Here is a 43,437-nt window from a genome sequence, read left to right on the forward strand (position 1 = left end):
CCGCTCCCGCACGCCAGCGCGCCGAAGGCGCCGTGCGTGGAGGTGTGGCTGTCACCGCAGACGACGGTGGTGCCGGGCTGACCCAGCCCGGCACCACCGTCGTCTGCGGTGACAGCCACACCTCCACGCACGGCGCCTTCGGCGCGCTGGCGTTCGGGATCGGCACCAGCCAGGTCGAGCATGTCCTCGCCACCCAGACGCTGCCGCTGGCCCGTCCCAGGACCATGGCGATCACGATCGAGGGCGAACTCCCCGACGGCGTCAGCGCCAAGGACCTGATCCTCGCCGTCATCGCCAGGATCGGCACCGGCGGCGGCCAGGGCTACATCCTCGAATACCGCGGCTCCGCCATCGAGAAGCTCTCGATGGAGGCCCGGATGACCATCTGCAACATGTCCATCGAGGCCGGCGCCAGGGCGGGCATGATCGCTCCCGACGAGACCACCTTCGCCTATCTCAAGGGCCGCGACCACGCGCCGGAGGGCGACGACTGGGACGCGGCGGTCGCGTACTGGAAGACGCTGCGCACCGACGACGACGCGGTCTTCGACGCCGAGGTGTTCATCGAGGCCGCGGAACTGGCGCCGTTCGTCACCTGGGGCACCAACCCCGGCCAGGGCGCGCCGCTCTCCTCGCGGGTCCCCGATCCGGCTTCGTACGAGGACGCCTCGGAACGCCACGCCGCCGAAAAGGCCCTGGAGTACATGGGGTTGACCGCGGGGCAGGCGCTGCGCGACATCAACGTCGACACCGTCTTCGTAGGTTCCTGCACCAACGGCCGCATCGAGGACCTGCGCTCGGCGGCCTCCGTCCTGGGCGGCCGCAAAGTCGCCGACGGCGTAAGGATGCTGGTCGTTCCCGGCTCGGTACGGGTCGCGCTCCAGGCCGTCGAGGAGGGCCTGGACAAGGTCTTCACCGCCGCGGGCGCCGAGTGGCGGCACGCGGGCTGCTCGATGTGTCTGGGCATGAACCCGGACCAGCTCGCTCCCGGCGAGCGTTCGGCGTCCACCTCCAACCGCAACTTCGAGGGCAGGCAGGGCAAGGGCGGGCGGACCCATCTCGTCTCGCCGCAGGTCGCCGCCGCCACCGCCGTGCTGGGCCATCTCGCCTCGCCCGCCGATCTGTCCGACGCCGACGCCGGCGCCCGTACGCCCGCTGGAGCGCGATAACCATGGAAGCCTTCACCACCCACACCGGCCGCGCGGTGCCGCTGCGCCGCAGCAATGTCGACACCGACCAGATCATCCCGGCGCACTGGCTCAAGAAGGTCACCCGCGACGGATTCGAGGACGGGCTGTTCGAGGCCTGGCGCAAGGATCCGGCGTTCGTCCTCAACCAGTCCGCGTACGCGGGGGCGACGGTGCTGGTCGCGGGACCCGACTTCGGTACCGGCTCCTCCCGCGAGCATGCCGTCTGGGCTCTCCAGAACTACGGTTTCAAGGCCGTCATCTCCTCCCGCTTCGCTGATATCTTCCGCGGCAACTCGCTCAAGAACGGCCTGCTGACCGTGGTTCTGGAGCAGTCCGTCGTCGACGCCCTCTGGGAGATCGCGGAGAGCGACCCCGAGGCCGAGGTCACCGTGGATCTCCAGGCGCGCCAGGTCAGGGCCGCCGGGCCCGGCGGAGCCGGACTGACGGCCGGTTTCGAGCTGGACGAGAACGCCCGCTGGCGGCTGCTGAACGGGCTCGACGACATCGGTCTCACCCTCCAGAACGAAGCGGACATCGCCGCCTACGAGGCCGCCAGGCCCTCCTTCAAACCGCGCACAATTACCGTCTGAGCAGCGCTTTTCCCCCACTGCACCCCCTGCCTCCGGGCAGGGGGTGCAGTTGCTTGTTGAGCCCCCCTCGGGCGACAACTCGCCCCAGATGGCACAATCGGTGCATGGAACGCGACAGCCAACTCAAGCTCTACGGGTTAGTCGCCGAACAACTGAAGGAAGCGCACGCGAGGGTGCGCGGACTGCAAGTCCCGGAGGGCGTACGGATGGCGCTCTCCCGGAAGCTGCTGGTCATCACGGCCGCGGCGAAACACGATCTCCCGGACGCGGCAAGGCGTCTGGACCGCTTGATGAAGGACCTCGACGAGGGTCGTTTCCCCGAAGGTGAGTGACCTCCGCGGATCTCCGCCAGGTCGACTTCGTTGCGGCACTAGGGTGATTAGCCCGTTTCGTGTTTGATTTGCGGTATATATCTGCCTAACGTGCGAAAAAGCTTGAACACTTTCGTTCTGGCAATGTCTCCGAAGGGGAAGACGTGAACAAGGCGCAGCTCGTAGAAGCGATTGCGGACAAGGTCGGCGGCCGTCAGCAGGCCGCGGACGCGGTCGACGCGGTACTGGACGCCATCGTCCGCGCGGTCGTGGCAGGCGACCGGGTCTCGGTCACCGGATTCGGCTCGTTCGAGAAGGTGGACCGTCCGGCGCGCTACGCCCGTAACCCGCAGACGGGTGAGCGCGTACGGGTCAAGAAGACCTCGGTGCCGCGCTTCCGCGCCGGCCAGGGCTTCAAGGACCTGGTCAGCGGCTCGAAGAAGCTCCCCAAGAACGACGTGGCCGTGAAGAAGGCCCCCAAGGGCAGCCTCTCGGGCGGCGTTTCCGCCCGTCCGACCGTGAAGGCCGCGGCCAAGAAGGCCGTCGCCAAGACCACCGCGGCGCGCAAGACCGCGGTCAAGAAGGCCACGGTCGCGAAGAAGACCGCCGCGAAGAAGACCACGGCCGCCAAGAAGACGGCCGCGAAGAAGACGACGGCGGCGAAGAAGACCGCCAAGAAGGCCACCGCCACGGCGAAGAAGGCCACCGCGAAGAAGACCGCGCCCGCCAAGAAGGCGACGGCCAAGAAGGCGCCCGCCAGGAAGGCCACCTCGCGGACCACCACCGTGAAGAAGACCGTCGCCAGGGGGCAGTGAGCGGTACAGGGCCACACGCGCCGGGCCGGGCTCCTTCCGGGGAGCCCGGCCCGCGGCGTTGTGCAAGATCATTGGGATGTACGGGCCGTTCAGGGCCCGGGGGACGGCGCCCGCGGTCCGGCGGGCCCGGCCGGAGCGTTCAGAACCTGTCCGGAGCGCTCAGAAGGTATACAGCGTCACCAGCGTGACACGGCGGTCGGCGCCCTCGCCCTCCGTCTCGATCCGTACGCGCTGACCGGCGCGCAGCATCCGCAGCCCGCCCGCGTCGAACGCCGCCGCGTCGAACTCCAGCGGGGTGCCGTCGTCCAGCAGCACGCTCCCGCCGCGGGTTTCGGAGTCGTAGGTGTACGAAGTGGCCTGCATGGCGGCAGCGTATCGGTCGCCGGCGCCGCTCAGGGCCCCGGCCGCCGCGCGGGAAGCGGTCCGTGCGCCGGGTACCGCAGGGCCGTGTACGGACCGAGACCCAGCTCCGCGGCCACCCGCAGATCGGCACCCGTATCGACATCCCGCCGTACGGAATCCACCCCGGCCAGGACAATTTCCACCGCGCCCGAGGACAAATGCCGAAGCCGCGACGGACCGCCGAAAGCCGGATTCAATTCCGTGCCCGGCGCCGCCGCCAGCAATGTCGTACCGATTTCGGCGGCATCCGCCAGAAAAGCACGCGGAAATGCTTCCGCCGCCGCCAGCACCAGGTCCAGCTCCGCCGGGCGCAGCGCCGGCAGATCCGCGTTGAGCGCGGCCACCGCGGCCCTCGGGCGGTGCGTTCTGACCGCACGCGCGCCATGCGCCAGCGCCGCGTTGAGACCGTCGCCCGGCGAATCCGGCACAATACGCGCGCCCAGCGCCGCCAGCTCGGCCGCCGCCGTCGGATCGTCCGTGACGACCGCCACATCCCGAACAGCCGGGCAGGCCAGCGCCGCGGCCACGGTGTCCTGCGCGAAGGCGAGGGCGAGCCGGGGCCGCAGTGTGTCGCCCGCGGTCCCGGCGAGCCTGCTCTTGGCCAGCCGCAGCGGTTTCAGCGGAACGACCAGGGACCAGTGCCCGGTCGGGTCGGTGTCCGTGGCGAACTCTCCGTCCATGTGTATCGGCCCTCTATTGTGGCCCGGCACCGTGACGGCCCACAGGGCCGCTCCAGGAACCGGGGCGTACGGTGTTCTCGACAGAGCAGGGGCCCGGGGCGACACTTGACCCCCGGCAGCCGGGCAAAGAGCCAGGCGTGAAAAGGAAGGTGTCCGAGTGTCCCGCCGCAGAATCGGCTTCTGGTACCGCCTGGCGGCCGTCATCGCAAAACCGCCGCTGATTGTTCTGTTCAAGCGGGACTGGCAGGGTCTGGAGCACATTCCGGCCGACGGCGGATTCATCACCGCGGTCAACCACAACTCCTATCTGGACCCCCTCTCCTACGCGCACTTCCAGTACAACACCGGACGCGTCCCACGATTCCTGGCGAAGGCGGGCCTCTTCCAGGGCTCCTTCGTCGGCATGATGCTCCGCGGCACCGGACAGATTCCCGTCTACCGCGAGACGACCGACGCGCTCGACGCGTTCCGGGCCGCCGTCGCCGCCATCGAGCGCGGTGAATGCGTCGCGTTCTACCCCGAGGGCACCCTGACCCGCGATCCCGACATGTGGCCGATGACCGGCAAGACCGGCGCCGCCCGCGTCGCGCTGCTCACCAAGGCGCCGGTCATCCCCGTCGCGCAGTGGGGCGCCAATCTGGCGATGCCGCCGTACGCGAAGGAGAACCGTCTGCGGCTCTTTCCGCGCAAGACGCTGAAGGTGCTGGCCGGGCCGCCGGTCGACCTCTCCCGGTTCGAAGGCCAGGAGCCCACCCCCGAACTGCTCCGTGAGGCGACCGAGGTCATCATGGCCGCCATCACGGAACTGCTCTCCGAGGTACGCGGAGAGCCGGTGCCCGCGGCCTTGTACGACCATCGCAAGGCCAGGGCGGAACAGCGGCGCAAGGCCGCGGAAGAGGGGTCCAAGTGACGCGGGTCGCGGTCTTCGCAGCGGGTTCGTGGGGCACGGCGTTCGCCATGATCCTCGCCGACGCGGGATGCGAGGTGACGGTCTGGGGCCGCCGCCAGGAGGTCGTGGACGCGATCAACACCACCAGGACCAACCCGGACTATCTGCCGGGCATCGAACTCCCGGCGGGAGTAAGGGCGACGACCGATCCCGCCGAGGCCGCCGACGGCGCCGAGTTCACCGTACTCACCGTGCCCTCGCAGACACTGCGCGGAAATCTCGCCGTGTGGGCGCCCGTCCTGCCCTCCGACACCGTGCTCGTCTCCCTGATGAAGGGCATCGAACTCGGCACGGCGAAGCGGATGAGCGAGGTGATCGAGGAGGTCGCCAAGGCACCGGCGGAGCGGGTCGCCGTGGTCACCGGCCCCAATCTCGCCAAGGAGATCGCCGGCCGGATGCCGGCCGCGGCCGTGGTCGCCTGCCAGGACGAGACCGTCGCCCAGCGGCTCCAGTCCGCCTGCCACACCCCGTACTTCCGCCCGTACACCAACACCGACGTCGTCGGCTGCGAACTCGGCGGCGCGGTCAAGAACGTGATCGGGCTCGCCGTCGGGATCGCCGACGGCATGGGCCTCGGCGACAACACCAAGGCCTCGCTGATGACCCGGGGGCTCGCCGAGACCACCCGGCTCGGCCTGGCCCTGGGCGCCGATCCGCACACCTTCTCCGGGCTCGCCGGCATGGGCGATCTGATCGCCACCTGCTCCTCGCCGCTCTCCCGCAACCACACCTTCGGCACCAACCTCGGCCGCGGGATGACCCTCCAGGAGACCATCGCGGTCACCCGGCAGACCGCGGAAGGCGTCAAGTCCTGCGAGTCCGTGCTCGATCTGGCCCGGCGCCACGCCGTCGACATGCCGCTCACCGAAACCGTCGTGGACATCGTCCACAACGGGAAACCGCCGCTCGTCGCGCTGAAGGAGCTGATGTCGCGCAGCGCCAAGCCCGAGCGCCGCTGACTCGGCCGCGACCAACGCTGACTCGGGCGCTACCAACAGGTACGCTCATCGCGATATGAGCAGCGAGAACTCCTCCCAGAGCCCTGAGCAGCAGCTCCGCAAGCCGCGCGTGGCCGTCGTCTTCGGCGGCCGTAGCTCCGAGCACGCCATTTCGGTGGTCACGGCCGGAGCCGTACTGCGGTCCATCGACCGTACGAAGTACGACGTCCTGCCGATCGGCATCACCACCGACGGCCGCTGGGCGCTGACCGCCGACGATCCCGAGCGGATGGCCATCGCCGACCGGACACTGCCGAGCGTCGAGGGAATCGCCGAGTCCACCGACGGCGGTGTCGTCCTGTCCGTCGACCCGGGCAACCGCGAGGTCCTCTACAGCGAGCCGGGCTCCGTGCCCAAGGCGCTGGGCGAGGTCGATGTCGTCTTCCCCGTACTGCACGGTCCCTACGGCGAGGACGGCACCCTCCAGGGCCTGCTGGAACTCTCCGGTGTGCCCTACGTCGGCGCGGGTGTCCTCGCCTCGGCCGTCGGGCAGGACAAGGAGTACATGAAGCGGGTGTTCACCTCCTTCGGGCTGCCCGTCGGCCCGTATCTGGTGATCAGGCCCCGCGAATGGGAGCGGGCCTCCGGCGAGGGCACCGCGGCCGAGGGCGCGCTCGCGCGGGGGAAGATCATGGACTTCGCCGCCGAGCACGGCTGGCCGCTCTTCGTGAAGCCCGCCCGCGCCGGCTCCTCCATGGGCATCACCAAGGTCGACGGACCCGAGGGTCTCGACGGGGCGATCGCCGAGGCGCGGCGCCACGACCCCAAGATCCTGATCGAGTCGCTGCTGCGCGGGCGCGAGATCGAGTGCGGGGTGCTGGAGTTCGAGGACGGGCCGCGGGCCAGCGTGCCCGCCGAGATCCCGCCGGTCACGGCGCACGACTTCTACGACTTCGAGGCCAAGTACATCGACTCGGCCACCGGTCTGGTGCCCGCCCCGCTCACCGAGGAGCAGACGGCCGAGGTGCGCCGGCTCGCGGTCGAGGCGTTCGAGGCCGTGTCCTGCGAGGGACTGGTCCGCGCGGACTTCTTCCTCACCGAGGACGGTGAGTTCGTGATCAACGAGATCAACACGATGCCCGGCTTCACCCCGATCTCCATGTATCCGCGGATGTGGCAGGAGAGCGGTGTGGGGTACCCGGAGCTGGTCGACCGGCTGATCCAGGCGGCGCTGCGCCGCCCGACCGGTCTGCGCTGAGCCGCCGGGTCCGGGACGGACACGTTCTCGTTCTCGTTCTAGAGGCTGGACGGAATCGTCTTCGCGACCGGCGCGGCGAGCCGCGCGAGCGGCGTGGAGTCATGCGCGAACCGCGTGTCCAGGGTGACCTCCACATAGGTCTCGCGGTACGTGGTGGTGAAACGCGGCCCCGAGTCGCGTTCCTCCAGCATCCAGTTGACGCCGTCCGCCTCCACGGCCTTCGCCTGCGGATCACTCATTCCGTCGGGCCGGGGGACGCCGCACCGCAGTACGATCGCGGCGTCCCCCCACCCGGCGGTCAGTTCGGAACGCGGCTCGGGATCGTTCCTGCCGAGGTCACCGATGCTTCCCGGCAGCTCCTTGTGCAGCGCACGGCACAGCACGGCCTCTCCCGGTGACGGGGTGGGAACCGCGACCGACACCGCCGCGTCCGTGGCGGAACAGCCCACCGCCGCCGACAACAGGACGACGGCGGAGGCGCGGGCGAACAGGCGGCCGGATAGCCTGCGGCGGGAACGTATCACCGGCCAAGGGTAAACGGGGGCCAGGGTCTTTCGTCTGGATCGTGCCGGATCCCGGATCGGTGAGCGCCCGCCGCGGCGGCTGACGCCGGTGTCGGTGCCGTGGATCGCGAGGCGGAGGAGGGAGCCCACGCGAAGAGGGCTCCTCCCACGCCCCCGAGGCTGTGGGGGAGTGGGCGACCGACGACAACGCGGCAAGGCGCGGTGCCGGGGCGCGCGGGCCCGGCAGGATCCAGACGAGAGGCCCTAGAGATGTACGACCGGGCAGGTCAGGGTGCGGGTGATGCCGTCCACTTGCTGGATCTTGGCCACGACCATGCGTCCCAGCTCATCGACGGTGTCCGCCTGAGCGCGCACGATCACATCGTAGGGACCGGTGACGTCCTCGGCCTGGGTCACTCCCGGAATCTTGGCGATGGTCTCGGCGACGGTCGTCGCCTTGCCCACCTCGGTCTGAATAAGGATGTACGCCTGTACCACGGAACCTCCAGGGCCGCCACGAGGATCATGTGGGGAGAAGAGACGCCACGGTATCGCGTCGTCGCGGGCCACGGGGAGACCCGGGTCTCCGGTGGCGCGCACGGGGTGGTGTACGGCAGACAGAAGTTGACGTATCTCATGACGCTACGGACAGCAGCGAGGGACCGCGACCGCAGACGCGGCCCGACGAGGAGAGGGGAGTCCCGGTGAAGGGAACCGTGGGCGAGTTGGGGGAGTTCGGACTCATCAGAGAGCTCACGTCCCGGCTCACCACCACCCCGGCGGTCCGGCTCGGGCCGGGCGACGACGCCGCGGTCGTGGCCGCGCCCGACCGCAGGGTCGTGGCGAGTACGGACCTGCTCCTGGAAGGGCGGCACTTCCGCCGTGACTGGTCGACGGCGTACGACGTGGGCCGCAAGGCCGCCGCGCAGAACCTCGCCGACATCGCGGCGATGGGCGCCGTCCCCACCGCGCTGCTGCTCGGTCTGGTCGTGCCGGCCGAACTCCCGGTCACCTGGCCCACCGAGCTGATGGACGGCATCCGTGACGAGTGCCAGGTCGCGGGCGCGGCCGTGGTGGGGGGCGATGTCGTACGCGGTGACACCATCACCATCGCCATCACCGCCCTCGGTGATCTGCGCAACCACGAGCCGGTGACCAGGTCCGGCGCCCGGCCCGGCGATGTCGTCGCCTACACCGGCTGGTTGGGCTGGTCGGCGGCCGGACACGCGGTGCTCTCCCGGGGCTTCCGCTCACCGCGCGCCTTTGTCGAGGCGCACCGCAGACCGGAACCGCCCTATCACGCGGGACCCGCGGCGGCCGGGCTCGGTGCCACCGCCATGACCGATGTCAGCGACGGACTCGTCGCCGACCTCGGGCACATCGCGGACGCCAGCAAGGTCCGTATCGATCTGCGCTCCGGACTGATCGACATCCCCTCGCAGATGCACGACATCGGCCAGGCGGTCGGTATCGATCCGCTCCAGTGGGTGCTGACCGGGGGCGAGGACCACGCGATCGTGGCCACCTTCCCGGCCGACACGAAGCTGCCCGCCCGCTGGAAGGTGATCGGCGAGGTCCTCGGTCTCTCGGCGCTGCCCCAGGTGACCGTCGACGGAGCGCCCTGGACCAGCAAGGGCGGCTGGGACCACTTCGGGGACATCGAGGACCACCAGTAGACCGGGGACCGCCCGCGGGGCGGCCGGCGGTAGATTCGGCGCCATGGCGAAACCCGTGTCCCTGCCCGTGGCCGCACCCGTGCCCCCTCGTGTGCTGACCGTCGCCGGATCCGACTCCGGCGGCGGCGCCGGTGTCCAGGCGGATCTGAAGACCATGCTGGCGTTCGGTGTCCATGGCATGAGCGTGCTCACCGCCGTCACCGCACAGAACTCGCTCGGTGTCCGGGGCGCCTGGGAACTGCCCGTCGAGGCGGTACGGGCCCAGTACCGCGCGGTGGTGGACGACATCGGTGTACAGGCCGTCAAGACCGGCATGCTCTCCTCCGCCGAACTGGTCGCGGCCGTCGCGGAACTGCTCATGGACACCGAGGCGCCCGTGGTGGTCGATCCGGTCGGCGTCTCCAAGCACGGCGATCCGCTGCTGGCCGCCTCCGCGCTGGAGGGCGTACGGAAGCGGCTGCTGCCGGCCGCGACCGTCGCCACGCCCAATCTGGACGAGGTGGCCCAGCTCACCGGCGTACGGGTGGAGGACGAGACCGGGCTGCGGCGAGCGGCCGACGCGGTTCTCGCGTTCGGGCCGCGCTGGGCGCTGATCAAGGGCGGCCATCTGGCGGGCGACGCGGTGGATCTGCTGACCGACGGGCACGAGGAGCACTGGCTGCGGGCGCCGCGCCACGACAACCGGCATACGCACGGGACGGGCTGCACTCTCGCCTCGGCGATCGCCGCGGGGCTCGCGGGCGGGCAGGGCGTGGTGGAGGCCGTCGTGGCGGCCAAGGAGTATGTGACGGGCGCGATCGAGCACGGCTTCCCGCTGGGCGCGGGCATCGGCCCGGTGGACCACGCCTGGCGCTTCCGCCGGCCGCGTACCGGGGGATGACGACGGGCCGCGGCAGCGGTCCCGGGCAGGGCGGGGACGGCAAAAAGCCGGCCCACCGAGATGGACCGGCTTTCAAGGCAACCGCAGGGGCTGCGCTACGACGCAGGCGTCAGCGCGAGACCTTGCCGGCCTTGATGCACGAGGTGCAGACGTTGAGCCGCTTCGGCGTCCGACCGACCACGGCACGCACGCGCTGGATGTTCGGGTTCCAGCGACGGGACGTACGGCGGTGCGAGTGCGAAATGTTGTTGCCGAAGCCCGGCCCCTTGCCGCAGACGTCGCAGTTGGCAGCCACGGGTCACTCCAAAGACTTCAGATGCACGTACAGAGATATCCGGCGTGCCGGAATCAGTGACTGATGTGGCGTTGCCGGGGGAATGGCCCGACTCTCATCGGGCAACCGCAGCAGCATACAACGCCTGCCTCGGTACAACGAAACTACCATGAGCGGGACCGGCCCCCGCCCGGCCCCGGCCCCATGGCCGCACCGCGGTCACCGCGCGGCCCGCCCGTGGCGCGCGGGCTACCCTGCGTGCAGCCCGCTTCCAGGCCGCTCAAGGAGGAGCATCAGGTGCCGCAGACCCTTGACGCCGCAGAGGTGCGGAACTGGTGCTCACTGGCGCTGGAGGCCCTCGGCCGGGAGCGCGAGGAGATCGACGCGATCAATGTCTATCCGGTCGCGGACGGTGACACCGGTACCAACCTCTATCTGACCGTGGAATCCGCGGCGCGGGCGGTCGAGGCGGTCTTCGCCGCGCACGAGACCGGTACGTCCGAGCCGGGCCCCGCCGATGCCGTACGGGCCATGGCGCATGGCGCGCTGCTCGGCGCCCGGGGGAATTCGGGCACGATCCTGGCGCAGTTGCTGCGCGGAATGGCCGAGGTGCTGGCCGCCCCGGCGCACGCCGGCGGGAGGGGCGGCGGCGAGGAGAGCGGGGATATGAGGGGCGGTGACGTGAAGGGTGGCGGCGGCGACGGCGGGTACCGGCTCGCGTCGGCGCTGCGGCGGGCCGCGGCACTGGCCCGGGAGGCCGTCGCCCATCCCGTCGAGGGCACCATCCTCAGCGTGGCCTCCGCCGCGGCGGACTCGGCGGAACGTGCCGCGCTCGACGGCGCGGCCGACGACGGCGCCGCCACCGTACGAGCCGCGTACGCCGGAGCGCGCGCCGCGCTCGACGCCACTCCCGGCCAGCTCGCCGTACTCCGGCGCGCGGGTGTCGTGGACGCCGGCGGGCGCGGGCTGCTCGCGGTTCTCGGCGCGCTGGTGCAGTCCCTCACGGGCGAGGGACCGGCCGCCCTCCCGGTGCGCCACCGCCGCCACGAGGAGTCCGCGGTGCCTGCCGCGGACGGGTCCTGCGCCGCCGAGGACGGGCCCGCCTTCGAGGTCATCTATCTGCTGGAGGCGGACGACACCGCCGTGGCACGGCTGCGGAAACGGCTCGACCGGCTCGGGGACTCACTGGTCGTCGTCGGCGGCGACGGACTGTGGAACGTCCATGTGCATGTCGACGACGCGGGCGCCGCCGTGGAGGCCGGCGTCGAGGCGGGACGCCCGTACCGCATCCGTATCAGCCACTTCGGCGCCGCCGAGGAGCCGCCCGAGCGGATCCAGCGGGCCGTCGTCGCGGTCGTCCCGGGCGAGGGGCTCGCCGGACTGTGCGCCGAGGCCGGCGCGACGACCGTGCTCGCGCGCCCCGGGGAGCCGCCCGCCAGCGGTGAACTGGTCGAGGCGATCCGCCGGGCGCACGCCCGCGAGGTGGTGCTGCTGCCCAACGACGCGGAGCTGCGCCACACCGCTGCCGCCGCCGCGGAACAGGCACGTACCGAAGGGGTACGCGTCGCCCTCATCCCGACCCGGGCCGCCGTCCAGGGCCTCGCCGCGCTCGCCGTCCACCAGCCCGACCGCCGGTTCGACGAGGACGTGGTCGCGATGACCGCGGCCGCCGGTGCCACCCGCTACGCCGAACTGGCCTTCGCCGAGCGGCAGTCCTGGACCATGGCCGGGATCTGCCAGGCCGGTGACGTCCTCGGGCTGATCGACGGCGATGTGGCGGTGATCGGCGCCGATCTCGCCGCCACGGCCGAGGCGGTGCTCTCGCGGATGCTGGCGGCCGGGGGCGAACTGGTGACGCTGGTGCTCGGCGAGGACGTGCCCGACGCCCTCGCCGACCGCCTGGAGCGCTACGTACGGGACGGGCACCTCGCCGTCGACACGGTGGTCTACCGGGGCGGCCGGCAGTCCGCGCCGCTGCTGGTGGGTGTGGAGTAGCGGTGCCCACGGCACGGCCACGACCCGCGCGAACGCCGGGGTGCGCGACGCGTGTCAGTGGAGTGGTGTGCAATGGATCGCGTGTCCGCGCTGGATGAACCCCTCAAGAAGACGCTCGGCCCCGCCACCGCGAAGGTGATGGCCGAACAGCTCGACCTGCACACGGTCGGTGATCTCCTGCACCACTATCCGCGGCGGTACGAGGAGCGCGGCCAGCTCACCACGCTCGCCGATCTGCCGCTGGACGAGGACGTCACCGTCGTCGCCCAGGTCGCCGAGTCCCGGATCCTGACGTTCAACCACGGCCGGGGCCAGCGGCTGGAGATCACGCTCACCGACGGCAGCGGCCGGCTCCAACTGGTCTTCTTCGGCAGGGGGATCCACAAGCCGCACAAGGAACTCCCGCCGGGCAGCCGCGGGATGTTCGCCGGCAAGGTGTCCGTCTTCAACCGCAAACTCCAGCTCGCCCACCCCACCTATGTGCCGCTGGGCAGGGACGGCGGCGAGTCGGTGGAGGACACGGCGAGCGCCGTGGACGACTTCGCGGGCAAGCTGATCCCGATCTATCCGGCCTGCAAGGGACTGGAGTCCTGGAAGATCACCAAAGCGGTCGACGCGGTGCTGCCGAGGGCCGTGGAGGCCGCCGATCCGCTGCCGCCCGCGCTGCGGGAGGGCCGCGGCTTCGTCCCGCTGCCCGAGGCGCTGTACAAGGTCCACCGGCCCGGGACCAAGGCGGACGTCGAGGACGCGCGGCAGCGGCTGAAGTGGGACGAGGCCTTCGTCCTCCAGGTCGCGCTCGCCCGGCGGCGGCACGCCGACGCGCAACTGCCCGCCGTGGCGCGCCGGCCCGTGGCGGACGGCGTGCTCGACGCCTTCGACGCCGGGCTGCCCTTCACTCTCACCGACGGCCAGCGCAAGGTCACCGCCGAGATCTTCGCGGACCTCGCCACCGAACACCCCATGCACCGGCTGCTCCAGGGAGAGGTCGGCTCGGGCAAGACACTGGTCGCGCTGCGGGCGATGCTCGCGGTCGTCGACGCGGGCGGCCAGGCGGCCATGCTGGCGCCCACCGAGGTGCTCGCCCAGCAGCACCACCGCTCGATCACGGAGATGATGGGCGAGCTGGCCCGGGGCGGGATGCTGGGCGGCGCCGAGCACGCCACCAAGGTCGTGCTGCTCACCGGCTCCATGGGCGCCGCCGCGCGCCGTCAGGCGCTGCTCGACCTGGTCACCGGCGAGGCGGGGATCGTGATCGGCACGCATGCCCTGATCGAGGACAAGGTGCGCTTCCACGATCTCGGTCTGGTCGTCGTGGACGAGCAGCACCGCTTCGGCGTGGAGCAGCGTGACGCGCTCCGCTCCAAGGGCAAGCAGCCGCCGCATCTGCTGGTCATGACCGCCACGCCCATTCCCCGTACGGTCGCGATGACCGTCTTCGGCGATCTGGAGACCTCCGTCCTGGACCAGCTCCCGGCCGGGCGCTCGCCGATCGCCAGCCATGTCGTACCGGCCCAGGACAAGCCGCACTTCCTCGCCCGTGCCTGGGAGCGGGTGCGCGAGGAGGTCGGCAAGGGCCATCAGGCGTATGTCGTCTGCCCGCGGATCGGCGACGCCGACGAGGACGCCGACGCCGGGAGCGGCGGGACCCGCAAGGCCGGGAAGACCGGGAAGGCGGGGAAGGCCGCCGACACCGACGACGCCGAGAAGCGGCCACCGCTGGCCGTGCTGGACATGGCGGGGCAGCTCGCCGAAGGAGCGCTGGCCGGGCTGCGTGTCGAGGTCCTGCACGGACGGATGCAGCCGGACGACAAGGACGCCGTGATGCGCCGTTTCGCCGCGGGGGAGGTGGACGTACTGGTCGCGACCACGGTCATCGAGGTCGGGGTGAACGTGCCCAACGCCACCGCGATGGTGATCATGGACGCGGACCGGTTCGGTGTCTCCCAGCTCCATCAGCTCCGCGGGCGCGTCGGCCGCGGCTCGGCGCCCGGCCTCTGTCTGCTGGTGACCGACATGCCGGAGGCGAGTCCGGCCAGGGCCAGGCTCGGCGCGGTGGCCGCCACTCTCGACGGCTTCGAACTGTCCCGTATCGACCTCGAACAGCGCCGTGAGGGCGATGTCCTCGGTCAGGCCCAGTCCGGTGCGCGCTCCTCGCTGCGGATGCTCGCGGTCATCGAGGACGAGGAGGTCATCGCGGCGGCACGCGAGGAGGCCGTCGCGGTGGTCGCCCGGGATCCGGAGCTGGCGGGTTCGCCCGAGCTGCGTACGGCGCTGGACGCGCTGCTGGACACGGAGCGGGAGCGCTACCTCGACAAGGGCTGACGAGGGCCGACAAACGGCCGACAAACGGCCGACAAGGGACGGCCCGGCCCGGTCGGCATGAGTACCGGCCGGGCCCGCCCGGTGCGTACGCCATATCGTGGGGAAAGAACCCCGAGACTTCCCGGACCTCCCGCCCACCACCCGAGGACCCGACACCCATGACCCGCGTGATCGCCGGTGCCGCCGGCGGACGCCGCCTCGCCGTGCCGCCCGGCCACGGCACCCGCCCCACCTCCGACCGTGCGCGCGAGGGCCTCTTCTCCAGCTGGCAGTCGCTCCTCGGGACGCTCGAAGGCATCCGGATCGCCGATCTGTACGCCGGCTCCGGCGCCGTGGGACTGGAGGCGCTCTCGCGCGGCGCGGCCCACGCCCTGCTGGTCGAGTCGGACAGCCGAGCCGTCCGTACCGTCCGCGAGAACGTCGCCGCGCTCGGCCTGCCCGGCGCGGAGGTCCGGCCGGGCAGGGCCGAGCAGATCGTTCTGGGCCCGGCCCCGGACACGCCGTACGACCTGGTGTTCCTCGATCCGCCCTACGCCGTCACGGATGACGATCTTCGGGAGATTCTGCTCACACTACGGACGAAGGGGTGGCTCAGCGGCGACGCCGTCGCCACCGTGGAACGCAGCACCCGGGGTGGGGAGTTCGGCTGGCCGGAGGGTTTCGCGCCACTGCGGTCCCGTCGCTACGGCGAGGGAACGCTTTGGTACGGTCGCGCCGCCGCTACGTGTGAAGACGCACCATGACCGGACCGCAGAGCGAGGGAGTTCAGTTGCGCCGCGCCGTCTGTCCGGGGTCCTTCGACCCCATCACCAATGGACATCTCGACATCATCGCCCGCGCCTCCAAGCTGTACGACGTCGTACATGTCGCGGTAATGATCAACCAGTCCAAGAAGGGACTGTTCGCCATCGAGGAGCGGATCGCCCTGATCCGCGAGGTCACCGCCGAGTTCGGCAATGTCGAGGTCGAGTCCTTCCACGGTCTGCTGGTCGACTTCTGCAAGCAGCGCGACATCCCCGCCATCGTGAAGGGCCTGCGGGCCGTCAGCGACTTCGACTACGAGCTGCAGATGGCCCAGATGAACAACGGCCTCTCCGGCGTCGAGACCCTGTTCGTCCCCACCAATCCCACCTACAGCTTTCTCTCGTCCTCCCTGGTCAAAGAGGTCGCGACCTGGGGCGGAGATGTCTCCCACCTGCTGCCCCCGGCCGTCCACACGGCCCTGATGGAACGCCTCGGCAAGCGCTGAAGGACCGACTGTCCGTCATCCGGTGTCGGACGGGCTCGCGGTGGCCTTACAGTCGTTGCGTCCGTCTTCCAACCAGTCTGAGAGAGTGGCGAGCACCGGTGGACGTGCAGAAGAAGCTCGACGAGATCGTCGACACGGTGGGCAGTGCCCGCTCCATGCCCATGTCGGCGTCCTGCGTGGTGAACCGCGCCGAGCTGCTCGCGATGCTCGAAGAGGTACGGGAGGCGCTGCCCGGTTCGCTGGCGCAGGCCCAGGAGCTGCTCGGCGGTCACGAACAGCTCGCCGAGCAGGCCCGGCAGGAGGCCGACCGCGTCATCGCGGCGGCCCACGCCCAGCGCACCGCACTGGTCTCCGACACCGCGGTCGCCCGCCAGTCCCAGGACGAGGCCGCCCGTATCCTCGACGAGGCCCGCAGGGAGGCCGAGGAGATCCGCGCCGAGGCGGACGACTACGTCGACTCCAAGCTCGCCAACTTCGAGGTCGTCCTCACCAAGACCATCGGCTCCGTCGACCGGGGCAGGGAGAAGCTGCTCGGCCGAGGGTCCGGCGCCGGTGAGCACGGATACGGCACCGGCGAGGCGGACGACGCCGACGACGCGCCCGAGTACAGCGCCGACCCGGACACCCTGATCCGCCGCGCCGACGACTATGTGGACGCCAAGCTCGGCGCCTTCGAGGCCGTGCTGTCCAAGACCCTCGAAGCCGTCGGGCGCGGCCGGCAGAAGCTCCACGGCCGTATCGCCTCGGACGACCTCGGCGCGCACATGGCGGCCCAGGACGCGGCCGGACCGCAGGGGCACACCAGCGACGCGGACTATCTGGCGGACCTCGCGGAGACGCCGAGGACGCCCGTGGAGCCGCCCGTACCGGCCCAGCGGCCGTACGCCGCGCCCGTGCCGCCCGCTCCGGTCTCCGCCCCCGAACCCGCCTACGCCCAGCCCGCCGACGTCTACACCGGGACCGGCTACCAGGAGCCCGTGTACGCCGCCGACGCCGGTTACGGCGGCTACCAGCAGCAGGACGCGTACGCCTATCAGCAGGACCCGTACGCCTACCAGCAGCAGGACTACGGTCAGGGACAGCACCAGGGATACGAGTCGAACTACGACTGGCAGCAGCCGTCCGCGCCTCAGGCCCAGCTTCCCGCGCTGCCGCCGGCTCCCGAGCAGCAGAGCGCTCTCGAAGAGACCAGTCTCTTCGACACCAGCATGATCGACATGAACCAGCTCCGCCGCTACGAACAGGGCCGCTGACCCCCGCGGCACGCACGGGCCGTGGGCCGGCGGGCCGGAACGCACCGGATTGGGCCTATGGCGGCCGGTCCAGTACCCTGGCTCTTCGGCCGCGTGTATGCGCGTATGTCCGCGGGCCCGGCTGCCCGGGCCGCTTCCGCGACGGTAGCGGCCCCCACACGATCCGAAAGCGGGAAAAGCCCTGAACGCGCGTCTCGACCACCGCAACCCCCTCGTGTTCGACACACACGAGCTGGGGCGGCGCCCTGGTGCGCTCCAGAGGCTGGCCCGCCCGGTGCCCGCCCCCAAGGACTTCGGTATCGCGGGGGTGATCGGGGCGCCCGAGGGCGCTCCGGTGGAGCTGGATCTCCGCCTCGAATCGGTGATGGAGGGAGTGCTCGTCACGGGCACCTCCCGTGCCATGGCCGAGGGGGAGTGCGTAAGGTGTCTGGAGCCGTTGCGCCAAGAGGTGACGGCGGACTTCCAGGAGCTGTTCTCGTACCACGACGCCGACGACCGGGGCCGCCTGCGCGCGGATCCGGACGTGGACGAGGACGACGAGGACAGGCTCTTCATCGAGGACGGACTGTTCGACCTCGAACCCGTGCTGCGTGACGCGGTGGTGCTCGCACTGCCGATGCAGCCGGTGTGCCGGGAGAACTGCGCCGGTCTGTGTGCCGAATGCGGCATCAGGCTGGACGGGGACCCGGGCCACCACCATGACGCCGTCGACATCCGTTGGGCGGCACTGCAGGGACTCGCCGAGACCGTCAAGGACGGCGAGAAGGACAACATGGGCGGCGCCGATGCGGGCGTCGACGAGAAGCAGGAGAAGTAGCCGTGGCTGTTCCGAAGCGGAAGATGTCGCGCAGCAACACGCGCCACCGCCGGTCGCAGTGGAAGGCTGCGGTCCCCACCCTGGTTGCGTGCGAGCGCTGCCAGGAGCCGAAGCTTCAGCACATCGCGTGCCCGAGCTGCGGCACCTATAACAAGCGCCAGGTCCTCGAGGTCTGAGCGGCTGGTGAGAGGCTCGATGTCTGAACTGTCCCCTGACAAGAAGCAGCCAGACAATGGCAGTTCGGCCTCGTCCCACACGCTTCTGGAAGGGCGGCTCGGGTATCAGCTCGAGACCGCCCTTCTGGTGCGTGCGCTGACCCACCGTTCGTACGCGTACGAGAACGGCGGTCTGCCCACCAACGAGCGGCTCGAATTCCTCGGGGATTCGGTGCTCGGACTGGTGGTCACGGACACGCTGTACCGCACCCACCCCGATCTGCCTGAAGGCCAGCTGGCCAAATTGCGGGCCGCGGTGGTCAACTCACGCGCACTGGCGGAAGTGGGCCGCGGCCTCGAACTCGGCTCCTTCATCCGGCTCGGCCGGGGCGAAGAGGGCACGGGCGGCCGGGACAAGGCGTCCATCCTCGCCGACACCCTTGAAGCGGTGATCGGCGCGGTCTATCTCGACCAGGGCCTCGACGCGGCGTCCGAGCTGGTGCACCGGCTCTTCGACCCGCTCATCGAGAAGTCCTCCAACCTCGGGGCCGGCCTGGACTGGAAGACCAGTCTCCAGGAGCTGACCGCGGCGGAGAGTCTCGGTGTTCCCGAGTATCTCGTCACGGAAACGGGTCCCGACCACGAGAAGACCTTCACTGCTGCCGCCCGCGTCGGTGGTGTCTCGTACGGCACCGGCACCGGCCGCAGCAAGAAGGAGGCGGAGCAGCAGGCGGCGGAGTCCGCGTGGCGGGCCATCAAGGCCGCGGCGGAGGAGCGGGCGACGGCGGAGCGTACGGCCGTGGACGTTCCGGACGTTCCGGACGAGACCGGTTCCGACGCGGAGGCCGTGGCCCAGGTCAGGGCCCGCGCCGACAGCGAGGCCGGGACGGCGGCCGGCACCGACGCCGAAGCGGGCGCCGGTGGGGAAGCCGGCCAGGGTGAAGGGGCCGCCGAGGCCCCGTCCACCGTGGAACCCGTACCCGACCCCGCACCCGCCCCTGCTCCGGCAGCGGAGGAGCGGCCACCCGCCGATCCGGCCGGTGCCTGACCGTTCCGCTCCCTTCCCGGTACGCCCCTCCCGCCTCCGTCGGTGTGAGGGGCGTCCACCGTTCCGGCGGTCCGTCGGCCGCCTGCCCGCCGTCCGTTCGTCCGCCTGTTCGTCTGTTCGTCTGTTCGCCCTGATCTTCCGCGGAGGAGAGTCCCGTGCCCGAGCTGCCCGAGGTCGAAGTCGTCAGGCGCGGACTCGAACGCTGGGTGAGTGGCAGGACGGTCGCCGAGACCGAGGTGCTGCACCCGCGCGCGGTACGGCGGCATCTCGCCGGCGCCCAGGACTTCGCGGCCCGTCTCAAGGGACACACCATCGGCACGGCCCGCCGCCGTGGCAAGTACCTCTGGCTGCCGCTCGCCGGCACCGACACCGCCGTCCTCGGCCATCTCGGGATGAGCGGCCAGCTTCTCGTCCGGCCCGAGGACGCGCCCGACGAGAAGCATCTGCGGATCCGTGTGCGCTTCGCCGACACGCAAGGCACCGAGCTGCGCTTCGTCGACCAGCGGACCTTCGGCGGTCTCTCGCTCCACGAGACCACTTCCGACGGACTGCCGGACGTCATCTCGCACATCGCCAGGGACCCGCTCGACCCGGCCTTCGTGGACGACGACTTCCACACCGCGCTGCGGCTGCGCCGTACCACGGTCAAGCGCGCGCTGCTCGACCAGTCACTGATCAGCGGCGTCGGCAACATCTACGCAGACGAGGCGCTCTGGCGCGCCAAGGTCCACTACGAACGGCCCACGGCCACCTTCACCCGGCCGCGCTCCGCCGAGCTGCTCGGTCATGTACGGGACGTGATGAGCGCGGCGCTCGCGGTCGGCGGCACCAGCTTCGACAGTCTGTACGTCAATGTGAACGGTGAATCGGGCTATTTCGACCGGTCGCTGGATGTGTACGGGCGGGAGGACGAGCCGTGCCGGCGCTGCGGGACACCGATCCGCCGCCGGCCGTGGATGAACCGCTCCAGCTACTTCTGCCCGCGCTGTCAGAGGCCGCCGCGCGCCGTTCCGTAGCGCTCGGGCGGTGTGTCGTCACGTTCGTGCGGTGTGTCGGGCCCCTCGCGCGGTGTGTCGTACCGCTCCCGGGCCGTGAGCACCTCGGGCATCCGCTCCTCGACCAGCCGGATGAGACCGAGCAGCCGCCCGGCGATCTCCCGTCCGAGCGGGGTCAGCGCGTAGTCCACCCGCGGCGGATTGACCTGCCGCGCGTCCCGGCGTACCAGGCCGTCCCGCTCCAGGGCGTGCAGGGTCTGCGACAGCATCTTCTCGCTCACGCCGTCGACGCGCCGCCGCAGTTCGTTGAAGCGGCAGCCGCTCTCGTACAGGGCGCCGAGCGTCAGTCCGCCCCAGCGGCCCGTCGCGTGCTCCAGCGTGGAGCGCGAAGGGCACTGCCGGGAGAACACGTCGAAGGCGGGACCGTCCATGACGGTCACCATACAGCCGAAAGCGCCACCCGACAGGTGGCGCTTTCCGATGGTTAGTGGCTGGGGCCACCGGCGGTCCAGGACCTCCGGAGGTGGTGGACCCGTTCTAGAAGCCGAAGTCCTGTGTCCACCAGGGGCCGCCCGAGCCGTTGTGGACACCGACACCGAGCCTGGTGTAGTCGCAGTTCAATATGTTCGCGCGATGGCCCTCGCTGTTCATCCAGGAGTCCATCACCGCCTGGGGCGTGGCCTGCCCCCGGGCTATGTTCTCGCCGCCCAGGCCCTTGACGCCCGCCGCGTCGGCGCGGTCCCAGGGCGTCCGGCCGTCGGGATCGGTGTGGTCGAAGAAGCCGCGCGCCGCCATGTCCTCGCTGAAGTCCTGTGCCAGCGCGCCCAGACTCGCGTCGGCCCGCACCGGCGCGCATCCGGCCTTCGCGCGCTCCTGGTTGACCAGGCCGAGCACGGCCACCGCGGCGGACGTGGGCGCCGCGGGTGTCTCGACGGCGCGCTCCGTGGTCTGCTCGGGCGCCGGAGTCAGGCTGACGAACGGGGAGGCGCTCTGCTCCTCGGGCTCGGCCTTGGGCTTCGGGGACGCGGGCGCGGTGGTCCTCGTACGCTGCTTCGGCACGGCGGACGTCTTCGCGGCGCCGGCGGGAGAGGCCTGCTTCGAGGCGGACCTCGGCTGTCCGGCCGACGCGGTCGGGGAGGCCGGGGCCTCGCGCGTCGGCTCGGCGGACGCGCCGCCCTGCTCCTCCAGCTCCGGAGCGCCCTCGGTGCGTATCTGCCCGTCGGGAGCGCTGCCGCCCACGGTGTACTCGCCACCGCCCGGCAGCAGACCGGAGGCCACGGCGACCGCGCCCACGGCCATCGCCGCGGAGGCGCCCAGCAGGCCCGTACGGATGGGAGCGACGACCCGTCCCTTCCTGCGCGGAGCGCCCCGGTGCCGGGCCGCCGTACCGTCGTACTCCTCGGCGGCGGGCCTGGCCGCCGGTACGGCGGCTGGTGCGGCGGAGCGTCGATGGCGTCCCATCTGCTGTGCCTTCCTCATGCTTCTCGACGGCAACGTGTCTCACCCGTTCGAGTGAGGCTCATTGCGACGGGACTGTACGGCATGGCGTCTGGGGCCGCCGGGGCTAGTGAGTAATTGGCTGGTTGGCTTACACGTATGACAGAACACACGACGGAGCGCGGGACACGGGACGCACGGCTGACGGCCTGGGTGCGCGGACGGGTGCAAGGAGTGGGATTCCGCTGGTTCACCAGGGCGAACGCGCTGGAGATCGGCGGGCTCACCGGTTTCGCCGTGAATCTGGACGACGGGCGGGTGCAGGTCGTCGCCGAGGGTCCACGTGAGAATTGCCACCGTCTGCTGGAGTGGCTGCGTTCGCCCGACACTCCCGGGCGGGTGGACGGAGTGACTGAGATATGGGACACCCCGCGCGGTGGCTACGAGGGCTTCGTGATCCGCTGAGCGTCCCGCTCCGAGGAGCCCGTCCGCGCCCCCTCCGGTTGCCCGGGGCATCTGCCCAAGCCCGCGATGACCTGGTGGTTGCCAAGAACGGCGGACCGTGTCAGGCTGCCCGATTAACGATGATCCCCCTGCCCTCCGGGCGCCGCGGGAGAGCCGGTGCCGCGTATGCCGCGGCCATGTGCCCCGGGCGGCCCGTCGGCACGGGCTGTGATCGTGTTGACCGTCAAACTTTTTGGTGAGAGTCTGGAATCCCCGCGCACCTCAGCTGTTTGGCAGTAAAGAACCGCAGTGAAGAACAAGCACTGCCAGGCACCGCGGGTGCGATTTCCCTCACGACCCACACCGCATTCGGTCGGTCACTCAGTGTGGAGGACCATCCATCATGGCAAAGGCGCTTCTCGGTTATGTCGGCGGTTCCGACCCGCGACTCCTCGCCGAGATGCGACGGCTTCAGCAGCGCGTCCAGGACCTCGAATCCGAACTCGTACGGATCCAGTCCGAGAACGACGCGTTGAACGCCGCCGTCGCACAGCACCCTGGAGAGTCGCTGCTCGACGGCATCGACATCGATGTTCACCAGGCGGAGCCTGCGCTCACCTGACGACAGCCCCCTCGGGGTCGGGTGAGAAACACTCTCGCAAGAATATGCAAGGGACGCTTCGGCGTCCCTTCTTTCTTTCCATCTTCCGCTGTACGAACGATTGTTGGCCTCGCAACGACTTTCTTAACGTCTGATGTGCCCTGCGCGTTCGGCGGTGAAACCGGCAGCGGACGATCGGGGCGGGGGTAGAGTCCAGCGGCGTGCATCTCAAGGCCATGACCCTCCGCGGGTTCAAATCCTTCGCCTCCGCCACGACGCTGCGCTTCGAGCCGGGAATCACCTGTGTCGTCGGGCCGAACGGCTCGGGCAAGTCCAATGTGGTGGACGCGCTCTCCTGGGTCATGGGCGAGCAGGGGGCCAAGTCGCTGCGCGGCGGCAAGATGGAGGACGTGATCTTCGCCGGGACGACCGGCCGGCCGCCGCTCGGGCGTGCCGAGGTCTCGCTCACCATCGACAATTCCGACGGTGCGCTGCCCATCGACTACGCGGAAGTCACCATCACGCGGATCATGTTCCGCAACGGAGGCAGTGAGTACCAGCTCAACGGCGACACCTGCCGGCTGCTCGACATCCAGGAACTGCTCTCCGACTCCGGTATCGGCCGCGAGATGCACGTCATCGTCGGACAGGGCCAGCTCGACTCCGTCCTGCACGCCGATCCGACCGGGCGCCGGGCCTTCATCGAGGAGGCGGCGGGCGTGCTCAAGCACCGCAAGCGCAAGGAGAAGGCGCTGCGGAAGCTGGACGCGATGCAGGCCAATCTCGCCAGGGTGCAGGACCTCACCGACGAACTGCGCCGCCAGCTCAAACCGCTCGGGCGGCAGGCCGCGGTCGCCCGCAGGGCCGCCGTCATACAGGCCGATCTGCGCGACGCGCGGCTGCGGCTGCTCGCCGACGATCTGGTGCGGCTGCGCGAGGCACTCCGTACGGAGATCGCGGACGAGGCCGAGCTGAAGCAGCGCAAGGAGGACGCGGAGCGCCGGCTCGGGGTGGCGCTCACGCGGGAGGCGGAGCTGGAGGAGGAGGTGCGGCGGCTGGCGCCGCGGCTCCAGCGCGCCCAGCAGACCTGGTACGAGCTGTCCCAGCTCGCGGAGCGGGTGCGCGGTACGGTCTCGCTGGCCGACGCCCGGGTGAAGAGCGCGACCGCGGCGCCCACGGAGGAGCCGCGGGGGCGCGATCCCGAGGACATGGAGCGCGAGGCCGCCCGGATCCGTGAGCAGGAGGCGGAGCTGGAGGCCGCGCTGGAGGCGGCGGAGCACGCACGGGAGGACACCGTCGCGCACCGCGCCGAGCTGGAGCGCGAGCTGGCCGCGGAGGAGCGCAGGCTGAAGGACGCCGCGCGGGCGATCGCCGACCGGCGCGAGGGCCTGGCCCGGCTGACCGGCCAGGTCAACGCGGCGCGCAGCAGGGCCGCCTCGGCCCAGGCGGAGATCGGCCGGCTCGCGGCGGCCCGCGACGGGGCACGGGAGCGCGCCGCCGCCGCACAGGAGGAGTACGAGCAGCTCAAGGCCGAGGTGGACGGCCTGGACGCCGACGACCACGAACTTGCCGGGCGGTACGAGGCGGCGCGTGGCGCGCTGGCCGAGGCGGAGGCGGCGCTGACGGCGGCGCGCGAGGCCGCCACCACGGCGGAGCGCACCCGCGCGGCCGTCGCCGCCCGCCATGACGCGCTCGCCCTCGGGCTGCGCCGCAAGGACGGCACCGGCGCCCTGCTCGCGGCCCGCGACCGGCTCTCCGGACTGCTCGGCCCGGCCGCCGAACTGCTCACCGTCACCTCCGGCTACGAGATCCCGGTGGCCGCGGCCCTCGGCGCCGCCGCCGACGCGATCGCCGTCGCGGATCCCGCGACGGCGGCGCGGGCGATCCGGCTGCTGCGCGAGCAGGACGCGGGCCGCGCGTCGCTGCTGCTGGCGAGCACGAGCGCGCCGTCCCGGCGGACCGAGGCCGGCCCCTCGGCCGGACCGGCGGCGGCGCCCGGCGAGGTCCCCGGCCGGGCCGACGGATCCCGTGGTACGGGCGCGCTCCTGCCGGGCCAGGCGGGCGGCGCGGCACCGGGCCGCGGCGACGCCGGGCCGGAGTCCTGGCCGCGCCCGCACCCCGGGGTTCCCGCCCAGCCGGGCGAGACCTCTCTTGGCGGTGACGGCGCGTCGGCCCAGGCGGGCGGGGTGTCCGGCGGGCCGCCGGCGGAGGACGGTCCGGCCCGCGGCGGTCTCGCGGACGAGATCCCTCGTGCCGCCGCGCCGGCCGGCGCGCCCGGTCGGGCCGACGGCGGTACGGGCCCGGCCACCGGCACGGAGAGCGCGTCCCGCGCCGCCCTCGCCGCGGGCGGGCCGTGTGTCATCGACCTCGTGCGAGGACCCGCCGCGCTGCTGGAGGCCGTACGGCGGCTCGTACGGGACACCGTCGTCGTCGGCACGCTCGAAGAGGCCGAGGACCTTGTCGCCGCGCGGCCCGAGCTGACCGCCGTGACCGCCGAGGGCGATGTCCTCGGAGCGCACTTCGCACAGGGCGGGTCCGCGGGCGCGCCCAGTCTGCTGGAGGTGCAGGCGTCCGTGGACGAGGCCGCCGCCGAGCTGGCGGAGCTGGCCGTACGGTGCGGGGAACTGGCCGAGGAGCAGCGGCGGGCCGTCGACCGGCGCGCCGGGTGCGCCGCGCTCGTGGAGGAGCTGGGCGAGCGGCGCCGGGCCGCCGACCGGGAGAAGTCCGCCGTGTCCGGGCGGCTCGGCCGGCTCTCCGGGCAGGCCCGTGGCGCCGTCGGTGAGGCCGAGCGGACGGCCGCCGCCGTCGCCAAGGCCCAGGACGCGCTGGAGCGCGCCACCGCGGAGGTGGAGGAGCTGGCGGAGCGGCTGCTCGTCGCCGAGGAGGCCCCGGTGCAGGAGGAGCCCGACACCTCCGTACGGGACCGGCTCGCCGCCGACGGCGCCAACGCCCGCCAGACCGAGATGGAGGCCCGGCTCCAGGTCCGTACCCACGAGGAGCGGGTGAAGGGACTCGCGGGCCGGGCCGACGCGCTCGACCGGGGCGCGCGCGCCGAGCGCGCCGCGCGGGCGCGCGCCGAGGAGCGGCGCGCCCGGCTGCGCCACGAGGCCGAGGTGGCCGGCGCGGTCGCGGCCGGCGCCAGGCAACTGCTGGCGCATGTGGAGGTGTCGGTCGTCAGGGCCGAGGCCGAGCGCGTGGCGGCCGAGGCCGCCAAGGCCGAGCGCGAGAGGGAGCTGGTCGGCGAGCGGAACCAGGGCCGCGACCTCAAGAACGAGCTGGACAAGCTCACCGACTCGGTCCACCGCGGCGAGGTGCTCGGCGCCGAGAAGCGGCTGCGGATCGAGCAGCTGGAGACCAGGGCGCTGGAGGAGCTGGGTGTCGAACCGGCCGGGCTGATCGCCGAGTACGGTCCCGATCAGCTGGTCCCTCCTTCGCCGCCCGCCGAGGGCGAGGAGCTGCCCGACGATCCCGGGCATCCGCGCAACCAGCCGAGGCCCTATGTACGGGCGGAGCAGGAGAAGCGGCTCAAGGCGGCCGAACGGGCCCATCAGCAGCTCGGCAAGGTGAATCCGCTCGCCCTTGAGGAGTTCGCGGCACTGGAGGAGCGGCACAACTTCCTCTCCGAGCAGCTCGAAGACCTCAAGAAGACCCGTGCCGATCTGCTCCTCGTGGTCAAGCAGGTGGACGAGCGGGTCGAGCAGGTCTTCACCGAGGCCTACCGGGACACGGCCGTTCAGTTCGAGGGCGTCTTCTCCCGGCTCTTCCCGGGCGGCGAGGGACGGCTGATCCTGACCGACCCGGAGAACATGCTCACCACCGGTGTGGATGTGGAGGCCAGGCCCCCGGGCAAGAAGGTCAAGCGGCTGTCCCTGCTCTCGGGCGGTGAACGGTCGCTGACGGCCGTGGCGCTGCTCGTGTCGATCTTCAAGGCGCGGCCGAGTCCGTTCTATGTGATGGACGAGGTCGAGGCGGCGCTGGACGACACCAATCTCCAGCGGCTGATCCGGATCATGCAGGAGCTCCAGGAGAGCTCCCAGCTCATTGTGATCACCCATCAGAAGCGGACGATGGAGGTCGCGGACGCGCTGTACGGGGTCTCGATGCAGGGCGACGGCGTCTCCAAGGTGATCAGCCAGCGGCTGCGCTGACCTCGCGCGCGCCTTCTCGCGTGTCCCCTCGTCCCGCGTGCCCCCGCCTGGCGTGTCCTCCCGCCTCGCGTACCGGCCCGCCTCGCGCGCCGCCGTGGCGCCTCCGCGCCGGCCCTGACCAGGCACCCGGCCGGACCGTTTCCGTCTCCCGCTGGTGGGCAGCCGGGAGTTGTGCCCCACTGGAAGGGCTTGCCACACCCTCACGCCCGGCGCGGCACGGCCGGGCGGCCCCAGGAGACCATGTGACCAGCACAGCGAAGCTCCCTCCGCCGACCGGCGGCCGGGCCGCGCACCCGGAAAACCTCAGGCATGTCGTCTTCATCACGGCGTCGGCCGCGATGGGCGGCTTCCTCTTCGGCTACGACAGCTCGGTGATCAACGGCGCCGTCGAGGCCATCCGCAGCCGGTACGACATCGGCTCCGCGGCCCTCGCCCAGGTCATCGCCGTCGCGCTGATCGGCTGTGCGATCGGCGCGGCGACGGCGGGCCGGATCGCCGACCGCGTCGGCCGTATCCGCTGCATGCGGATCTCGGCGGTCCTCTTCACCGTCAGCGCGGTCGGCTCGGCGCTGCCCTTCGACATCTACGACCTCGCGTTCTGGCGGATCGCCGGCGGCTTCGCGATCGGTATGGCGTCGGTGATCGGCCCCGCGTACATCGCCGAGGTCTCGCCGGCCGCCTACCGCGGCCGGCTCGGCTCCTTCCAGCAGGCGGCGATCGTCGTCGGTATCGCCGTCTCCCAGCTCGTGAACTTCGGCATCCTCCGGCTCGCGGGGGGCGACCAGCGCGGCCGGCTGCTCGGTCTGGAGGCCTGGCAGTGGATGCTCGGTGTGATGGTCGTGCCCGCGCTGCTGTACGGGATGCTCACCCTCGCCATCCCCGAGTCGCCGCGCTATCTGATCGCCGTGGGCCGCACCCGGCAGGCCAGGGAGGTTCTCGCGGAGGTCGAGGACAAGGACACCGACCTCGACGCCAGGGTCGCCGAGATCGAGCACGCGATGCGCCGTGAGCGCACGTCGCGGTTCAGGGATCTGAAGGGCGGCCGGTTCTTCTTCCTGCCCATCGTGTGGGTGGGTATCGGGCTCTCGATGTTCCAGCAGCTCGTCGGCATCAATGTCGCCTTCTACTACTCGGCGACGCTCTGGCAGTCGGTCGGCGTCGATCCGTCCGGCTCGTTCTTCTACTCGTTCACGACGTCGATCGTGAACATCGTCGGCACCGTGATCGCGATGGTGCTGGTCGACCGGGTCGGCCGCAAACCGCTCGCGCTCGCCGGTTCGGCCGGTATGGCGCTCGCGCTCGCCTTCGAGGCCTGGGCGTTCTCCGCTCCTCTCGTCGACGGCAGGCTGCCGGCCACCGAGGGCACCGTCGCGCTGATCGCGGCCCATGTGTTCGTGCTCTTCTTCGCGCTCTCCTGGGGCGTCGTCGTCTGGGTCTTCCTCGGCGAGATGTTCCCCAACCGGATCCGCGCGGCGGCGCTCGGTGTCGCCGCCGCGGCCCAGTGGATCGCCAACTGGGCGATCACGGCGAGCTTCCCGAGTCTGGCCGACTGGAATCTCTCGGGCACGTATGTCGTCTACACCTGCTTCGCGGTGCTCTCCATCCCGTTCATGCTGGTGTTCGTCAGGGAGACCAAGGGCAGGACGCTGGAGGAGATGGGCTGACCGGACGGGCCGACCGGACGGATCGGCCCGGTGGGCCGGACCAGGGCCGGGACCGGCCGTGGCTGATACTGGGAGCGTTATGGAACTCGTCATCCTTGTTGTAGTCATCGCCCTGGTCGCGGTCGTCGCGATCGGCGGGCTCGTGGTCGGCAGCCGCAGAAGGAAGAGCCTGCCGTCCCGGCCACCGTCGAGTACGCCGACCACCACAGCTCCGCCCTCCGAACCGCAGGTCGGCGACGAGGCGGAGGAACCGCGCGACGAGTCGCGCCGCACGATCGAGGAGGTCGGCCTCCCCGATTCCGCCGGCACGCGGGTCGTCGTCGAGGAGCCGCCCGTCGCCGAGCCACTCGCGCCGGTGATCGAGATCCCCGAGCCGACGGCGGGCCGGCTGATCCGGCTGCGCGCCCGGCTCGCGCGCTCGCAGAACTCGCTCGGCAAGGGACTGCTGACGCTGCTGTCCCGAGAGCATCTGGACGAGGAGACCTGGGAGGAGATCGAGGACACCCTCCTGACCGCCGATGTCGGTGTCGCGCCCACCCAGGAACTGGTCGAGCGGCTGCGGGAGCGGGTACGGGTGCTCGGTACGCGTACGCCAGAGGGGCTGCGCGGCCTGCTCAGGGAGGAGCTCGTGCAGCTTCTCGGCACGGACCTCGACCGCGCGGTGAGGACCGAGAGCCCGCTGGACACTCCGGCCGTGGTGATGGTCGTCGGGGTCAACGGCACCGGCAAGACGACCACGACCGGCAAGCTGGCGCGGGTGCTGGTCGCGGACGGGCGGTCGGTGGTGCTCGGCGCCGCGGACACCTTCCGCGCCGCGGCGGCCGACCAGCTCCAGACCTGGGGGGAGCGGGTCGGCGCCCGTACGGTACGCGGTCCCGAGGGCGGCGATCCCGCGTCGGTCGCCTTCGACGCGGTCAAGGAGGGCATCGCGGAGGGCGCGGATGTCGTACTGATCGACACCGCGGGCCGGCTGCACACCAAGACCGGGCTGATGGACGAGCTGGGCAAGGTCAAGCGGGTCGTGGAGAAGCACGGGCCGCTGGACGAGGTGCTGCTGGTCCTGGACGCGACGACCGGGCAGAACGGGCTGGTGCAGGCGCGGGTGTTCGCGGAGGTCGTGGACATCACCGGCATCGTGCTGACGAAGCTGGACGGTACGGCGAAGGGCGGCATCGTGATCGCGGTGCAGCGGGAGCTGGGCGTACCGGTGAAGCTGGTGGGACTGGGCGAGGGCGCGGACGATCTGGCGCCGTTCGAGCCCGGGGCGTTCGTGGACGCGCTGATCGGGGACTGAGCCTTCGCGGCGGCGGCACACCGGGAGCGGGAGGCCGGGGCACCTGAGGGGCCCTCGCCTCCCGCCCGCGTTTCCGTGCGTTGACGCGTTTCACTGTGTTGACGAGCGATGGCAGATGTACGCCAGGGTGCCCAGCAGCAGCCGGGCCTGAGGCGGATCGGCCGCGTTGTCCAGCGACGGGGGACGCAGCCAGCGGACCGGTCCCAGACCCGGCATCTCCGAGGGCGGGGCCATGACATGGCTGCCCGAACTCAGACCGCGCAGATCCAGATCGGCGTCGTCCCAGCCCATCCGGTAGAGCAGCTCGGGCAGCTCGGCCGCGGCGCCCCGCGCGACGAAGAAGTGGGCCCGGCCGGCCGGGGTCGCCATGACCGGGCCCAGCGGCAGCCCCATCCGTTCGAGCCGTACCAGCGCGCGGCTGCCCGCCTGCTCCGCCACCTCGATGATGTCGAAGCCGCGGCCCACCGGGAGCAGCACCGCCGCGCCCGGCACCTCCGACCAGAGCCGGGTGACCTCGTCGAGCGTGGCGCCCGCCGGCACCTCGGGGCGGAAGTCCAGCGGATGGGCGCCCGGCGACGCGCAGCGCGCCGAGCCGCAGGAGCACACCCCGCCCGTGGCCCGCGCACCGGGAACGACGTCCCAGCCCCAGAGCCCGGTGTACTCCGCCACCGCGGTGCACTCTGTCGTCCGGCCGCGGCGCCGTGAGCCGGACCGCATCTCCCGGATGCCGCCGATCGTGAAGCCCATGCCCCCTCCAACGGGTTGAACTCGCCGGTGGTTACGTCTCGCAGTCTGCCCGTGACACTCCGTCGTGACCGAGGCGGTCCGGGCGGCGCGAAGTGGCACTTGGGGTGGTGCGACCCGATGTGTACGCCCCGGCGCACAACGCCGCGCGGGCCGCTGACCCATGTGTGTCAAGTCAATCGCGCCCGGTGAGAGGTGAGTTCATTCGAAGGGGTGGCGAATGGTGGCGTTTGTGGAATCACCCTCGCTGGACGGGTGATCGTAGGATTACTTTCAGTGCACGAACCGTGGGGAAAAGCACACGCGCGGGTATGCCGGGGGCAACTCGGTTTCCTGTTCGAAGGGGCGCGACCTCAGGACAGCCGGCCACGATTGACGGCATTCTGGTACCGGTTCGCGCGACAGGGCTTCAGCGGATGGGGGCGTTCCAGTGGGTGGCAGCGGCGCAGGCGGTACGAATACCGGCAAGCGTCCGAATGGGCAACTCGGCTCGTGGTTCCTGCGCAGCGGCTGGTCGAAAGGCGAACTGGCGCGTCAGGTCAACCGCAGGGCGCGGCAGATGGGCGCGCACCACATCAGCACGGACACCTCGCGCGTGCGGCGCTGGCTCGACGGCGAACAGCCGCGCGAGCCGATCCCCCGTATTCTCTCCGAGCTCTTCTCCGAGCGCTTCGGTTCCGTTGTCGGCATCGAGGAACTCGGGCTGCGCACCGCGCACCAGTCGCCTTCGGTCTCCGGTGTCGATCTGCCCTGGGCGGGGCCGCAGACGGTCGCCCTGATCAGCGAGTTCTCCCGGAGCGACCTGATGCTGGCCCGGCGCGGTTTTCTCGGCACCTCGCTGGCGCTCGCCGCGGGCCCGTCCCTGGTCGAGCCCATGCAGCGCTGGCTGGTGCCCGTTCCGACGGGAGATCCGGGCGGGCCGCGGGCCGAGTCCGTACCCTCGCACCGGCCCTCCAAGCTCTCCGGGCCCGAGCTGGAGCTGCTGGAGTCGACCACCGCGATGTTCCGCCAGTGGGACGCGCAGTGCGGCGGCGGTCTGCGGCGCAAGGCGGTGGTCGGGCAGCTCCACGAGGTCACGGATCTCCTCCAGGAGCCGCAGCCCGAGGCCACCGCGCGGCGGCTGTTCCGGTGCGCGGCCGAGCTGGCCGAGCTGGCCGGCTGGATGAGTTATGACGTCGGTCTCCAGCCCAATGCCCAGAAATACTTCGTCCTCGCCCTGCATGCGGCAAAGGAGGCCGGCGACAAACCGCTGGGCTCTTACATCCTTTCCTCGATGAGCCGTCAGATGATTCATCTGGGGCGGCCCGACGACGCGTTGGAGCTGATCCATCTCGCGCAGTACGGCAGCCGTGACTGCGCCACGCCCCGGACCCAGGCGATGCTGTATGCGATGGAGGCGCGCGCGTACGCAAACATGGGACAGCCCGGCAAGTGCAAGCGGGCGACCAGAATGGCCGAGGACGCCTTCTCCGACGCCGGGTTCGACGGCGAGCCCGAGCCCGACTGGATCCGCTTCTTCTCCGAGGCGGAACTCCACGCGGAGAACGCCCACTCGTACCGCGATCTCGCCTATGTGGCGGGCCGCAGCCCCACCTACGCCTCCCTCGCCGAACCGCTGATGCGGCGTGCCGTCGACCTGTTCGAGAAGGACGAGGAGCACCAGCGGTCGTACGCGCTGAACCTGATCGGCATGGCCACCGTCCATCTCCTCAAGAAGGAGCCCGAGCAGTCCACCGCCCTGGCCCAGCAGGCCCTGAAGGTGGCACGCAAGGTGCGCTCCGAGCGCGTCAACACCCGGCTGCGCAAGACCGTGGACACCGCGGCCAGGGACTTCGCCGACGTCGCCGAGGTCACCGATCTCACGGATCTGCTCACCGCCCAGCTGCCCGAATCCGCCGAGGCCGTCTGACCCGGCCGGCTCGCGCGCCGGACATCAAGCCCCGGTCGCGGCGCTCACCCCGTACCGCCCGACACGGCTCCCCCGCCGCCAGGTCAGCAGGGTGGGGGCCGCGGCCGGTTTCCGATGTCCGCAGAGGGTATCCGGGACCACCGCGACGATCCGCCGGTTCACCGGCTCGTAACACGCAGGTAGCCTTCGTCACGGGTGTGAAACATCGAGCGGCACTGACCGAAACCGCGTTGCGCCAATCTCCTCAGCACAAGTCGGCCCATACCTTGAGCATCCGCACGGGCCGTTCCGACCGCGAGGAGACGCTGGCCTTGAATGGCGCAGATACCGCATTCGTACTGATCAGTGCCGCGCTCGTCATGCTGATGACGCCCGGCCTGGCATTTTTCTACGGCGGCATGGTGCGGGTGAAGAGCGCCCTCAACATGCTCATGATGTCCTTGATCTCGCTCGGTATCGTCAGTGTGCTGTGGGTGCTGTACGGGTACTCGCTCACCTTTGGTGACGACATCGGCGGCGGGCTCCTGGGCAACTTCGACCACATCGGTATGAAGGGCATTTCGGCGGAGACGCTGACCGGGGGCAAGGAAGGCATTCCCGTCTTCGCCTTCGCGCTCTTCCAGCTGATGTTCGCCGTGCTCACGCCCGCGCTGATAAGCGGCGCGCTGGCGGACCGCGTGAAGTTCAGCGCCTGGGCGCTGTTCATCACCCTCTGGGTCTCCGTGGTGTACTTCCCGATCGCCCACTGGGTCTGGCAGTCCGACGGATGGCTCTTCAAACTCGGCGTCATCGACTTCGCCGGTGGTACCGCCGTCCATATCAACGCCGGTGTCGGAGCGCTCGCGGCCGTTCTTGTCGTCGGCAAGCGGATCGGATTCAAGAAGGACCCGATGCGACCGCACAATCTGCCGCTCGTCGTCCTCGGCGCCGCTCTGCTGTGGTTCGGCTGGTTCGGCTTCAACGCCGGCTCGGCGCTGGCCGCCAACGGCACCGCCGCCCTGATGGCCTTCAACACCCAGATCGCCACCGGCGCCGCGATGCTCGGCTGGCTGATCTACGAGCGCATCCGCCACGGCGCGTTCACCACCCTGGGTGCCGCCTCCGGTGCCGTCGCCGGTCTGGTCGCCATCACTCCCTCCGGTGCCGCCGTCAATCCCTTCGGCGCCCTGCTCATCGGTGTCGTGGCCGGTGCGGTCTGCTCGTGGGCCGTCAGCCTCAAGTTCAAGCTGGGCTACGACGACTCCCTCGACGTGGTCGGTGTCCACCTCGTCGGCGGTGTGATCGGCACCCTGCTCGTCGGTGTCCTCGCGATCGACGGTGTCGGCGGCGGTTCGCAGCTCGGCAAGCAGGCCGTCGGTGCGTTCTCGGTGATGGCGTACTCCTTCGTGGTCTCCTGGATCCTCGCGAAGATCGTCGACGCCACCATCGGCTTCCGGGCCTCCGAGGACGACGAGACCAGCGGTGTCGACATGGCCTTCCACGCCGAGACGGCGTACGACTACAGCGCGGTGGGAGGGTCGCCGTCGGGCCGTAGTAGCGTGCCCGCCGCCAACCAGGACGGTATCGCCGCGGCGACGAACAAGAAGGTGGACGCATGAAGCTCATCACCGCAGTCGTGAAGCCTCACAGGCTGGACGAGATCAAGGAGGCCCTCCAGGCCTTCGGCGTCCACGGGCTCACGGTCACGGAGGCCAGCGGATACGGCCGGCAGCGCGGTCACACCGAGGTCTACCGGGGCGCGGAGTACACCGTCGACCTCGTACCGAAGATCCGCATAGAGGTGCTGGTCGAGGACGACGACGCGGAAGAGCTCATCGACGTGGTGGTGAAGGCCGCCCGCACCGGCAAGATCGGTGACGGGAAGGTGTGGAGCGTACCGGTCGAAACGGCGGTCCGGGTCCGGACCGGCGAGCGCGGCCCGGACGCCCTCTAGGCCCTGTCCGGCGATCTTCGCGGGCCCGCGAAGATCGGTGCGGTATCGCGGGGCGGAGGACCGGCGTCGCCGACGGACCGTACGCGGTCGGGCGACTCCGAGACAGGCAAACACTGCCGGTCGCGGCACGAGAGACGGGAACGACTGGGTGACGAGCCTCGAAGAGACGACCGAACAGGCAGACTCGGGACCCAGCGGCTATGCGGCGGCCCGGCTGCGCCTTCTCCAGGAGAAGACGCGGCCGGGGCCGCCGCGCCGCGCCGCCCTGGCCCGGCTGACCGACAGCTGGCTGAACGCGCTGTTCACCACCGCGGCCCAGGAGGCCGGAGTGCGCGGCGCAGCCCTCGTGGCCGTCGGCGGCTACGGACGAGGAGAGCTGTCACCGCGCAGCGACCTCGATCTGCTCCTGCTGCACGACGGCAAGTCCCCCGCGGGCGCCATCGCCGCCCTCGCCGACCGGGTCTGGTATCCGGTCTGGGACCTCGGACTCGCCCTCGACCACTCCGTACGCACCCCCGCCGAGGCCCGCAGAACCGCGGCCGAGGACCTCAAGGTGCAGCTCGGACTCCTCGACGCCCGGCATGTCGCGGGCGATCTGGGCCTGGTCACCGGGGTGCGGACCGCGATCCTCGCCGACTGGCGCAACACCGCCGTCAAGCGCCTTCCCGCGCTGGACGAGCTGTGCCGGGAGCGCGCCGAGCGCCACGGCGAACTGCGATTCCTGCTGGAGCCCGACCTCAAGGAGGCCAGGGGCGGCCTGCGCGACGCCACCGCGCTGCGCGCCGTCGCCGCGTCCTGGCTGGCCGACGCGCCCCGGGAGGGTCTCGCCGACGCCCGCCGCGCGCTCCTCGACGTACGGGACGCCCTCCATCTCACCACGGGCCGCGCCACCGACCGGCTCGCCCTCCAGGAACAGGATCCCGTCGCCGAGGAGCTCGCCCTGCTCGACGCCGATGTCCTGCTCCGGCAGGTGTACGAGGCCGCGCGCACGGTCTCGTACGCCTCGGACGTCACCTGGCGCGAGGTCAACCGGGTGCTGCGGTCGCGGTCCGTACGCCCCCGGCTGCGGGCCATGCTGGGCGGCAAGCCCGCTCCCGAGCGCACTCCGCTCGCCGAGGGTGTCGTGGAGATGGACGGCGAGGCCGTGCTCGCCCGCGCCGCGCGCCCGGAACGGGATCCCGTACTGCCCCTGCGGGCGGCCGCCGCAGCCGCCCAGGCCGGTCTGCCGATCTCGCTGCACGCCGTTCGGCTGCTCGGCAGCGCCGCGAAACCGCTGCCGGTGCCCTGGCCGGCCGAGGCCCGCGAGGAGCTCGTCACCCTGCTCGGCGCCGGTGAGTCCACCGTCCCGGTCTGGGAGGCGCTCGAAGCCGAGGGCCTGATCACGCGGCTGCTGCCCGACTGGGAGCGGGTCCGCTGCCGGCCCCAGCGCAACGCCGTCCACACCTGGACCGTCGACCGCCATCTGGTGGAGACCGCCGTCCAGGCCTCCTCGCTCACCCGCCGGGTGAGCCGTCCCGACCTGCTGCTCGTCTGCGCGCTGCTGCACGACATCGGCAAGGGCTGGCCCGGCGACCACTCCGTGGCCGGTGAGGTCATCGCCCGGGACGTGGCCGCCCGGATCGGCTTCGACCAGGAGGACATGGGCGTCATCGCCACGGTCGTACGCCACCATCTCCTGCTCATCGACACCGCGACCCGTCGCGATCTGGACGACCCCGCCACCGTCGCCTCGGTCGCCGCCCGCATCGGCTCCGCCGGCACGCTGGAACTGCTGCACGCGCTCACCGAGGCCGACGCGCTCGCCACCGGGCCCGCGGCCTGGTCGTCCTGGCGTGCCTCGCTCGTCGACGACCTCGTCGCACGCGTCGCCGCCGTCCTCGCGGGTGACACGCCCGCCGAGCCCGAGCCCACCGCGCCCAGCGCCGAACAGGAACGGCTGGCCGTGGAGGCGCTGCGCACCGGTGATCCGGTGCTCGCGCTGCGCGCCCAGGCCGAGACCAGGCAGGAGGAGGACGGCACGCCGGAGCCCGTCGGCGTCGAACTGCTCATCGCCCTGCCCGACCAGCCGGGCGTCCTGCCCGCGGCGGCCGGAGTGCTGGCCCTGCACCGGCTCACCGTACGGGCCGCCGATCTGCGCGCCATCGAACTGCCCACGGAACTGGGCGGGACCAGCGGCCCCGGCGGCACCACGGAGGTGCTGCTGCTGAGCTGGCGCGTCGCGGCCGAGTACGGCTCGCTTCCGCAGGCCGTGCGGCTCCGCGCCGATCTCGTACGGGCCCTGGACGGCTCGCTGGACATTCCCGCCAGGCTCGCCGAGCGGGAGGCGGCCTATCCGCGCCGTCGCGGTGTGCAGGCGCCGCCGCCACGGGTGACGGTCGCGCCGACCGCCTCGCAGCTCGCCACGGTCATCGAGGTCCGTGCCCAGGACGCGCCGGGGCTGCTGCACCGGATCGGGCGCGCCCTGGAGGAGGCGGCGGTACGGGTGCGCAGCGCCCATGTCTCGACGCTGGGGGCGAACGCGGTGGACACGGTCTATGTCACGCGCGCGGACGGCTCCCCGCTCCCGGAGGCGGACGCGGTGGCCCTGGCGAAGGGACTGGAGGCGGCCCTGAGCTGACGCCCGGACAGCGGGCCGACGCTCCGGACACCGGGCCGACGCCCGGGACGGCGTGCCGCCGGGGCCGTGCCGCGGGGCTCGTAGCGGCAGGCCTGTCACGGCGGACGCCGCCCGTACCGCCCGGCTCGTCACGGCGGACACCGGGGCACCGGCCGTACGGTGGAGCGTGCCACCCGTACGGCCGTGCCCGCCGCGGGGCAGACCTCACCGCACGCGGCCGGATACCCTGGGGGACGGTCTGTCCTTCACCGCGCGGGGACGGCCCCCTCATCCGCTCCCGACCTGAGGATCCGCGACCACCGTGTTCGACACTCTCTCCGACCGCCTCTCAGCGACGTTCAAGAACCTCCGCGGCAAGGGGCGACTGTCCGAGGCGGACATCGACGCCACCGCGCGCGAGATCCGTATCGCGCTCCTCGAAGCGGATGTCGCGCTGCCCGTCGTCCGCGCCTTCACCGCGAATCTCAAGGAGCGGGCCCGCGGCGCCGAGGTCTCCCGGGCGCTCAATCCCAGCCAGCAGATCCTCAAGATCGTCAATGAGGAACTGGTCGGCATCCTCGGCGGTGAGACCCGGGTCCTGCGCTTCGCCAAGCAGCCGCCGACCGTGATCATGCTCGCGGGTCTCCAGGGCGCCGGAAAGACCACGCTGGCCGGAAAGCTCGGCCTCTGGCTCAAGGGCCAGGGCCACACCCCGCTGCTCGTCGCCTGTGACCTCCAGCGCCCCAACGCCGTGAACCAGCTCGCCGTCGTCGCCGACCGCGCGGGCGTCGCGGTGTACGCGCCGGAGCCGGGCAACGGTGTCGGCGATCCGGTCAAGGTCGCCAGGGACTCCATCGACTACGCGAAGACCAAGCAGTACGACGTCGTCGTCGTCGACACCGCGGGCCGCCTCGGTATCGACCAGGAGATGATGAAGCAGGCCGCGGACATCCGCGACGCCGTCAGCCCCGACGAGACGCTCTTCGTGGTCGACGCGATGATCGGCCAGGACGCCGTCAACACCGCCGAGGCATTCCGCGACGGCGTCGGCTTCGACGGTGTCGTGCTCTCCAAGCTGGACGGCGACGCCCGGGGCGGCGCGGCCCTCTCCGTCGCGCATGTCACCGGCAAGCAGATCATGTTCGCGTCCAACGGCGAGAAGCTGGAGGACTTCGACGCCTTCCACCCGGACCGTATGGCGTCCCGCATCCTCGACATGGGTGATCTGCTCACCCTGATCGAGCAGGCGGAGAAGACGTTCAGCCAGGCCGAGGCCGAGAAGATGGCCTCCAAGCTGGCGAGCAGCAAGGGCGGCAAGGACTTCACGCTGGACGACTTCCTGGCGCAGATGGAACAGGTCAGGAAGATGGGCAGCATCAGCAAGCTGCTCGGGATGCTGCCCGGTATGGGGCAGATCAAGGACCAGATCAACAACATCGACGAGCGGGACGTGGACCGCACGGCCGCGATCATCAAGTCGATGACCCCGGGCGAGCGCAACGACCCGGTCATCATCAACGGCTCGCGCCGGGCCCGTATCGCACGGGGCTCCGGAGTCGAGGTCAGCGCGGTGAAGAACCTGGTGGAGCGGTTCTTCGAGGCCCGCAAGATGATGTCGAGGATGGCGCAGGGCGGCGGAATGCCGGGGATGCCGGGCATGCCCGGGATGGGCGGCGGGCCCGGCCGTACGAAGAAGAAGCAGAAGCAGGCCAAGGGCAAGCAGCGGTCCGGCAACCCGATGAAGCGGAAGGCCGAGGAGCAGGCCGCGGTCGCGCGGCGCGAGGAGGCCGCGGCGCAGCCGGGCGGTGCGTTCGGTCTGCCGGCCGGTGATCAGGACAAGAACTTCGAACTGCCCGACGAGTTCAAGAAGTTCATGGGCTGAGCGGGTTCACCGGACGGACCGGGCCGCGGGTCTCCGGCCTCCGGCACGGCGCCGGTCCCGAATCCGCCGAGGGCGGGGCGAGGACGAGGACGGGCGGTCCTGCTGTGGCGGCCCGCTCCTGGCGGCGCCTCACAGGGCCCGGCCCCGGCTGTCGTACAGGCCGGTCAGCCGGGGCTCACCGGCCGAGAGACCGGATAGGACCGCGACGGTCGAGCGGGTGACGAAGATCTGGGTACGGAAGGCGAGTACGGCGGTGTCGCCGGCCCGGACCAATCCGCGCGAGGCGGGCGCAGCCAGCAGCCGGTAGTAGTCGATGTTCTCGGCGGGCGCGTCCTGTACCGCGAGGCGCACCCCGGCGCGCGGGAGCAGGGCGTCCCGGATGTCCGCGCGCGGGTAGAAGCCGCCGCCGCGGAGCGCGGGCCGGCCGTCCGCGAGGGTGTGCGCGACCTCGCTGACATAGACGTAGGCGGGCCGTTCCGGCTGGTCGGGATCGATCGCGTGCAGCGGAGTGGTGCCGCTCAGACAGTGGCCCGGCTCGCCATGGGTGGCGCCCAGCTCCGCCAGCAGCGGCAGACTCGCCATGGAGGTGGCGCCGGGCGCGCTGAGCTTCAGCCCCGCGTGGCCGCGCGCGGCGAGCGACTCCCGCGCCTTGAGGGCCCGTTCGAAGCCGGCGGTCGGGACAGGAACGCCCGTCACCGGATGGCAGAGCACGCACGGGAACGCGGTGACGCCCGCGATCCTGATGCCCGCGAGCTTCTCCGCGGCGGCGGCGAAGCCGTCCACGGCGTCGAGCGGCACACCGCCCTCCTGACCGGGATGGACCGATCCCGGGGCGCCCTCGATCCGTACGAACACGTCCTGGACGAAGCCCAGTGCACGGGCGGCGTCCGAGACGGCCCGTGCGTTGGCGAGGTCGAAGACGGTCACGGCCTCGGGCCGCCGCGCCAGCAGCTCCGGGAGCGCGCGGTGCGGGATCTGTACGAGATGGCCGAGGTTGCCCGCCCGCGCGCCGCAGGCGTACAGGATCCGCGCCTCGGACGGATCGATCGCGGCGAAGCGCGGGATGTGCCGGGCGATCGCCCGGATCAGCGCCGGACCGCGGCCGAGCTGCTTGACGACGAACCAGAGCGAGAGACCGAGCCGTTCGGCCCCGGCGGCCAGCAGCGCCGCGTTGGCCTCGACGGCGTCGGCGTCGATGACATACGTGTCGGGCGGGATCGCCCCCGACCGGTGCAGCGCGGTCGCCCCGTCGACGAGCCCCGGGTTACGGGTGAGGACGGTGTCCAGGAACACGGTCAGCCCCTCAGCTCGCGCAGCGAACGGCGCAGGATCTCCAGGACGAGATCGGCGCCGGCCCGCATGGGGTTGATCCGTACGGTCCAGTCGGCGAGTTCGGGAGCGTCCTCCAGCGACGAGGCGGAGAGCCGGTGGACGAGCGGCGCGATCTCGTAGCGTGAGTCGGAGCCCACGGGGTAGGGCGCCGCGCCGTGCCGGGCGGCGACGGCGGGCAGTTCACGCGCCACCGGCCGGTCGAGCCGTACCAGCAGACAGCGGTCCTGGGCGTTGGCGATCCGTACCTCCGCGACACCGGGCACCTCACCGGCGGTGAGCCGGGCCGCGGCCTCCTCGCCCACCTGGGACTGGAGCGCCCACATGACGGGGACATGGGTGAGGGCGCGCAGGGCGTCGAGCGCCTGGTGGCCCTGGACCTGGCCGCCGCCCGAGTAGTTGTCGGCGCGCACGCGCGTGATGAGATCGCGGGCGCCGACGACGGCGCCGACGCCCTCGGGGCCGTGCAGCTTGAAGAGGGAGAAGCAGGAGGCGTCCGCGCCCAGTTCGGCTCCGGAGGCCGGGACGCGCATCACCGCGTAGTTGTCGTCCATGACGGTACGGACTCCGGCGGCCCGGCAGAGCGCGAGGATCTCGCCCGGCCCGTAGGAGTCGGCGAGCCGCTGTCTGCTGTGCTGGACGTACGCCCAGCCGAACGCACCGGACTCCAGGGCCTTCCGCAGCTCCGTCGGGTCGTTGAAATCGGCCTCCGTGGTGCGGACACCGAGTCCGCGCAGTGTGACGGCGGTCGTCCTGTAGACGGGCGCGCGGTGGATCAGCAGCGGCGCGCCGGGAGTGACGGCGGCCTGGAGCGCGGCCCGGACGGCGCCCGTTCCCGCGCCCTGGACGAGCGCGGCGTCCTCGGCGCCGAAGTGATCGGCGAGTACGGCCTCGACGCGCGCGGTGGTACGAGGCCGGCCGAGGCCCGGTACGACTCCGGTGTCGGCCTCGAAGAGCTGAGGGCCCTCGAAGTGGGCGGCGACGCACTCCAGCAGCCGGTACTGGAGCCGGACCGCGTCCTCCAGCGACACCGTCGGCAGCGGGAAGGTGGAAGGAAGCTGGACCGGGGGCAGCTGTGGGGACATCTCAGATCTCCTCCGCGCGGGTGCCGGTGCGTGTGCGTGTGGCTGTGCTCGTGCTCGTGGTTGTGCTTGTGCTTGTGGTTGTGGCCGTGCCGGTCAGAAAGCGCACCGGGTTCCGGCGCGTCATGAGGTCGATCAGCGAGTCGTCCACGCCCGCCGCGCGGGCCCTCGGCAGGAAGGAGCGGAAGAGATGCCCGTACCCCTGGCCGCCCTCCGACTCCAGACAGCCGTGGCGTGAGATGTCACCGCTGAGCAGGATCCGGTCCGCGTGCCCGGCCTCCAGCAGCGCCAGCAGCAGCCGCAGCCGGGTGTCGTCGCTCCGGTAGCGCTCCTTGCCGACGGTGTCGAACGCCACATACGCGCCGCTCGCGGCCAGTTCACGGTGGACCGCGGGGGCGTCGAGCAGATCCTGGTGGCCGAGGGAGATCCGGTGCGGTGGCAGGCCCGTACCGGTGAGCAGATCGAGCTGGGCGAGCGCGCCGCGGCCGAGCCGGGCGTGGGTGGCGACGGAGAGACCGGTGGCGAGGGCGGCATGGGCGGAGGCGAGGAGCGCGCGGGTCTCGGGCTCGCTCGGGTGGTCGCCGTGGCTGCCGATCTCACCGAGGACACCGGGTCTGATCCGGGCCCCATCGGCCTCGCGACCGAGTCCGTGGCCAAGTCCGTGGCCGCTCCCATGGTCGGGTCCGTCCGTGAAACCGTCCGCGACCTCGTCGGTGGGCTCGGTGAGCTCGGTGGTGAATCCGTCGGTGATCTCCCGGACCAGTGTCTCCGTGAGCTCCTCGACGCTCGCGCCACGGATCTCGTCCGGGTGGAACGGTTCGTAGTACCAGCCCGTGGCCGCGACGACTGCGACGCCGGACTCCTCGGCGATACGGGCCAGCGCGCGCGGATCGCGGCCCATGCCCCGGCACGTCAGCTCGATGACCAGGCCGAGCCCGAACTCGGCACGCAGAGCGGTCAGTTCCGCGGTGACGGCCGCCCGGTGGCGCGTGGCGTCCAGGACGGCGGCGCCGTCGCCCGCCCGGTCGAGGTCGAGCACGAGGTGTTCATGGGCGAGTGCCGGGCCGTGGACGGCGGAGACGGGCAGCGGCCCGGCGACGGTGAGCAGCCGGTCAGGGGTGTGGGGGGCCGGGGGAGGCGCAGGTGCCCCGGGGCGCTGTCGCATGGTGCGGGTGCCTTTCCGGTGGTGCGGGTGCCTTTCCGGCGCGCCCGGTCGGGACGGGCCTGGATCGGACGGATCGGAGGATGGAAGGGCCGGCCGGGCCATGGCCCGGGTGTCAGCCCTTCAGCGGTGTGAACAGATCGAGCCGGTGGAGGACGTTGAGCAGGACCCCGCCGGCCAGGACCGCCGCGGGTGCCGCCGCCATCCGCACCACGGGTCTGCCCATCGCCTCGTTCAGGAGATGGAGCCCGCCCACGACGAGGATGCCGAGACCGCCGCCCATGACATGGGCCGCGAGCAGGGAGCCGAAGAGGATCGCCGGCCCCAGCGTCTCGGTGATCGCGGCACGCAGATGCTCGGAGGAGTCCCGGACGCTCGGCAGCCTGCCGAGGACCTCGCCCAGGGAGGACAGGGCCAGCACTTCGAGGGCGAGGACAACGGCACCGACGACCGCCGCGAGCAGCGGGTTCGGCAGCAGGTAGCCGATGGGACAGACGAGCGTGAAGCCGGCGATGCCGTACGCGCCGGAGGCGAGCGCGGTCGTCGCGATCAGCGGGACGAAGCCGAGGGCCCGGTAGAAGTCGACCTGGGCCGCCTCGCCGTACTGGCCCTTGGCGATCAGAAAGCTGGTGGCCTCGCCTCCGCCGAACCTGTGCGTCTGCGCCAGGACACAGACTCCGGCGCCCAGCACCATGAACAGCGGCAGATGGCGGCGCAGCCGCAGTGCGCTGGAACGGAACAGGGAGGCCATGGGATCGTCCGCGCCCGCCTGGTCCGCCTGGTCCGCCTGTCCGGTACCGGAGGTCCGCTCCCCGGCCGCGCCGGCGGTGGCCCGCTCCACCGACCGCCGGACCAGGTCCTTCCTGACCGCGAAGCCGATGAGCAGCAGCACACCGGCGGCCATGGCCGCCG

At 71.5% G+C, this 43,437-nt stretch carries 40 protein-coding genes and 1 pseudogene; 28 read left to right on the plus strand and 13 right to left on the minus strand.

Annotated elements, in window-relative coordinates:
* A partial coding sequence (locus BFF77_RS34490; protein ID WP_425424377.1) for an aconitase family protein occupies window positions 1-131 on the minus strand: 131 nt, incomplete at its 3' end.
* On the opposite strand from BFF77_RS34490, the pseudogene leuC reads away from it, so the two are divergent.
* The 4 genes and pseudogenes from leuC to BFF77_RS15600 all read left to right on the plus strand — a co-directional run.
* A pseudogene (gene leuC, locus BFF77_RS15585) lies at window positions 75-1,169 on the plus strand (3-isopropylmalate dehydratase large subunit); the annotation flags it as partial. The gene BFF77_RS34490 and the pseudogene leuC sit on opposite strands and share 57 nt — an antisense overlap.
* 2 nt (window positions 1,170-1,171) lie before the next feature.
* Entirely contained in the window at window positions 1,172-1,780 is a 609-nt protein-coding gene (gene leuD, locus BFF77_RS15590; protein ID WP_066949444.1) for a 3-isopropylmalate dehydratase small subunit, read from the plus strand.
* Between the two features lie 104 nt (window positions 1,781-1,884).
* Window positions 1,885-2,112, plus strand: a complete 228-nt coding sequence (locus BFF77_RS15595) for an SCO5555 family protein (protein WP_066949447.1) — start codon at window positions 1,885-1,887, stop codon at window positions 2,110-2,112.
* A 143-nt stretch (window positions 2,113-2,255) separates the two neighbouring features.
* Window positions 2,256-2,906 (plus strand): HU family DNA-binding protein, encoded by a 651-nt coding sequence (locus tag BFF77_RS15600; protein WP_066949450.1) that lies wholly within the window; start codon window positions 2,256-2,258, stop codon window positions 2,904-2,906.
* 159 nt (window positions 2,907-3,065) lie between these two features.
* On the opposite strand, the gene BFF77_RS15605 is transcribed toward BFF77_RS15600, so the two are convergent.
* Together BFF77_RS15605 and cofC are read right to left on the minus strand one after the other, a co-directional pair.
* Window positions 3,066-3,269, minus strand: a complete 204-nt coding sequence (locus BFF77_RS15605; RefSeq protein ID WP_066949453.1) for a hypothetical protein — start codon at window positions 3,267-3,269, stop codon at window positions 3,066-3,068.
* A gap of 29 nt (window positions 3,270-3,298) precedes the next feature.
* Window positions 3,299-3,988: a 2-phospho-L-lactate guanylyltransferase gene (gene cofC / locus BFF77_RS15610; RefSeq protein ID WP_107422167.1), complete on the minus strand. Its 690-nt coding sequence runs from the start codon at window positions 3,986-3,988 to the stop codon at window positions 3,299-3,301.
* A gap of 157 nt (window positions 3,989-4,145) precedes the next feature.
* Here cofC and BFF77_RS15615 point away from each other — a divergent pair, with 157 nt between their 5' ends.
* The 3 genes from BFF77_RS15615 to BFF77_RS15625 are packed head-to-tail and all read left to right on the plus strand — an operon-like array spanning window position 4,146 to window position 7,133.
* Window positions 4,146-4,898 (plus strand): lysophospholipid acyltransferase family protein, encoded by a 753-nt coding sequence (locus tag BFF77_RS15615; RefSeq protein WP_066949457.1) that lies wholly within the window; start codon window positions 4,146-4,148, stop codon window positions 4,896-4,898.
* Window positions 4,895-5,896 (plus strand): NAD(P)H-dependent glycerol-3-phosphate dehydrogenase, encoded by a 1,002-nt coding sequence (locus BFF77_RS15620; RefSeq protein WP_079125190.1) that lies wholly within the window; start codon window positions 4,895-4,897, stop codon window positions 5,894-5,896. Before BFF77_RS15615 ends, BFF77_RS15620 begins: the two co-directional genes overlap by 4 nt.
* Window positions 5,897-5,951: 55 nt before the next feature.
* Window positions 5,952-7,133 (plus strand): D-alanine--D-alanine ligase family protein, encoded by a 1,182-nt coding sequence (locus BFF77_RS15625; protein ID WP_066949460.1) that lies wholly within the window; start codon window positions 5,952-5,954, stop codon window positions 7,131-7,133.
* 38 nt (window positions 7,134-7,171) lie between these two features.
* On the opposite strand, the gene BFF77_RS15630 is transcribed toward BFF77_RS15625, so the two are convergent.
* Both BFF77_RS15630 and BFF77_RS15635 read right to left on the minus strand, forming a co-directional pair.
* Window positions 7,172-7,657, minus strand: coding sequence for a DUF3515 domain-containing protein (locus BFF77_RS15630; protein WP_245703531.1), 486 nt, complete (start codon window positions 7,655-7,657; stop codon window positions 7,172-7,174).
* A 243-nt stretch (window positions 7,658-7,900) separates the two neighbouring features.
* Window positions 7,901-8,134 carry an Lrp/AsnC family transcriptional regulator gene (locus BFF77_RS15635; protein ID WP_046495896.1) on the minus strand — a complete coding sequence of 78 codons (234 nt, stop codon included), beginning with the start codon at window positions 8,132-8,134 and terminating at the stop codon, window positions 7,901-7,903.
* A 206-nt stretch (window positions 8,135-8,340) separates the two neighbouring features.
* On the opposite strand from BFF77_RS15635, the gene BFF77_RS15640 reads away from it, so the two are divergent.
* Both BFF77_RS15640 and thiD read left to right on the plus strand, forming a co-directional pair.
* On the plus strand, window positions 8,341-9,312 hold the full coding sequence (locus tag BFF77_RS15640) for a thiamine-phosphate kinase (protein ID WP_066949463.1): 972 nt from the start codon (window positions 8,341-8,343) through the stop codon (window positions 9,310-9,312).
* A gap of 43 nt (window positions 9,313-9,355) precedes the next feature.
* Entirely contained in the window at window positions 9,356-10,192 is an 837-nt protein-coding gene (gene thiD, locus BFF77_RS15645) for a bifunctional hydroxymethylpyrimidine kinase/phosphomethylpyrimidine kinase (RefSeq protein ID WP_066949466.1), read from the plus strand.
* Between the two features lie 109 nt (window positions 10,193-10,301).
* On the opposite strand, the gene rpmB is transcribed toward thiD, so the two are convergent.
* Window positions 10,302-10,487: a 50S ribosomal protein L28 gene (rpmB, locus tag BFF77_RS15650; RefSeq protein WP_003957616.1), complete on the minus strand. Its 186-nt coding sequence runs from the start codon at window positions 10,485-10,487 to the stop codon at window positions 10,302-10,304.
* 276 nt (window positions 10,488-10,763) lie between these two features.
* Here rpmB and BFF77_RS15655 point away from each other — a divergent pair, with 276 nt between their 5' ends.
* From BFF77_RS15655 to mutM, 9 genes are all read left to right on the plus strand, one after another.
* Window positions 10,764-12,461 (plus strand): DAK2 domain-containing protein, encoded by a 1,698-nt coding sequence (locus BFF77_RS15655; protein ID WP_066949470.1) that lies wholly within the window; start codon window positions 10,764-10,766, stop codon window positions 12,459-12,461.
* 72 nt (window positions 12,462-12,533) lie between these two features.
* Window positions 12,534-14,783 (plus strand): ATP-dependent DNA helicase RecG, encoded by a 2,250-nt coding sequence (recG, locus tag BFF77_RS15660; protein WP_066949473.1) that lies wholly within the window; start codon window positions 12,534-12,536, stop codon window positions 14,781-14,783.
* Window positions 14,784-14,941: 158 nt separating this feature from the next.
* Entirely contained in the window at window positions 14,942-15,526 is a 585-nt protein-coding gene (gene rsmD, locus BFF77_RS15665; RefSeq protein ID WP_066949476.1) for a 16S rRNA (guanine(966)-N(2))-methyltransferase RsmD, read from the plus strand.
* A 26-nt stretch (window positions 15,527-15,552) separates the two neighbouring features.
* Window positions 15,553-16,032 (plus strand): pantetheine-phosphate adenylyltransferase, encoded by a 480-nt coding sequence (coaD, locus tag BFF77_RS15670; protein ID WP_211280246.1) that lies wholly within the window; start codon window positions 15,553-15,555, stop codon window positions 16,030-16,032.
* Window positions 16,033-16,130: 98 nt separating this feature from the next.
* On the plus strand, window positions 16,131-17,285 hold the full coding sequence (locus BFF77_RS15675) for a F0F1 ATP synthase subunit B (RefSeq protein WP_066949483.1): 1,155 nt from the start codon (window positions 16,131-16,133) through the stop codon (window positions 17,283-17,285).
* Window positions 17,286-17,466: 181 nt separating this feature from the next.
* Complete coding sequence (locus BFF77_RS15680) at window positions 17,467-18,102, plus strand: YceD family protein (protein WP_079125191.1); 636 nt, start codon at window positions 17,467-17,469, stop codon at window positions 18,100-18,102.
* A 2-nt stretch (window positions 18,103-18,104) separates the two neighbouring features.
* A complete protein-coding gene (gene rpmF, locus BFF77_RS15685) occupies window positions 18,105-18,278 on the plus strand; it encodes a 50S ribosomal protein L32 (protein ID WP_030753522.1) in 174 nt (57 codons plus the stop codon).
* Window positions 18,279-18,297: 19 nt separating this feature from the next.
* Window positions 18,298-19,305 (plus strand): ribonuclease III, encoded by a 1,008-nt coding sequence (gene rnc, locus BFF77_RS15690; protein ID WP_079125192.1) that lies wholly within the window; start codon window positions 18,298-18,300, stop codon window positions 19,303-19,305.
* Window positions 19,306-19,460: 155 nt separating this feature from the next.
* Window positions 19,461-20,321, plus strand: coding sequence for a bifunctional DNA-formamidopyrimidine glycosylase/DNA-(apurinic or apyrimidinic site) lyase (mutM, locus tag BFF77_RS15695; RefSeq protein ID WP_066949489.1), 861 nt, complete (start codon window positions 19,461-19,463; stop codon window positions 20,319-20,321).
* Here the strand turns inward: mutM and BFF77_RS15700 are convergent.
* Both BFF77_RS15700 and BFF77_RS15705 read right to left on the minus strand, forming a co-directional pair.
* Window positions 20,294-20,743 carry a winged helix-turn-helix transcriptional regulator gene (locus BFF77_RS15700; protein WP_079125193.1) on the minus strand — a complete coding sequence of 150 codons (450 nt, stop codon included), beginning with the start codon at window positions 20,741-20,743 and terminating at the stop codon, window positions 20,294-20,296. The genes mutM and BFF77_RS15700 overlap by 28 nt on opposite strands.
* Before the next feature lie 94 nt (window positions 20,744-20,837).
* Complete coding sequence (locus BFF77_RS15705; protein ID WP_066949492.1) at window positions 20,838-21,761, minus strand: CAP domain-containing protein; 924 nt, start codon at window positions 21,759-21,761, stop codon at window positions 20,838-20,840.
* A gap of 135 nt (window positions 21,762-21,896) precedes the next feature.
* On the opposite strand from BFF77_RS15705, the gene BFF77_RS15710 reads away from it, so the two are divergent.
* The 5 genes from BFF77_RS15710 to ftsY all read left to right on the plus strand — a co-directional run bounded on the left by BFF77_RS15710 (window position 21,897) and on the right by ftsY (window position 29,888).
* Entirely contained in the window at window positions 21,897-22,202 is a 306-nt protein-coding gene (locus tag BFF77_RS15710; protein ID WP_079125194.1) for an acylphosphatase, read from the plus strand.
* 382 nt (window positions 22,203-22,584) lie between these two features.
* Window positions 22,585-22,803 carry a hypothetical protein gene (locus BFF77_RS15715; RefSeq protein WP_046496132.1) on the plus strand — a complete coding sequence of 73 codons (219 nt, stop codon included), beginning with the start codon at window positions 22,585-22,587 and terminating at the stop codon, window positions 22,801-22,803.
* 200 nt (window positions 22,804-23,003) lie between these two features.
* Window positions 23,004-26,930 (plus strand): AAA family ATPase, encoded by a 3,927-nt coding sequence (locus BFF77_RS15720; RefSeq protein ID WP_066949498.1) that lies wholly within the window; start codon window positions 23,004-23,006, stop codon window positions 26,928-26,930.
* Between the two features lie 242 nt (window positions 26,931-27,172).
* Window positions 27,173-28,594, plus strand: a complete 1,422-nt coding sequence (locus BFF77_RS15725) for a sugar porter family MFS transporter (RefSeq protein ID WP_066949501.1) — start codon at window positions 27,173-27,175, stop codon at window positions 28,592-28,594.
* 79 nt (window positions 28,595-28,673) lie between these two features.
* The gene (gene ftsY, locus BFF77_RS15730; RefSeq protein ID WP_066949504.1) at window positions 28,674-29,888 is read left to right on the plus strand and encodes a signal recognition particle-docking protein FtsY; all 1,215 of its coding nucleotides are present in this window, start codon (window positions 28,674-28,676) and stop codon (window positions 29,886-29,888) included.
* Between the two features lie 90 nt (window positions 29,889-29,978).
* Here ftsY and BFF77_RS15735 read toward each other — a convergent pair whose 3' ends face one another.
* On the minus strand, window positions 29,979-30,635 hold the full coding sequence (locus BFF77_RS15735; protein ID WP_066949506.1) for a bifunctional DNA primase/polymerase: 657 nt from the start codon (window positions 30,633-30,635) through the stop codon (window positions 29,979-29,981).
* A gap of 427 nt (window positions 30,636-31,062) precedes the next feature.
* On the opposite strand from BFF77_RS15735, the gene nsdA reads away from it, so the two are divergent.
* The 5 genes from nsdA (at window position 31,063) to ffh (ending at window position 38,952) form a co-directional block, all read left to right on the plus strand.
* On the plus strand, window positions 31,063-32,541 hold the full coding sequence (nsdA, locus tag BFF77_RS15740) for a transcriptional repressor NsdA (protein WP_066949508.1): 1,479 nt from the start codon (window positions 31,063-31,065) through the stop codon (window positions 32,539-32,541).
* A gap of 311 nt (window positions 32,542-32,852) precedes the next feature.
* A complete protein-coding gene (locus BFF77_RS15745) occupies window positions 32,853-34,139 on the plus strand; it encodes an ammonium transporter (RefSeq protein ID WP_066949511.1) in 1,287 nt (428 codons plus the stop codon).
* Window positions 34,136-34,474, plus strand: coding sequence for a P-II family nitrogen regulator (locus BFF77_RS15750; protein ID WP_046499635.1), 339 nt, complete (start codon window positions 34,136-34,138; stop codon window positions 34,472-34,474). The genes BFF77_RS15745 and BFF77_RS15750 overlap by 4 nt, the downstream gene beginning before the upstream one ends.
* A 148-nt stretch (window positions 34,475-34,622) precedes the next feature.
* Window positions 34,623-37,091, plus strand: a complete 2,469-nt coding sequence (locus BFF77_RS15755) for a [protein-PII] uridylyltransferase (protein ID WP_066949514.1) — start codon at window positions 34,623-34,625, stop codon at window positions 37,089-37,091.
* Between the two features lie 301 nt (window positions 37,092-37,392).
* Window positions 37,393-38,952, plus strand: a complete 1,560-nt coding sequence (gene ffh, locus BFF77_RS15760) for a signal recognition particle protein (protein ID WP_066949517.1) — start codon at window positions 37,393-37,395, stop codon at window positions 38,950-38,952.
* A gap of 129 nt (window positions 38,953-39,081) precedes the next feature.
* Here the strand turns inward: ffh and BFF77_RS15765 are convergent, their stop codons facing one another.
* The 4 genes from BFF77_RS15765 to BFF77_RS15780 form a co-directional block, all read right to left on the minus strand.
* Complete coding sequence (locus tag BFF77_RS15765; RefSeq protein WP_066949520.1) at window positions 39,082-40,245, minus strand: alanine racemase; 1,164 nt, start codon at window positions 40,243-40,245, stop codon at window positions 39,082-39,084.
* 2 nt (window positions 40,246-40,247) lie between these two features.
* Window positions 40,248-41,366 carry an aminotransferase class V-fold PLP-dependent enzyme gene (locus BFF77_RS15770; protein ID WP_066949523.1) on the minus strand — a complete coding sequence of 373 codons (1,119 nt, stop codon included), beginning with the start codon at window positions 41,364-41,366 and terminating at the stop codon, window positions 40,248-40,250.
* Window position 41,367: 1 nt separating this feature from the next.
* The gene (locus BFF77_RS15775) at window positions 41,368-42,528 is read right to left on the minus strand and encodes a phosphotriesterase family protein (protein ID WP_079125195.1); all 1,161 of its coding nucleotides are present in this window, start codon (window positions 42,526-42,528) and stop codon (window positions 41,368-41,370) included.
* Between the two features lie 112 nt (window positions 42,529-42,640).
* Window positions 42,641-43,437, minus strand: a 797-nt coding sequence (locus BFF77_RS15780; RefSeq protein ID WP_281196501.1) for a YhfT family protein, incomplete at its 5' end; no start/stop codon positions are given.

Origin of the sequence: Streptomyces lushanensis (assembly GCF_001700515.1) — a bacterium.
Lineage (GTDB): Bacteria > Actinomycetota > Actinomycetes > Streptomycetales > Streptomycetaceae > Streptomyces > Streptomyces lushanensis.

Bases quoted from the DNA above. Each gene is read 5' to 3' on its own strand.
- leuD (WP_066949444.1), top strand. From the start codon at position 1,172: ATGGAAGCCTTCACCACCCACACCGGCCGCGCGGTGCCGCTGCGCCGC.
- BFF77_RS15595 (WP_066949447.1), top strand. From the start codon at position 1,885: ATGGAACGCGACAGCCAACTCAAGCTCTACGGGTTAGTCGCCGAACAA.
- BFF77_RS15605 (WP_066949453.1), bottom strand. From the start codon at position 3,269: ATGCAGGCCACTTCGTACACCTACGACTCCGAAACCCGCGGCGGGAGC.
- cofC (WP_107422167.1), bottom strand. From the start codon at position 3,988: ATGGACGGAGAGTTCGCCACGGACACCGACCCGACCGGGCACTGGTCC.
- BFF77_RS15625 (WP_066949460.1), top strand. From the start codon at position 5,952: ATGAGCAGCGAGAACTCCTCCCAGAGCCCTGAGCAGCAGCTCCGCAAG.
- thiD (WP_066949466.1), top strand. From the start codon at position 9,356: ATGGCGAAACCCGTGTCCCTGCCCGTGGCCGCACCCGTGCCCCCTCGT.
- recG (WP_066949473.1), top strand. From the start codon at position 12,534: ATGGATCGCGTGTCCGCGCTGGATGAACCCCTCAAGAAGACGCTCGGC.
- rsmD (WP_066949476.1), top strand. From the start codon at position 14,942: ATGACCCGCGTGATCGCCGGTGCCGCCGGCGGACGCCGCCTCGCCGTG.
- rnc (WP_079125192.1), top strand. From the start codon at position 18,298: ATGTCTGAACTGTCCCCTGACAAGAAGCAGCCAGACAATGGCAGTTCG.
- BFF77_RS15700 (WP_079125193.1), bottom strand. From the start codon at position 20,743: ATGGTGACCGTCATGGACGGTCCCGCCTTCGACGTGTTCTCCCGGCAG.
- BFF77_RS15705 (WP_066949492.1), bottom strand. From the start codon at position 21,761: ATGGGACGCCATCGACGCTCCGCCGCACCAGCCGCCGTACCGGCGGCC.
- BFF77_RS15710 (WP_079125194.1), top strand. From the start codon at position 21,897: ATGACAGAACACACGACGGAGCGCGGGACACGGGACGCACGGCTGACG.
- BFF77_RS15715 (WP_046496132.1), top strand. From the start codon at position 22,585: ATGGCAAAGGCGCTTCTCGGTTATGTCGGCGGTTCCGACCCGCGACTC.
- ftsY (WP_066949504.1), top strand. From the start codon at position 28,674: ATGGAACTCGTCATCCTTGTTGTAGTCATCGCCCTGGTCGCGGTCGTC.
- BFF77_RS15735 (WP_066949506.1), bottom strand. From the start codon at position 30,635: ATGGGCTTCACGATCGGCGGCATCCGGGAGATGCGGTCCGGCTCACGG.
- BFF77_RS15750 (WP_046499635.1), top strand. From the start codon at position 34,136: ATGAAGCTCATCACCGCAGTCGTGAAGCCTCACAGGCTGGACGAGATC.
- BFF77_RS15770 (WP_066949523.1), bottom strand. From the start codon at position 41,366: ATGTCCCCACAGCTGCCCCCGGTCCAGCTTCCTTCCACCTTCCCGCTG.
- BFF77_RS15775 (WP_079125195.1), bottom strand. From the start codon at position 42,528: ATGCGACAGCGCCCCGGGGCACCTGCGCCTCCCCCGGCCCCCCACACC.